The sequence below is a fragment of the Knoellia aerolata DSM 18566 genome (assembly GCF_000768695.1).
Classification (GTDB): Bacteria; Actinomycetota; Actinomycetes; order Actinomycetales; family Dermatophilaceae; genus Knoellia; species Knoellia aerolata.
In genome coordinates this window covers 56,818-114,488 of sequence record NZ_AVPL01000005.1, presented here as the reverse complement: position 1 = coordinate 114,488, position 57,671 = coordinate 56,818, and the positions used below count along the sequence as shown (strand labels likewise).

General features: G+C 71.8%; 48 protein-coding genes and 1 riboswitch (2 of these 49 only partly in view). Of the genes, 19 read left to right on the top strand and 29 right to left on the bottom strand.

The features are described from left to right. The 3 genes in view from N801_RS04005 to N801_RS19545 are tightly spaced (at most 53 nt apart) and all read right to left on the bottom strand, a layout consistent with a single transcriptional unit that may run on beyond the window. Positions 1–547, bottom strand: the 5' portion of a protein-coding gene (locus N801_RS04005) for a uracil-DNA glycosylase (RefSeq protein ID WP_084108145.1). Its footprint begins 311 nt before the window's first position; the window shows 547 of its 858 coding nt (coding positions 1–547); its start codon is at positions 545–547; the stop codon falls past the left edge of the window. Then, positions 544–1,542, bottom strand: a complete 999-nt coding sequence (ligD, locus tag N801_RS04000; RefSeq protein ID WP_035933110.1) for a non-homologous end-joining DNA ligase — start codon at positions 1,540–1,542, stop codon at positions 544–546. The genes N801_RS04005 and ligD overlap by 4 nt, the downstream gene beginning before the upstream one ends. Before the next feature lie 53 nt (positions 1,543–1,595). Next, entirely contained in the window at positions 1,596–3,128 is a 1,533-nt protein-coding gene (locus tag N801_RS19545; protein WP_052112571.1) for an HNH endonuclease signature motif containing protein, read from the bottom strand. 177 nt (positions 3,129–3,305) lie between these two features. Between N801_RS19545 and N801_RS03990 the strand changes: the two genes are divergently transcribed. From N801_RS03990 to N801_RS03975, 4 genes are all read left to right on the top strand, one after another. Next, entirely contained in the window at positions 3,306–3,650 is a 345-nt protein-coding gene (locus N801_RS03990; RefSeq protein WP_035933108.1) for a PadR family transcriptional regulator, read from the top strand. Between the two features lies 1 nt (position 3,651). Beyond that, positions 3,652–4,329, top strand: coding sequence for a hypothetical protein (locus tag N801_RS03985; protein ID WP_035933106.1), 678 nt, complete (start codon positions 3,652–3,654; stop codon positions 4,327–4,329). 80 nt (positions 4,330–4,409) lie between these two features. Next, positions 4,410–6,890: a DNA helicase PcrA gene (gene pcrA, locus N801_RS03980; RefSeq protein ID WP_035933104.1), complete on the top strand. Its 2,481-nt coding sequence runs from the start codon at positions 4,410–4,412 to the stop codon at positions 6,888–6,890. Between the two features lie 232 nt (positions 6,891–7,122). After that, positions 7,123–7,980: an IS5 family transposase gene (locus N801_RS03975; RefSeq protein ID WP_035933102.1), complete on the top strand. Its 858-nt coding sequence runs from the start codon at positions 7,123–7,125 to the stop codon at positions 7,978–7,980. Between the two features lie 131 nt (positions 7,981–8,111). On the opposite strand, the gene N801_RS03970 is transcribed toward N801_RS03975, so the two are convergent. Both N801_RS03970 and N801_RS03965 read right to left on the bottom strand, forming a co-directional pair. Continuing rightward, entirely contained in the window at positions 8,112–8,843 is a 732-nt protein-coding gene (locus N801_RS03970; protein ID WP_156996452.1) for a M23 family metallopeptidase, read from the bottom strand. A 246-nt stretch (positions 8,844–9,089) separates the two neighbouring features. Continuing rightward, positions 9,090–10,043 carry an esterase/lipase family protein gene (locus N801_RS03965; protein ID WP_084108140.1) on the bottom strand — a complete coding sequence of 318 codons (954 nt, stop codon included), beginning with the start codon at positions 10,041–10,043 and terminating at the stop codon, positions 9,090–9,092. Positions 10,044–10,260: 217 nt separating this feature from the next. Between N801_RS03965 and sucC the strand changes: the two genes are divergently transcribed. The 6 genes from sucC to purH all read left to right on the top strand — a co-directional run bounded on the left by sucC (position 10,261) and on the right by purH (position 16,605). Beyond that, complete coding sequence (gene sucC / locus N801_RS03960) at positions 10,261–11,439, top strand: ADP-forming succinate--CoA ligase subunit beta (RefSeq protein ID WP_035933099.1); 1,179 nt, start codon at positions 10,261–10,263, stop codon at positions 11,437–11,439. 42 nt (positions 11,440–11,481) lie between these two features. Beyond that, positions 11,482–12,372, top strand: a complete 891-nt coding sequence (gene sucD / locus N801_RS03955) for a succinate--CoA ligase subunit alpha (RefSeq protein ID WP_035933097.1) — start codon at positions 11,482–11,484, stop codon at positions 12,370–12,372. Positions 12,373–12,518: 146 nt separating this feature from the next. Then, entirely contained in the window at positions 12,519–13,763 is a 1,245-nt protein-coding gene (locus tag N801_RS19540; RefSeq protein ID WP_052112569.1) for a cell division protein PerM, read from the top strand. A gap of 24 nt (positions 13,764–13,787) precedes the next feature. Beyond that, a complete protein-coding gene (gene purN, locus N801_RS03945; RefSeq protein WP_035933094.1) occupies positions 13,788–14,378 on the top strand; it encodes a phosphoribosylglycinamide formyltransferase in 591 nt (196 codons plus the stop codon). A gap of 3 nt (positions 14,379–14,381) precedes the next feature. After that, the gene (locus N801_RS03940) at positions 14,382–14,807 is read left to right on the top strand and encodes a TIGR03618 family F420-dependent PPOX class oxidoreductase (RefSeq protein ID WP_084108125.1); all 426 of its coding nucleotides are present in this window, start codon (positions 14,382–14,384) and stop codon (positions 14,805–14,807) included. 30 nt (positions 14,808–14,837) lie between these two features. After that, positions 14,838–14,915: riboswitch (ZMP/ZTP riboswitch) on the top strand. Positions 14,916–14,967: 52 nt separating this feature from the next. Further along, on the top strand, positions 14,968–16,605 hold the full coding sequence (purH, locus tag N801_RS03935; protein ID WP_035933090.1) for a bifunctional phosphoribosylaminoimidazolecarboxamide formyltransferase/IMP cyclohydrolase: 1,638 nt from the start codon (positions 14,968–14,970) through the stop codon (positions 16,603–16,605). Positions 16,606–16,694: 89 nt separating this feature from the next. On the opposite strand, the gene bar is transcribed toward purH, so the two are convergent. The 4 genes from bar to N801_RS03915 all read right to left on the bottom strand — a co-directional run bounded on the left by bar (position 16,695) and on the right by N801_RS03915 (position 21,085). Next, positions 16,695–17,843 (bottom strand): barbiturase, encoded by a 1,149-nt coding sequence (bar, locus tag N801_RS03930; protein ID WP_035933087.1) that lies wholly within the window; start codon positions 17,841–17,843, stop codon positions 16,695–16,697. Positions 17,844–17,895: 52 nt separating this feature from the next. Beyond that, positions 17,896–18,837: a carbamate kinase gene (locus N801_RS03925; protein ID WP_035933085.1), complete on the bottom strand. Its 942-nt coding sequence runs from the start codon at positions 18,835–18,837 to the stop codon at positions 17,896–17,898. Positions 18,838–18,979: 142 nt separating this feature from the next. Further along, positions 18,980–19,843 (bottom strand): class I SAM-dependent methyltransferase, encoded by an 864-nt coding sequence (locus N801_RS03920; RefSeq protein WP_052112568.1) that lies wholly within the window; start codon positions 19,841–19,843, stop codon positions 18,980–18,982. A 141-nt stretch (positions 19,844–19,984) separates the two neighbouring features. Next, a complete protein-coding gene (locus N801_RS03915; RefSeq protein WP_245618196.1) occupies positions 19,985–21,085 on the bottom strand; it encodes an alpha/beta fold hydrolase in 1,101 nt (366 codons plus the stop codon). Positions 21,086–21,395: 310 nt separating this feature from the next. Here N801_RS03915 and N801_RS03910 point away from each other — a divergent pair, with 310 nt between their 5' ends. Then, positions 21,396–26,105, top strand: coding sequence for a multicopper oxidase domain-containing protein (locus tag N801_RS03910; RefSeq protein ID WP_245618195.1), 4,710 nt, complete (start codon positions 21,396–21,398; stop codon positions 26,103–26,105). Between the two features lie 131 nt (positions 26,106–26,236). Then, a complete protein-coding gene (locus N801_RS03905) occupies positions 26,237–26,593 on the top strand; it encodes a helix-turn-helix transcriptional regulator (protein ID WP_211254664.1) in 357 nt (118 codons plus the stop codon). On the opposite strand, the gene N801_RS03900 is transcribed toward N801_RS03905, so the two are convergent. The 17 genes from N801_RS03900 to N801_RS03820 form a co-directional block, all read right to left on the bottom strand. Then, positions 26,571–28,100, bottom strand: a complete 1,530-nt coding sequence (locus N801_RS03900) for an acetyl-coenzyme A carboxylase carboxyl transferase subunits beta/alpha (protein ID WP_035933082.1) — start codon at positions 28,098–28,100, stop codon at positions 26,571–26,573. The genes N801_RS03905 and N801_RS03900 overlap by 23 nt on opposite strands. Next, positions 28,097–29,272 (bottom strand): CaiB/BaiF CoA transferase family protein, encoded by a 1,176-nt coding sequence (locus N801_RS03895; protein WP_035933078.1) that lies wholly within the window; start codon positions 29,270–29,272, stop codon positions 28,097–28,099. The genes N801_RS03900 and N801_RS03895 overlap by 4 nt, the downstream gene beginning before the upstream one ends. Before the next feature lie 200 nt (positions 29,273–29,472). Continuing rightward, entirely contained in the window at positions 29,473–30,108 is a 636-nt protein-coding gene (locus tag N801_RS03890; protein WP_035933076.1) for an HAAS signaling domain-containing protein, read from the bottom strand. Next, complete coding sequence (locus N801_RS03885; RefSeq protein WP_035933072.1) at positions 30,105–30,449, bottom strand: PadR family transcriptional regulator; 345 nt, start codon at positions 30,447–30,449, stop codon at positions 30,105–30,107. Before N801_RS03885 ends, N801_RS03890 begins: the two co-directional genes overlap by 4 nt. Positions 30,450–30,528: 79 nt before the next feature. Beyond that, positions 30,529–31,020: a hypothetical protein gene (locus N801_RS03880; RefSeq protein WP_035933070.1), complete on the bottom strand. Its 492-nt coding sequence runs from the start codon at positions 31,018–31,020 to the stop codon at positions 30,529–30,531. 2 nt (positions 31,021–31,022) lie between these two features. Beyond that, on the bottom strand, positions 31,023–31,499 hold the full coding sequence (locus tag N801_RS03875; protein WP_035933068.1) for a nucleoside deaminase: 477 nt from the start codon (positions 31,497–31,499) through the stop codon (positions 31,023–31,025). A 58-nt stretch (positions 31,500–31,557) separates the two neighbouring features. Further along, positions 31,558–32,412: an NmrA family NAD(P)-binding protein gene (locus N801_RS03870; protein WP_035933064.1), complete on the bottom strand. Its 855-nt coding sequence runs from the start codon at positions 32,410–32,412 to the stop codon at positions 31,558–31,560. Next, positions 32,393–34,327 (bottom strand): hydantoinase B/oxoprolinase family protein, encoded by a 1,935-nt coding sequence (locus N801_RS03865; RefSeq protein ID WP_035933063.1) that lies wholly within the window; start codon positions 34,325–34,327, stop codon positions 32,393–32,395. The genes N801_RS03870 and N801_RS03865 overlap by 20 nt, the downstream gene beginning before the upstream one ends. After that, on the bottom strand, positions 34,324–36,444 hold the full coding sequence (locus N801_RS03860) for a hydantoinase/oxoprolinase family protein (protein ID WP_035933061.1): 2,121 nt from the start codon (positions 36,442–36,444) through the stop codon (positions 34,324–34,326). The genes N801_RS03865 and N801_RS03860 overlap by 4 nt, the downstream gene beginning before the upstream one ends. A gap of 272 nt (positions 36,445–36,716) precedes the next feature. Further along, positions 36,717–37,649: a carbon-nitrogen hydrolase family protein gene (locus tag N801_RS03855; RefSeq protein ID WP_035933058.1), complete on the bottom strand. Its 933-nt coding sequence runs from the start codon at positions 37,647–37,649 to the stop codon at positions 36,717–36,719. Further along, positions 37,649–38,323 (bottom strand): SRPBCC family protein, encoded by a 675-nt coding sequence (locus N801_RS03850; RefSeq protein ID WP_035933055.1) that lies wholly within the window; start codon positions 38,321–38,323, stop codon positions 37,649–37,651. Before N801_RS03850 ends, N801_RS03855 begins: the two co-directional genes overlap by 1 nt. Then, complete coding sequence (cutA, locus tag N801_RS03845; RefSeq protein ID WP_052112567.1) at positions 38,320–40,737, bottom strand: aerobic carbon-monoxide dehydrogenase large subunit; 2,418 nt, start codon at positions 40,735–40,737, stop codon at positions 38,320–38,322. The genes N801_RS03850 and cutA overlap by 4 nt, the downstream gene beginning before the upstream one ends. Next, positions 40,734–41,258 (bottom strand): (2Fe-2S)-binding protein, encoded by a 525-nt coding sequence (locus tag N801_RS03840; protein ID WP_035933052.1) that lies wholly within the window; start codon positions 41,256–41,258, stop codon positions 40,734–40,736. Before N801_RS03840 ends, cutA begins: the two co-directional genes overlap by 4 nt. After that, complete coding sequence (locus N801_RS03835; RefSeq protein WP_035933049.1) at positions 41,255–42,127, bottom strand: FAD binding domain-containing protein; 873 nt, start codon at positions 42,125–42,127, stop codon at positions 41,255–41,257. Before N801_RS03835 ends, N801_RS03840 begins: the two co-directional genes overlap by 4 nt. Before the next feature lie 96 nt (positions 42,128–42,223). After that, a complete protein-coding gene (locus N801_RS03830) occupies positions 42,224–43,735 on the bottom strand; it encodes a uracil-xanthine permease family protein (RefSeq protein ID WP_035933045.1) in 1,512 nt (503 codons plus the stop codon). Between the two features lie 13 nt (positions 43,736–43,748). Further along, positions 43,749–45,464, bottom strand: coding sequence for a potassium/proton antiporter (locus N801_RS03825; protein ID WP_084108116.1), 1,716 nt, complete (start codon positions 45,462–45,464; stop codon positions 43,749–43,751). Next, positions 45,461–46,015, bottom strand: coding sequence for an SPFH domain-containing protein (locus N801_RS03820; protein ID WP_035933043.1), 555 nt, complete (start codon positions 46,013–46,015; stop codon positions 45,461–45,463). The genes N801_RS03825 and N801_RS03820 overlap by 4 nt, the downstream gene beginning before the upstream one ends. A gap of 160 nt (positions 46,016–46,175) precedes the next feature. On the opposite strand from N801_RS03820, the gene N801_RS03815 reads away from it, so the two are divergent. Further along, positions 46,176–47,156, top strand: a complete 981-nt coding sequence (locus N801_RS03815) for a sensor histidine kinase (protein ID WP_211254663.1) — start codon at positions 46,176–46,178, stop codon at positions 47,154–47,156. Further along, a complete protein-coding gene (locus tag N801_RS03810; protein ID WP_035933041.1) occupies positions 47,153–47,812 on the top strand; it encodes a response regulator in 660 nt (219 codons plus the stop codon). The genes N801_RS03815 and N801_RS03810 overlap by 4 nt, the downstream gene beginning before the upstream one ends. Before the next feature lie 8 nt (positions 47,813–47,820). Here N801_RS03810 and N801_RS03805 read toward each other — a convergent pair whose 3' ends face one another. Both N801_RS03805 and N801_RS03800 read right to left on the bottom strand, forming a co-directional pair. Further along, entirely contained in the window at positions 47,821–49,110 is a 1,290-nt protein-coding gene (locus N801_RS03805) for an ArsB/NhaD family transporter (RefSeq protein ID WP_035933038.1), read from the bottom strand. 112 nt (positions 49,111–49,222) lie between these two features. After that, complete coding sequence (locus N801_RS03800; protein ID WP_035933037.1) at positions 49,223–50,380, bottom strand: ROK family transcriptional regulator; 1,158 nt, start codon at positions 50,378–50,380, stop codon at positions 49,223–49,225. Positions 50,381–50,486: 106 nt separating this feature from the next. On the opposite strand from N801_RS03800, the gene N801_RS03795 reads away from it, so the two are divergent. Then, entirely contained in the window at positions 50,487–51,779 is a 1,293-nt protein-coding gene (locus tag N801_RS03795; RefSeq protein ID WP_035933175.1) for a DUF1479 domain-containing protein, read from the top strand. A 166-nt stretch (positions 51,780–51,945) separates the two neighbouring features. On the opposite strand, the gene N801_RS03790 is transcribed toward N801_RS03795, so the two are convergent. Next, positions 51,946–53,274, bottom strand: a complete 1,329-nt coding sequence (locus N801_RS03790; RefSeq protein WP_052112566.1) for a PucR family transcriptional regulator — start codon at positions 53,272–53,274, stop codon at positions 51,946–51,948. Positions 53,275–53,352: 78 nt separating this feature from the next. Between N801_RS03790 and N801_RS03785 the strand changes: the two genes are divergently transcribed. From N801_RS03785 to N801_RS03770, 4 genes are all read left to right on the top strand, one after another. Continuing rightward, complete coding sequence (locus N801_RS03785; protein ID WP_169744203.1) at positions 53,353–54,060, top strand: oxamate carbamoyltransferase subunit AllH family protein; 708 nt, start codon at positions 53,353–53,355, stop codon at positions 54,058–54,060. Continuing rightward, the gene (locus N801_RS03780; protein ID WP_035933026.1) at positions 54,057–55,553 is read left to right on the top strand and encodes an AllF/FdrA family protein; all 1,497 of its coding nucleotides are present in this window, start codon (positions 54,057–54,059) and stop codon (positions 55,551–55,553) included. The genes N801_RS03785 and N801_RS03780 overlap by 4 nt, the downstream gene beginning before the upstream one ends. Then, complete coding sequence (locus N801_RS03775) at positions 55,550–56,977, top strand: YlbE family protein (protein ID WP_052112565.1); 1,428 nt, start codon at positions 55,550–55,552, stop codon at positions 56,975–56,977. The genes N801_RS03780 and N801_RS03775 overlap by 4 nt, the downstream gene beginning before the upstream one ends. A gap of 218 nt (positions 56,978–57,195) precedes the next feature. Beyond that, positions 57,196–57,671 carry the 5' portion of a bifunctional methylenetetrahydrofolate dehydrogenase/methenyltetrahydrofolate cyclohydrolase gene (locus N801_RS03770; RefSeq protein WP_035933170.1) on the top strand. The gene runs 394 nt beyond the window's last position, so 476 of the gene's 870 nt are visible here — the first part of the coding sequence; the start codon lies at positions 57,196–57,198; its stop codon lies off the right edge, out of view.

The following is a 57,671-nucleotide window of genomic DNA, read 5'->3' as shown; positions in this document are numbered from 1 at the left end:
TGGGGGCGTTGGCGGGCGGGGCGCACCGCACCGCTGCCACGATGCGTATGCCGCGCAGCTCCAGGCCGTCGCCCGCACCCACCGAGGTCGGCTGGGTCGCGTAGCCGGTGCGGTGCAGGGCGGCGTAGAGGAAGTCGCCCGACGCGTCGCCGGTGAACATCCGGCCGGTGCGGTTGGTGCCGTTGGCGGCCGGGGCGAGCCCGACGATGAGGGCGTCGGCGTCCGGGTCGCCGAACGAGGGGCCGGGGCGCCCCCAGTAGGGCTGACCCGCGAACGAGGCCCGGCGGCCCTCTCTCGCAACGGTCTCGCGCCACTCGACCAGTCGGGTGCACGCCCGGCAGACGCTCACGCGGGCGTCGAGGTCTTCGAGGGTGGTGGCGCTCGCGGCGAGGGCGCGGACCTCGTCGGCGTCGTGGGCGACGGGAGTCGTCGGCTGCGCCGGGTCGCCGGGCCAGCCGGTCCCTGGTGGGACGGGGGAGAGGAACGGCTCGCCGGTGAGGGGGTGCGGGTCGGGTCCGGCCCGCACGACCCCGTCGTCGGGACTCACGGCGTGGCGTCGTCCTCGTCGCTCTCGTCGGGCTCGGGGGGCGTGTCCTGGCCGTCCCGCTCGTCGCGGTCGGCCCACTCGAGGAGCGGGGCGATGTCGAAGACGGCGTCGTCGATGCCGGCGTGGAGGTCGCCGAGCTCGGCGAAGCGCTGGGGGACGGTCGCGATGGTGAAGTCCTGCGGCTCGACGGCGTCGACCTCGTCCCACGCGATCGGCGTGGACACGGTGCCGATCGTGTTGCCGCGCACCGAGTACGCGCAGGCGATGGTGTGGTCGCGGGCGTTCTGGTTGTAGTCGACGAAGACCGCCTCGGGGTCGCGGTCCTTGCGCCACCACGTCGTCGTGACGTCCTCGGGTGCCCGGCGCTCGACCTCTCGGGCGAAGGCCAGCGCCGCGCGCCGCACGTCCTGGAACCCGTGGTCGGGCCGGATGCGGACGTAGACGTGGAGGCCGTGGCCGCCACTCGTCTTGGGGAAGCCGGTGGCACCGAGCTCGTCGAGCACCTCGTGGGCGACGTGGGCGACCCGACGGACCCGGTCGAACGGGGCGTCGGGCATGGGGTCGAGGTCGATGCGCCACTCGTCCGGCTTCTCGGTGTCGGCCCGGCGGCTGTTCCACGGGTGGAACTCGACGGTGCTCATCTGGACGGCCCAGACGATGTGCGCGAGGTCGGTGGGGCACAGCTCGTCGGCGTGCAGCCCGTAGCGGGGGAAGTGCAGCCGCACCGTCTCCAGCCACGGCGGCGCGCCTCGGGGGACGCGCTTCTGGTGGACCTTGTTCCCGTCGACGCCGTCGGGGAAGCGGTGGAGCATCGTCGGACGCTCGCGCAGGGCGTTGAGGATCCCGTCGCCCACGGAGATGTAGTAGTTCGCGAGGTCGAGCTTGGTCTCGCCGCGCGCGGAGAAGTACACGCGCTCGGGACTCGACAGCCTCACCTCGTGGCCGGCCACGTCGAGGTGGACCGGTTCCCCGAACTCACCCTTGCGAGAAGCCATGCACCACACCGTATGCCGTCGGCCCACCGTCGCGGGGCGCGATGGGTGGCGGCTCAGGCCGTGAGGTCCCAGGCGTCGGCGTCGTGGTCGGCGAGGAACTCCTCGGCGATCTGCAGCATGACGTGCTCGGGTGGTTGGCCGGCCCAGGGGTCGGGTGGGCCGGTGTCGAGGCGATCGACGCTCCGTCGCCGGCGTCTCATCTGCTCGAGGCGGCTCGACAGGACGCGGTCATAGGAGCCCCGGGTGAGGTCCCAGGTGACGGATCGACCGTGCTCGTCGGGCGGATGCACGGTGGCGACGAGCCGTCGGTCGTGGACGAGGGTGTGGTGTCGCTGGCAGAGCAGGGCGGCGTTGTCGAGATCGGACGTGCCGCCGTCCGCCCAGTGCACGAGGTGGTGCGCCTCGGCCCAGCCGGGCGGCATGTCGCAGCCGGGGAAGGAGCAGCCCCGGTCGCGGTGCCACAGGGCCCGGCGCTGGGGGCGGGTGAAGAGGCGGACCGCCCGACCGAGGTCGAGGACCTCTCCCGCGGAGCCGAGCACGACGGGGATGACGTCGGCGTCGCACGCGAGCCGGCGCATCGTGGCCGGCGCGAGGATCGTCTGCTGGGCCCGCGACACCATGACCTGGCCGGATCCGGTCGGCGCCTCGCTGCCGGCGGCGCGCAGGTCGTCCAGACCCATGGCGACGTGAACGGTCGTGGCCGCCCCGCCGGGTGTGCCGTCGGCGGCGTCCGCGCGAACGGCACGGGCGCAGACGGCGGCGAGGGCCTCGACTCGGCGCTGTCCCGCCGGGCGCAGGTCTCGCTCACCGGTCGCGTCGTTCGGAGCGGGCCGGGACAGTGGGCCGATCGCCGCCTCGAGGGTGGCGGCCTGCTCCGGTGTCATCGCCATCCGGTACTCGGTGACGTCCCCGTCGGCGACCTGCGGGCTCGACAGGTAGGCGCCACTGCGGAGACGCCGGTCCTGGTCGTCGAGCTCGCCGGCCAGGCCGTGGGCGGCGAGAAGGCTCGTCCGGATCTTCTTCGCCTCGGCGGCTCCCCACTGCACCCCGTGGTCGAGGATCGCCGTGGCCACGGTGGGCACCGCCTCCGGAACGAGCAGCTCCTTCATGCGCGCGACCTCGCGCAGTGCCGTCAGCGCCAGCGCCGGGCCGACCTCACCGGTGACGACCCGGGCCCAGACGACGCCCTCGGCCCGGGTCGGGTCGGCATACGCCCCGGCATCCGGCCCGTGCGTGCTCCAGAGGCCCCCGGGCACCGAGCAGGCGACGTCCTGCGCCAGCGCAGCGACCTGTCCGGCGCCGCTCTGGCGCAGCGACGGTGCGTGCTCGCGCACCCAGGCGTGGAGCGACCCGACGCCACGCCGGGCGGCACTGAACTCGCCGCGGTGGGCTGCCTCGGCGGCGACACGCACCTGGGACGCCCCGGCCCGCGACCTCACCTCGTCGGTCAACGCCATGACCTCGGCGAGCTCCGGTCCGCTCATCCGGGCCAGCGCCTCCCCGAGCCCCTCGGTCCCCAGCGCCTCTCGCGCACCCTCGAGCGCCGCGCGAAGCGTGGCGACGGGGGAGGTGGACGGCTGATGCATACCTCCATTCTCCTAGAACGCATGTTCGATGTCAACGGATCAGCACGGGAAAGTTCAGGTGGATGTCGCACTGCCACAACGTAATCGGCGCCGTCGTGACCTCGCAGGGCACGCCCTGCGGCCGCACGGCATACGAGGTAGTTGACATCACTACCTAGGTCGGACCACCATCTAGCCATGGCACGACCCGTGGTGCGTGAGGACAGGCAGAGCCAGTGGCTCAAGGGCGTCCTCGACCTCGCGGTGCTCGCCGCGTTGGCCCGGGAGACGTCGGCGTACGGCTACACGCTCATGGCCTCGCTCGCCGAGCTCGGTTTCGAGGGCATCAAGGGCGGCACGATCTACCCGCTGCTCGGTCGACTCGAGGACGAGGGGCTGGTGCGCAGCAAGTGGGTGACCGGCTCGTCGGGGCCGCCGCGGAAGTACTTCTGGCTCACGGCCGCGGGCCGGGCGGAGCTCGACGCGGGGCGCGCGGGGTGGTGCGCGTTCTCCGCCACGATGACCACGGCTCTGGAGGGCTGACATGACGACGTCGAGGTGGCACTACGCCAAGGAGCTCGCCGAGCAGCTCCGGATCAACGGGGTTCCGGAGCCCCAGGTCCGGGACATCGTCGCCCAGGTCGAAGGCCACGCGGCGGCCACCGGCGAGGACCTCGTCGACGCGTTCGGCCAACCGGTCGACTACGCGGCGCAGTGGCGGTCGCTCTCGCCGAGACGGTGGATCGGGCAGGTCCTGCTGGGCGGGGTACCCGCCCTGGGCGTCGCCTCGGGAGTGAAGGCGATGTTCGCAGGGGGTGAGTGGTCGAGCGCCGTTGCGCTCGACCGGTCGGACCTCACCGGCTTCCTCGTGATGTTCGCGGTCGTCGGTCTCGTGCCATGGACGGTGGGCCTCACTGAGAGTCGGCGCCGAGCAGCGGCGCTCGGCAGCACCGCCGTGCCGTCGGTCTGGCCGTACCGGGTCGCGGTCCCCGTCGTGTTCGGAATCGTCGTGGCTCTGGTCACCTGGGCCCTCGGCGGTTCGGCGTCGACCCTGCTCGTGGAGGTCCCCCGGTGGGTGCTCGCGGTGGTCGGCGTCGTGGGGATCTCCAGCGTGGTGTTCCTGGGTCCGGCCCCCAACAGCGCCGGCCAGCTCCCGGATCGGCCGTGGGCGCCACCCCACTCGTGGAGGACGAGGGTGCGCCGGGCGTTCATCAACCGGTAGCCACGGGCGGCTGCGCCCCGCTGGGCAGACCGAGGACGAGGCGGGTCCTGTGAGTGCCACGACGTAGGGTTGTCGGTGAGATGAGCACCCTTTTCGACGGTCTGGACTTCGGCGACGCCGGCGCCCCGAGTGACCCCGCTGCTGCCCCCACGACCGATGCCGGCGCACACGAGAGCGCCCACGCGGCCCTCGTCAACGCCGCCGGGGTCCCCTCGTGGGCGACCTCCGACGACCAGGCCCCGCCGGAGCCCGCCTGGGGCGCCCGCCCGCAGGACGCCGACGCCCTCCTCGAGGGTCTCAACCAGGAGCAGCGCGAGGCCGTGCTCCACGCGGGCGGCCCGCTGCTCATCATCGCCGGGGCCGGCTCGGGCAAGACTCGCGTCCTCACCCACCGCGTCGCCCACCTCCTGGCGGCCCGCGGGGTCCAGCCCGGCCAGGTCCTCGCCATCACCTTCACCAACAAGGCCGCCGCCGAGATGCGCGAGCGCGTCCAAGAGCTCGTCGGGCCGCGCGCCAGGGCGATGTGGGTCATGACGTTCCACAGCGCGTGCGTGCGCATCCTGCGCCGCGAGGCCGGCAAGGTCGGCATGAAGTCGACCTTCTCCATCTACGACGCCGCCGACAGCCAGCGGCTCATGGCGATGGTCATCCGCGACATGGACCTCGACCCCAAGCGCTACAACCCGCGCACGTTCACCCACCAGGTGAGCAACCTCAAGAACGAGCTCATCGACGAGGAGACGTATGCCGCCCGCGTGGGTTCGGAGCCCAGCGCTGAGAACCCCGGTGGCACCCATACGGAACGACTCCTCGCGGAGGCGTACACGGCATACCAACGTCGTCTGCGGCAGGCGAACGCCCTCGACTTCGACGACATCATCATGCTCACGGTCAACATGTTCCAGGCGTTCCCCGACGTCGCCGAGCACTACCGGCGGCGCTTCCGCCACGTCATGGTCGACGAGTACCAGGACACCAACCACGCGCAGTACCAGCTCATCCGCGAGCTCGTGGGGCACGAGAGCAAGCGTGGTGAGCACGCCGTCGAGCCGAGCGAGCTCGTCGTCGTCGGTGACGCGGACCAGTCGATCTACGCCTTCCGCGGCGCGACGATCCGCAACATCGTCGAGTTCGAGGAGGACTACCCGGACGCCCGGACCATCCTGCTCGAGCGCAACTACCGCTCGACCCAGACGATCCTCACGGCCGCCAACGCGGTCATCTCGCGCAACGAGTCACGCCGCAAGAAGAACCTGTGGACCGACTCCGGCTCGGGCGCGCCGATCGTCGGCTACGTCGGCGACAACGAGCACGACGAGGCGTCGTTCGTCGCCCGCACCATCGACAAGCTCGGCGACGAGCACGGCGTCAAGCCCGGCGACGTGGCCGTGTTCTACCGGACCAACGCCCAGTCCCGCGCCCTCGAGGAGGTCTTCGTCCGCGTCGGCCTGCCCTACAAGGTCGTCGGCGGCACCCGGTTCTACGAGCGCCGCGAGGTCAAGGACGCGCTGGCCTACCTGCGCGTCCTGTCCAACCCGGCCGACACGGTCAACCTCCGTCGTATCCTCAACGTGCCCAAGCGTGGCATCGGCGACCGGGCCGAGGCCGTCGTCGCCGCCCTGGCCGAGCGCGAGCGCATCACCTTCGTCGAGGCGCTGGGCCGCCCCGAGGACGCCCCCGGGATCGCCACCCGCTCGGTCACGTGCATCAAGGGCTTCACGGCGCTGCTCGAGGACCTCGGCAGGGTGCGCGACGACGACGAGGCCGGGGTCGCCGACCTGCTCGAGGCCATCGTCGAGAAGTCCGGCTACCTCGCCGAGCTGCGCGCCAGCCACGACCCGCAGGACGAGACCCGGATCGAGAACCTCGCCGAGCTCGTCGCCGTGGCGCAGGAGTTCGACGAGGCCCGCGCCGAGACCGGTGAGGTCAACTCGCTGGAGGACTTCCTCGAGCAGGTCTCCCTCGTCGCCGACGCCGACGAGATCCCCGACTCGGCCGAGGCGGAGGAGCAGGGCGTCGTCACCCTCATGACGCTGCACACCGCCAAGGGCCTGGAGTTCCCCGTCGTCTTCCTCACCGGGATGGAGGACGGCACCTTCCCGCACCTGCGCTCCCTCGGCGACCCCAAGGAGCTCGAGGAGGAGCGACGCCTCGCCTACGTCGGCATCACCCGCGCCCGCGAGCGGCTCCACCTGTCCCGGGCGGCGGTGCGCTCCGCGTGGGGTGCACCCCAGTACAACCCGCCGAGCCGGTTCCTCGACGAGATCCCCGTCGACCTGCTGACGTGGGAGCGCGAGCTCAGCGGCGCCGCGGCGATCGGCCACCGGGGCCAGCGCCCCGCCGTGGCCTCGCTCGCGGCCCGGCCCGGCGTCCGGTCGCCCGGCAACCGACCCGTCATCCCGCTCTCGGACGGCGACAAGGTCACCCACGACACGTTCGGCATGGGCACCGTGCTCCGCACGATGGGCGAGGGCGACAAGACCCAGGCCGAGGTCGACTTCGGGGGGGAGACCGGCGTCAAGCGCTTCCTGCTCCGCTTCGCCCCCCTCGAGAAGCTCTGACCGGCACCACCCCCGACTTATTGCGCATTCCGGCCCCGCGACCACGACTTATTGCGCATTCCGTACAACGGAATGCGCAATAAGTCGGTCGCGTACGGCCGGAATGCGCAATAAGAGCGACCGGCAATTGGGGTCGATGAGGTTGATGTGACTGGTGTGTCGATGAGGGAGGGCACGGACCCGCGAGCACACGATGGGAGTGTCTACGTCCTGTCGCGCATCGGGAGGGTCCGTGCCCCTGGTTCCAGCATCCCTGATCGAGCCGTTGTGGGTCGAGTTCGCAGCGTTGATCGGCGCGGCGGATCGTCCCGAGTACAGCCCGGGTCATCCGTTGGGTTGCCACCGTCATCGCGTCGATGACCGGACCGTGTTCGACTGCGTCATCGCTGCGTTGGTCCATGGCAGCGGCTACGAGCGGGTCGCGGTCCCGGGCTGCTCGGACCGCACCATCCGCCGTCGCCTGCAGGAGTGGGCCCAGGCTGGCGTGAGCAAAGCCCTGCTCCGCACGGCGCTGGCCGGGTACGACCGGATGCTCGGGCTCGAGCTGGACGACCTGTGCGTGGACGGGTCGATCACCAAGTCCCCCTGTGGCGGTGAGGTATCCGGCCGCTCACCGGTGGATCGTGGCAAACAAGGCACGAAACGCTCGGTGGTCACCGACGCAGGCGGACTGCCGCTGCACCTGGTCGCCGCAGCCGCCGGCGCCCATGACTCACCCCTGCTCGAACCCACCCTCGCCGGTGTTCCCGACGCGGTCGGGCCGTTGCCCGCCACGGCCTGCGTGCACCTGGACGCCGGGTACGACTCGGGCAAGACCCGAGACCTGCTGCACCTCCTGGGCTATGAGCACCGGATCGCGACCAAGGGCAAACCCTCACCGATCCAGGTCGGCAAACGCTGGGTCGTCGAGCGCACCCACTCCTGGATGAACGGCTTCGGCAAACTCCGTCGCAGCACCGACAAACAACGCGTCACCGTGGAGTTCTTCCTCTTCCTCGCCGCAGCAATCACCGTCGCGCGCAGACTCATCAACACCGCCCGCACCCACTACCGATGGGACACCCGTCCCACGACCCGACGACTCCGATGAACCCAATTGCCGGTCGGTCTAAGTCGGCCGGGGCGTCGGCCCGGCACGCGACGGGCACGGGCGGCGGACGACGAAGGGCGGCACCCGGGAACGGGTGCCGCCCTTGCGACGTGGTGGTGCGGACCCTCAGGTCACTGCAGGCCCTTCGCGGCCAGCCACGGTGCCGGGTTGACGGCGCCGCCACCCTTGGGGTGGATCTCGAGGTGCAGGTGCGGGCCGGTCGAGCGGCCGGTGTTGCCGGTGCGACCGACGACGTCGCCGGCCAGGACCGTGTCGCCGACGCTCACGGCGTAGCTGTCCATGTGCGCGTAGAAGGACTCGGTGCCCTCCCAGTACCTGATCTTCACGAGCCGGCCCATGTTGCCGTTGGTGCCGACGAAGGTCACGGTGCCTCGCGACATGGCGCGCAGCGGCGTGCCGACCGGGCAGCCGAAGTCGTTGCCCCAGTGCATGCGTCCCCAGCGCATGCCGTAGCCGGACGTGAACGACGCACCGGCGATGGGCGAGACCCAGCGCTTGCCCTCACGGGCGTCCTTGGCCTTGGCGGCGGCGACGGCGGCAGCCTTGGCCTTGGCCGCCGCGGCGACGGCCGCGGCCTTGGCCTTGGCGGCTGCGGCGACGCGTGCCTGGTAGCGGGAGACGCGCTCCTGCTCCGTCGCGCGGCCCTGGAGGGCTGCGGTCTGGATCGCGACCTGCTGGCGGCGCGTCGAGACGTCGGCCTGCTGGGCGACGTCGGTGGCGGCCTGCTCGCGAGCGACCTGGGTCTGTGCGGCGGTGAGCTCGAGCGTCAGGGGAGACGACTCGGCCACGGACGCACCGGTGGCGGTGATGACCAGGGCCACGGCAGCGGCACTGGGCAACACGAAGCCCGGATGGAGGGCGCGCGGGACCCGACTAGTCGCAGCTTTGCGATGCCGGCCTCGGTGACGCCCCTCGTAAGAGGAGATCAAGACAGGGGTACCTCACGTGCAGGGGACACGGAAGCGTCTACCGTAGCGTGACCTGACCGTTATACAAATTCGGGATTGATTCGGCTGTGGATCGGTTAGGGGCGGCACCCCGGTGACCTGCGGCGTCACGCTGCGAAAGCGCTCTCGCGGTGAGGTGGATCACTGGCCGGAGCGTGCGGTTCGCCCCCCGGCCCGGTCGGCAGGCGGGCGCCGCCGGGTCGTCGTCCCGGTGCGGGTGCGTGGCGCGATGGGCGTCACCCCGGACGTGACCGTGCCGCCGTGCTGGTCCAGCTCGGCCAGCGCCGTGCAGATGCCGTGGGCGACGTCGCCGACGATCGGGAGCGACATGTGGCCGACCCCGTGCAGCCGGATGTTGCGCACGGAGAGGTCGGGGTGGCGCAGCGCGCCGTTGGCCTGCGGCACGATGACGAGGTCGGTGTCGGACCAGTAGCTGATGAAACGGGTCGTGCACCCCGGGGCGGGCTCGTCCAGCTCGCGGATGAGCCCGCTGTCCGGCCGCATCTGGCTGAGGATCCGCATGGGGAGGGCGTACGCGCCCCACGTGCCCTGGTGGGGGGTGCCCAGCGTGACGAGCGTGTGCACGCGGGCGTCGCCGCCCAGGCGGGTGACGTAGTAGCGCGCGATGAGGCCTCCGAGGCTGTGGCCGACGATGTGGATCTTCTCGTAGCCCGTCTCCGCGACGATCGCCTCGATCTCCTCGCCGAGCTGGGCCGCGGCGGTGCGCACGTCGGCGGTGAACGGCGAGTAGTTCATCGAGTAGACCGAGTTGAACCCGCGTCGCGTGAGCCCCCGCCGGAGCATCGCGAAGATCGAACGGTTGTCGATGAGCCCGTGCACGAGCAGGATCGGGGTTCCGGCCGCCTCGACGTTGGCGATGTGCAGCCCGCGCTGCACCGGGGCCAGGTGCTCGATCCGGTAACCCCGCCGGCTCTCGGCCCGGTCCTGGAAGATCCCGAGCGGGTAGGTCACGAGGTGGGTCGAGACCCACGCCCCCTCGATGGCCATGCCGATGACGGAGCGCGGGGTGAGCAGGGTGCCGAGGTCGCGGGCCGCGGAGCAGGTCGCGCCGACCGCGTGGTGGGCACGGCCCATCAGCGATCGCCGGGGGCCGGCCGGGTGCGTCCGCGTCGAGGCATCCATGGTGCGCTCACGGTATATCCCCGCACGGCCGCGGGCGGATGTCGTGAGGATCACCATCGGGGACGTCACCGGATCGAGACCCACGGGGCGCCGGGGCTTCGTGGCGACGCTAGGCTCGGCGCGAACGGCCCAGGCCATCAGACGACGACGTGAGGACGGGAACGAATCCGTGGATCTCTACGAGTACCAGGCACGCGATGTGTTCGAGAAGCACGGGGTTCCCGTGCTCGCAGGTGCGGTGGCGACCACCGCAGCCGAGGCCCGCGCGGCCGCCGAGACCATCGGGGCCAGGAGCGGCGGCGTGACCGTCGTCAAGGCCCAGGTCAAGACCGGGGGCCGTGGCAAGGCCGGTGGCGTCAAGGTGGCCAAGTCGGCCGATGAGGCCGAGCAGCTCGCCGGCGAGATCCTCGGCATGGACATCAAGGGCCACACGGTCCACCGGGTGATGATCGCCCAGGGCGCGCAGATCGCCGAGGAGTACTACTTCTCCGTCCTGCTCGACCGGGCCAACCGCACCTACCTCGCCATGTGCTCCAAGGAGGGCGGCATGGACATCGAGCAGCTCGCCGTCGAGCGCCCCGAGGCCCTGGCCAAGGTCGAGGTCGACCCCAACGTCGGGATCGACACCGCCAAGGCACAGGAGATCGTCGACGCGGCCGGCTTCGACGCCGAGACCGGCGCCAGGATCGTCCCCGTGCTCGAGCGCCTCTGGGTCGTCTACCGCGACGAGGACGCCACGCTCGTGGAGGTCAACCCCCTCGTCAAGACCACGGACGGCGACATCGTCGCCCTCGACGGCAAGGTCACCCTCGACGCCAACGCCGACTTCCGCCACCCGGACCACGCCGCGCTCGAGGACGCCGAGGCCGCCGACCCGCTCGAGGCCGCCGCCAAGGAGAAGAACCTCAACTACGTCAAGCTCGACGGCGACGTCGGCATCATCGGCAACGGGGCCGGGCTCGTCATGAGCACCCTCGACGTCGTCGCCTACGCCGGTGAGGCGCTCGGCTCCAAGCCGGCCAACTTCCTCGACATCGGTGGCGGTGCGAGCGCCGAGGTCATGACCGACGGGCTGCACATCATCCTCGGCGACGAGCAGGTCAAGTCGGTCTTCGTCAACGTCTTCGGCGGCATCACCTCGTGCGACGCGGTCGCCAACGGCATCGTCGGCGCCCTCAAGGCGCTCGGCGACGAGGCCACCAAGCCGCTCGTCGTGCGCCTCGACGGCAACAACGTCGAGGAGGGCCGCCAGATCCTCGCCGACTTCAACCACCCCCTGGTCTCCATCGAGGCCACCATGGACGGCGCCGCCCAGAAGGCCGCCGAGCTCGCGGCCGCCGCCAAGTGACCCTCGACTCGTCGAGCGAACAGACAAGGACACGTTTCTGACATGGCAATCTTCCTCACCGAGAGCTCCAAGGTCATCGTCCAGGGCATGACCGGCTCCGAGGGCATGAAGCACACGACCCGGATGCTCGCGTCCGGCACCACCATCGTGGGCGGCGTCAACCCCAAGAAGGCCGGCACGACCGTCGAGTTCGAGGGCGGCATCTCCGTGCCCGTCTTCGGCTCCGTCGCCGACGCGATGAAGGAGACCGGCGCCGACGTGTCCGTCGTCTTCGTCCCGCCGGCGTTCGCGAAGTCCGCCGTCATCGAGGCGATCGACGCGGGCATCGGCCTGTGCGTCGTCATCACCGAGGGCATCGCGGTCAAGGACTCCGCGGAGTTCTTCAACTACTCCAAGGACAAGGGCACCCGGATCATCGGCCCGAACTGTCCCGGCCTCATCAGCCCCGGCAAGTCCAACGCCGGGATCATCCCGGCCAACATCGCCGGCCCCGGCCGCATCGGCCTGGTCTCGAAGTCCGGAACGCTGACCTACCAGATGATGTACGAGCTGCGGGACATCGGCTTCAGCTCGGGCGTCGGCATCGGCGGTGACCCGATCATCGGCACCACGCACATCGACTGCCTCGAGGCGTTCGAGGCCGACCCCGACACCGACGCGATCGTCATGATCGGCGAGATCGGCGGCGACGCCGAGGAGCGGGCCGCGGCCTACATCAAGGACCACGTGACCAAGCCGGTCGTCGGCTACGTCGCCGGCTTCACCGCTCCCGAGGGCAAGACGATGGGCCACGCCGGCGCCATCGTCTCCGGCTCCTCGGGCACGGCGCAGGCCAAGAAGGAGGCCCTCGAGGCCGCCGGCGTCAGGGTCGGCAAGACGCCGTCCGAGACGGCCGACCTCATGCGCGAGATCATGCAGGGCCTGCAGAAGTAGCGCCTCTCCACGCGACGCGAGCGGGCGGCATACCGGATTCCCTCGGTATGCCGCCCGCTCGCGTCGCGCGGCCCCGTCCGCCTTCGTCGTGGCTCGTCGGCGTGTGCGCCACGGCCTCGTGGGCGGGTCGGGGGAGACTGGGCGCGATGACGGTCCTGGAGCTGCTGCGGGGTGTGCGCCCCTCCGACGACGAGGACGGCGAAGGGTCGCCGGCCACGTCGTGGCTGCCCGACTCCGCGCGCGACGTCCTCGTCGGTCTCGCGACCGGCCTCCTGTCGCTCCTCGTCGTCGCCGTGCCGACCGTGCTCGGGTGGCTGCTCGACCCTCGTCCGAAGGCCTCGTTGGGCGAGCCGCTCGGCGCCGCGGCGTCGTTGTGGCTGCTCGTCCAGGGCGCCCACCTCGGGGACGGTGCGACCAACGTCGCCTTCGTCCCCCTGGTGCTCGGTGCCCTCGTCGTCTGGGGCGCCTCACGTGGGGCGGGCCGGGCGCTCGCGACCGCCGACGTCGAGGACGCCTGGCTCGCCGACCTCCTGCCCCGCTCCGTCGCGTCGGTGGCCGGTCGGTGGTGGGGCGGGTACGCCGTCGCCGTCGGTGGCGCCGCCGCCCTCTCGCTCGCCGGGTCGCTGCCCCTGCGGTGGCCGAGCCTGGTCGTGCCCGTGGTCGTCGTGCCGGGCCTCGCGCTCGTCGTGGCCCTGCGCCGGCTGGCTCGCGAGGAGGACGTCCTCGGCCCCCGGCTGCAGGGCGTGCCGACTCCCGACGTCGCCCGACGGGCGTGGGGTCCCGCCGTGCGCGGCCTCTCCGTCCTGCTGGGCCTCGCCGCCCTGACGGTCGCCGCCGCGGTCGTGCTGCGCTGGGGGTCGGTGAGCGACCTCCAGTCCGAGGTCGGTGCCGGCTTCCTCGGCGGGCTGCTCCTCACGGGAGTCCAGCTCGCGTCGCTGCCCAACCTCGCCCTGTGGGTCGTGGCGTTCGTCGCCGGCCCGGGCTTCTCCGTCGTCGAGGGTGCCCACACCGGGCTCGCCGGCTCGACGAGCGGCCTCCTCCCGCTCGTGCCGGTCCTCGGCGCCCTCCCGAGCCCGGGGGACCACCCGTGGGCCCTGCGGCTCCTCGTGCTCCTGCCCGTGCTCCTCGGCGGCTACATCGGCCGTCGCTCGCTCCGCTCGGTGGCCCGGCTCTCGTCGCTGCGCACGAAGGCCTCGGTCGCGGTCGTGGCCTGCCTCATGGTCGCGGTCGCCGTCGGCGCCCTCGACGTGCTCGGAGGCGGGTCGCTCGGCGCCTACCGGCTCTCGGACATCGGCGTCCCCGCCCTCTGGCTGGCCGTCACCCTCGGTGCCGAGCTCGCCGTCGGTGCGGTGGCCGTCGTCGCCTGGGACGTCTGGCGCCTGCGCCGCTGAGCGGCACGCGGCACGCTCGGTAGGGTGCTCGACGTGAACCCACCCGCCGGCATCGTCGTCCTCGTGTCCGGCTCCGGCACCCTGCTGCAGGCGCTGGTCGACGCGAGTCTCGACCCGGCGTACGGCGTGCGGATCCTCGCCGTCGGCGCCGACCGGGACGGCATCGAGGGGCTGCGGCGCGCGGAGCGAGCCGGCATCGAGACCTTCGTGTGCCGGGTGGCCGACTTCCCGGACCGGGCCGCGTGGGACGTCGCGCTGGCCGCCGAGATCGCCGCGCGCGCGCCGGACCTCGTCGTCACGGCGGGCTTCATGAAGCTCCTCGGGCCGGCGACGCTCGCCGGGTGGACCATCCTCAACACGCACCCGGCGCTCTTGCCGAGCTTCCCGGGAGCCCATGCGGTGCGGGACGCGCTCGCGCACGGGGTCAAGGTGACCGGCACGACCGCGCACCTCGTCGACGCCGGGATCGACACCGGGCCGATCCTCGCGCAGCGCGCCGTCGAGGTCCTCGACGACGACACCGAGGACAGCCTGCACGAGCGGATCAAGGTGGTGGAGCGCGAGCTCCTCGTCGACCTCGTCGGCCGCCTCGCCCACGACCTCCGGACGGCCTGACCCGTGGCCCTCGACCCGGCAGGCCTGCCCGAGGCGGCGGTCGTGTTCATGACCGAGCGGCACCTCGCGACCCTGACGACGCTGCGCCGTGACGGCTCGCCGCACGTGGTGCCGGTGGGCTTCACCTGGGACCGCGAGGAGCGGGTCGCCCGCGTCATCGCGAGCCGGGGGAGCGCCAAGGTGGTGCAGGCCCGCGCCGGCCGGCGCGCCGCCCTGGCCCAGGTCGAGGGGCGCCGGTGGGTCACCCTCGAGGGCACGACCCGCGTGCTCGAGGACGAGGTCTCCGTGCGGGACGCCGAGGAGCGGTATGCCGTCCGCTACCGTCGGCCGCGCCCGAACCCCGAGCGGGTGGTCATCGTCCTCGACGTCGACCGGGTCCTCGGCGGCTCGTGGCCCGACCCGCTGCCGCCCTCGCCCTACGCCACGTGAGGTTGGGGCCGGCCCGCCCTCGTCGGTAGACTCGGCGGCGACGACTGGCGCGGGTGGACCACCACCGGGAAGTCACAGGGGTTCGCATCGCCCGCCTGGGTGCACCCGGCCTCGACCAGCATGCCCCCACCCACGTCGTCCCGCGATTGGAGCCATCACCATGGCCGTCACCGTCACCCCTCCCGGCCCCACCCAGGACCGACGACCCGTCCGCCGGGCGCTCGTCTCGGTCTACGACAAGACCGGGCTCGAGGACCTCGCTCGCGGCCTCCACGAGGCCGGGGTCGCCATCGTGTCCACGGGTGGCTCCGCCGCCCTCATCGAGGGGCTCGGCATCCCGGTGACCGAGGTCGCCGAGCTCACCGGCTTCCCGGAGTGCCTCGAGGGGCGGGTCAAGACCCTCCACCCGCGCGTCCACGCGGGCATCCTCGCCGACACCCGCAAGCCCGACCACGTCGAGCAGCTGGCCGAGCTCGGGGTCGAGCCGTTCGACCTCGTCGTCGTCAACCTCTACCCGTTCGCCGCCACCGTTGCGTCGGGTGCAGCACCCGACGAGGTCGTCGAGCAGATCGACATCGGCGGCCCGTCGATGGTCCGCGCCGCGGCCAAGAACCACCCGAGCGTCGCCGTGGTCGTCGACCCGACGGCATACGCCTCCGTCCTCGACGCGGTGCGCGAGGGCGGGTTCACGTTCGAGCAGCGCAAGGCGCTCGCGGCCAAGGCCTTCGTCCACACGGCCACCTACGACGTGCACGTCGCGTCCTGGATGGGCAACGCCTACACCGACAGCAGCGAGGGTTCCGGCTTCCCCGCCTGGGCGGGCGCGACGTGGGACAAGGCCACGGTGCTGCGCTACGGCGAGAACCCGCACCAGCGAGCGGCGCTCTACACCAACGGTTTCCAGCCGGAGCCCGGGCTGGCCCAGGCGCGCCAGCTGCACGGCAAGGAGATGTCGTACAACAACTTCGTCGACGCCGACGCGGCGGTGCGCGCCGCCCACGACCACGGTGACCAGCCGACCGTCGCCGTCGTCAAGCACGCGAACCCGTGCGGCATCGCCGTCGGCGCGGACATCGCCGAGGCCCACCGCAAGGCCCACGAGTGCGACCCGGTCTCCGCCTTCGGCGGGATCATCGCGACGAACCGGACCGTCACCGTCGAGATGGCCCGCACCGTCGCCGACATCTTCACCGAGGTCGTCGTCGCGCCCGGCTTCGACGCCGACGCCCTCGAGGTCCTCACCGCGAAGAAGAACATCCGCCTGCTCGAGTGCGCCCCGCCCCGGCAGGGTGGCGCGGAGATCCGTCCGATCAGCGGCGGCCTGCTCATGCAGCACCGCGACGCCGTCGACGCGGTCGTGACCGGTGAGGACGGCACGGTCACCGGTGGTGACGACGCCGCGGCCTGGCGGCTCGTCTCGGGCGACGCGGCCGACGAGGCCCTGCTGTCCGACCTCCAGTTCGCCTGGCGCTCGGTGCGTGCGGTGAAGTCCAACGCCATCCTGCTCGCCCGAGGCGGCGCCTCCGTCGGCATAGGCATGGGACAGGTCAACCGGGTCGACTCCTGCCACCTCGCGGTGGCACGCGCGAACTCGGGCGAGGCCGAGCGGGCCCGGGGTGCGGTGGCGGCCTCGGACGCGTTCTTCCCGTTCGCGGACGGGCTGCAGGTGCTGCTCGACGCAGGCGTGCGGGCCGTCGTGGCCCCCGGTGGGTCGATGCGCGACGGCGAGGTCATCGAGGCCGCCCGGGCGGCCGGCGTCACGATGTACTTCACCGGGACCCGCCACTTCGCCCACTGACCCGACTGCACCTTCGACTCATTGCCCGTTCCGGTCACTCTCGCTGGCGCTCGCGTGACCGGAACGGGCAATAAATCGAGGGGTGGGACTCAGGTGGTGGGTGCTCCCGGCGCGGCGTAGCCGGTCGGCTCACCCTCACCGAGGTCGACGATCGCGGCCACGGGGCCACCGCCGTCGGGACCCTGGTGCGCGGCGGAGACCGACACGAACACCGCGGGGTCACCGGTGACGGAGGCGGTGACGCCACCGACGGCCGACTTGATCTGGCGGTGCCAGTGCACGTCGGAGTCGTCGAGCATGGCGTTGCGGCGCCCGCGGACCTGACCGTCCTGGCTCACCTCGCACTTGAGGAAGACGTTGACGAGGCGGCCCTTGATGTCGCTCGTGTGCGGGCGCTCGGGCAGGTCGAGGCCGGCGTCCTTGATCGCGGACCAGATGCCGTCGGCGTCGAGGGCGTCGCGCATGACCGAGTGGCCGATGCGGTAGCGACCGCCGATGCCGCGGGTGTTGCCGACGACGACGACCTGGGCCTGGTCGAGCTCGACACCGGAGGAGCAGGACGCGACCGCCGAGAAGAGCGAGCGGTTGTGCATGACGTCCTCGTCGGTGGGCATCTCGATCTCGCCGAGGGCGACGGCGATGCCGAGCCCGGTCGTGCCGTTCGAGAGGTCCATCGACTCGTGGGTGTGCTCGGTCCAGACCTTCTGGCCGCGCGACTTCGCGTCGCGGATGGTGTGGATCGTCAGCAGCGGCGTCTTGGTCTGGACGTAGTGGACGTCCGCGGGGTCGGTGATGCCGGCGCGCTCCATGGCGACCTTCACGGCGTCGGCGACCTTGGAGACCATGCCGACGTAGCCGATCTCCTCGGGCTTGATGGCCTCGCTCATCGCGAACCCGACGGTGAGCCGGAGCTCGTCCGACTGCTCGGCCTTGTCTGCCGGGACGGTGGCGAAGATCGTCGCGTGGGGGCTGATGATGCCGTCGGTGCCACCGGACCACACGATCGGGACCTGCTTGACCTGGTCGGCCGGGGCGCCCTTCTCGACGAGCACCTCACGGAACGCCCGGTCGGCGATGATGCGCGTGTAGTCGTTGACGCCACCGTTGCCCTCGGTCTTGCCGATGATGGCGATGACGCGGCTCGCCTCCATGACACCGTCGTCGATGAGCTTCGCGAGCTCGGAGGCGTCGGAGACGCTGTGGATCGGAACCTTGCGGACCTCAATGGCTTCTGGCACGGCTGGACCTTTCTCTGGTGTGGATGAGTCGGTGGGACGACGACCGGTGAGGTCAGTCCTCGGGGCTGGTGTCGATGACGGTGCCGAACTCGCGCTCGACGGCGTCGGTGATGTGCTCGAGGGAGGTGATGATGCTGCGACCGCCGCTCGCGGCGAAGCGCATCGCGGCGTCGACCTTGGGCCCCATCGACCCGGAGGCGAACTGCCCGGCCGCGGCGAACTCCTCCATCTGGGCGAGCGAGGTGAAGCCGAGCGGCCGCTCGTCGGGCGTGCCGTAGTCGACCATCGCGTGGTCGACGTCGGTGGCGATGATGAGGATGTCGCACTCCAGCGCCCGGGCGAGCAGCGCCGCCGTGAGGTCCTTGTCGATGACGGCCTCGACGCCGCGCAGGCTGCCGTCGGGATCGCGCACCACGGGGATCCCGCCACCGCCGGCGGCGACGACGACGTGACCGGACCCGACGAGGGAGCGGATGGCTCCCAGGTCGAGGATCTCGACCGGCGTCGGGGACGCGACGACGCGGCGCCAGCCCTTGTCGCCGCGGTCCTCCCAGTGCTGCCCGTGCTCGATCATCTGCTGCGCCTGGTCGGCCGGCAGGTAGCGCCCGACCGGCTTGGTCGGCTCGCGGAAGTGGGGGTCGTCGGCGTCGACGAGGGTGCGCGTGACGAGGGCCGCGACCGGGCGGGCGACGTCGCGTCGCGCCAGGGCGGGCTCGAGGGCGTCGAGGATCGTGAAGCCGATCGTCCCCTGCGTCTGCGCGCCGCACCAGTCGAGCGGCACGGGCGGGACGACGTGGGCGGCGATCTCGTTCTTGACGAGCAGGTTGCCCACCTGGGGGCCGTTGCCGTGGGTGAGCACGACCTCGTGCCCCGCGGCGACGAGCTCGGCGACGTGCTCCATCGCCCCGCTGATGGCGCGCACCTGGGCGGCCGGGTGGGCCGAGCCGTCGGGAGCGGTCATGGCGTTGCCGCCGAGTGCCACGAGAACCCGCACGTGTCCACCTTCCGGGCCTGACGCACACCCGAGTGGTATGCCGTTGCGGCGAGCCTAGGAGGGGGGGTCCGCGTGGGCGTTGGCAGCACCTGACAGGCGGGCGCCTCGCCTTTGTCAGGTGTCGCACCTGCCGCGCCGCGGGTCAGGTGCGGGTCGCCGTGACGAGGAGGTACTCCCAGTCCAGAACGACTCCGTCGGTGCCATCGGTCGCGGCAGCGCCGCGGTCGAAGCGCTCGACCAGGGCGACGAGGTCGCGGTCGAGCGCGGCGACCCTGTCAGGGTCGTCGGCGATCCCTCGGTAGACGGCGATGGTCGGGCCGTAGTGGGTCTTGAAGAAGTCGACGAAGTCCTGCGGTGTCGCGAACTCGTCGATGACGACGTCCTGCTGGACGAGCGAGCCGAAGCTGACCCGGTCGCCGAAGAGCTCGCGGACGTGGTCGACGCGACCCCACAGCGGGGGCGGCTGGGCTCCGGGGGGCGGCGGCGGGGCGTACGGCTTCATCGTCGCGAACATCTGCCCGATGAAGCCGCCGGGCGTCCAGCTGATGAGGCCAATCGTGCCGCCCGGGCGGCACACGCGGACGAGCTCGTCGGCGACGGCCTGGTGGTGCGGGGCGAACATCACCCCGACGCAGGACAGCACCGCGTCGAACTCCTCGTCCGCGAAGGGCAGGGCCTCGGCGTCTGCGGCCTGCCACGTGATCGACACACCCTCCTCGCCGGCCAGCTGCTTCCCGCGGGCGAGGAGCTCGGGCGTGAGGTCGGTGGCGACGACGTCGGCACCCGTGCGGGCGGCGGGGATGGCCACGTTCCCGGAGCCGGCCGCGACGTCGTGGACGCGCTGGGCCGACGTGACCCCGGCCGCCTCGACGAGGATCGGTCCGAGGCTGGGGATGAGCTCGGTGGCCACGCGGGGGTAGTCCCCGAGCGCCCACATGGCGCGGTGCCTGGCCTTGAGAGCCCCGTCGTCGGCGGTGGTGGTGATAGGTGGTGTCGTCGTGCTCATCGGGTCGTCCTCCGTGTGGTGTGGGATGCCGTGGATCTGCGGCTGAAACCACCGTAGGAACGCGCGGGTGACTGGCACATCGGCGTGTGCACGCAACGGGCGCGCGGCACCGTGCCGCGCGTGGCGGCATACGCGTAGGGGTCAGCCGGACGTGAGCAGGCGGGCGACGGCGGCGGTGCGGGCGGACTTCCCGTGGAGGTCGAGCTTGGCGTAGACGTTGCTGAGGTGTCGCTCGACCGTGCGGGCGCTGAGGACGAGGTCGTCGGCGATCTCGTGGTTGTCCAGCCCCCTGGCGGCGAGCTCGAGGATCTCGCGCTCCCGCGCGGAGAGCGCCGCGAGGTCGGCGACCGGGCGCGACCCGTTCCCCGCGTCGGCGTCGAGGAAGGCGCGAAGCTCGTCGCGCAGCACCGGCCACGCCTCTTCGTGCTCGAGGACGATGTGGTTGTCGCTCTCGAGGGCGACCAGGCGGGCGTCGGCGATGTGGGCGGCGAGGTAGCGGGCCTCGGAGAAGTCGTTCATCCGGTCGCCGAGCGAGTGCAGGACGAGGGTCGGCACCTCGATGCGGTCGAGGAGGTGCGATGCGTCGGCGGCGAGCCGCTGGCGGCGCGAGCTCCGTGCGGTCTCGGCCGACGTCGCGACCCGTTGCAGCTCGTCGAGCCACTCGCGCTGCTCCTGGGTGGCGTTCGGGATCATCAACGAGGTGAACACCCGCCGGAACGCCGAGTCGGGGCGGGCCCACCCCACCTTGATGAGCGCGTCCAGGGTGTCGTTCATCTCCGCCTCGGCGGGGTCCTTGGCCTGCTGGCCGGAGTAGCTGCCGTAGAAGACGAGACGCGACACCCGCTCGGGGTGGCGAGCGGCGTAGGCGATCGCGACTGGCCCGCCCTGCGCCATCGCCATGAGGGTGAAGCGGTCGAGGCGGGCATCGTCGACCACCGCCTCGAGGTCGGCCAGCCGCAGCTCCAGGCCGTGGTCGGCGACGTCGCGGTCCGAGAGGCCGTGCCCGCGCTCGTCGAACCGGATGACCGTGTGCGAGCGGCCCCACTCGACGAGGTGGTGGCGCCACACCGGCGACTGCCAGTCGTACTGGAGGTGGCTCAGCCAGCAGGAGTCGACCACGAGCGGCGGACCGGATCCGTGGACGGCATACGCGATCTGCACACCGTCGCTGGAACGGCAGAAGCGGATCTCTTGCCGTGGGATCGGCGGGTCGGCCACCACCGTCCCATCGTAGGACGGCACGGGGGAGATCGGCAGTGGTTCCCGACGTCACGTCGGATGCGGTGCTTTTCCCACGATTTCGGGCCCTGACGTGGAACTCGCGAACTCCGTGTCGTGTGTCGCGATGTCGATGACGGTGGTCCGGGCCGTGCTCCCTGCTCGGCGGCTGGGGGCGTGGCGCGTACGCACCTGACGCAATGGTTCCGGAAACCGTTGTCACGCAACACTTTTCGCATGTCGAGTTGACGCGAATCCCTGTCTCTGCCTGTTTTTTCGCCCCTAGCATCGCCCTGATGACCAATGGGCCGGGGCCCGGGAAGCAGGGGAAGCGATGTCGCGCTCAGCCACCACCAGGAAGTACTTCTCCGTCGCGATGGTGGCCAGCGCCGCCATGGTCGCCTCTGTCGCCGTGCAGGCGGTGGTGGTGCGGCCCACGGTGGCGGCAGCGGCGATGCCCAGCGGACCGACGGACGAGACAGCGGTCCCGCACTACTTCGGACCCTGGCCCAACTGGGCGAACAGCCCGCTCACGCTCTCCACGGCGGCCGTGGCGATCGAGGGCGCTGGTACCGGCGCCGCGGGCGTCGCCCAGGTGGACCCGGTCACGGGCGGGATCAAGAGCATCGACGTCAGCTCACCGGGCCACGACTACGTCGCCGGAACCACGACGGTGACCGTCAGCGGGAGCTCCGGCACTGCCGCCACGGCCAGCGCCACCGTGAGCACGAGCGGTGTCGTCATCGGCTTCACCGGGATCGTCCCCGGCTCGGGCTACACGTCCTTCGGGGTGGCCCTGTCTGGTGGTGGTGGCACTGGTGCCACCGCCATCGGGTCCGGCGGCGTCGACAGCATCGCCATCACCGACGGTGGCCAGGGCTACACGATGCCGACCGTGGACTTCGACATGCCCGAGAGCTCCGAAGGCGTGGCGCCCAAGGCCCACGCCACGATCGACGCCAACGGCACGGTCACCAGCGTGGTGGTCGATGAACCCGGGTCCGGCTACACCTCGGCGCCGGCGGTCACGATCCGCAACGGCACCCAGTTCGACCCGCTCAACTTCCCTGAGGGCGGCGGGCCCGCCGCGGTCAAGGCCACCCTGGCACTCTCCGCCGTCAACGTGGTCGACTTCGGCAGCGGCTACACGTCCGCGCCGACCGTCGCGGTGACCGACCCGTCGGGTACCGGCACCGGAGCGGCGGCGACCGCACTGAGCGACGTGGGCGCCATCACCGCCATCACCGTCGACAGCCAGGGTGACGGCTATCTCGACAAGGGCATGCGCAAGTTCGTCGACGACCTGCCCGGCACCTGCCTTCCGCCGGCCTGCAGTGCCGACCCCGCAGCCAAGTACATCCCGACCGGCGTTCCTGCGCCGAAGAAGTACAACGGCGTGGAGGCCGACGAGTACGTCATCGGCCTGGTCCAGTACCGCACCAAGTTCTCGGCCGACCTCCCGACCGGGACCCTCGTGCGCGGGTACGTCCAGCTCGAGACGCCGGACAACGCCGCGGTCAGCCAGGGCGTGCCGCTCACCAACGAGCTCCTCGACGGCACGAAGGTGCCCGTCGACGGCGGCTACAAGGGCGTCACCGCGCCGCAGTACCTGGGCCCGTTCATCGGCGCCACCAAGGACAAGCCGGTGCGGATCACCTTCCGCAACCTACTGCCCAAGGGGGTCGACGGTGACCTCTTCCTCCCCACCGACAGCAGCATGATGGGGTCCGGCATGGGTCCGATGGGCCCGATGGAGCCCGACAACGCCTCGACCGTGATGGACGAGGTGCGCAACCCGGCGTGCACGCAGTCGCCCAAGCCGCTGGGCGGGACCTGCTTCGCCGACAACCGCGCCACGCTGCACCTCCACGGCGGTGTCACCCCGTGGATCAGTGACGGCACGCCGCACCAGTGGATCACCCCCGCCGGGGAGAACACCACCTGGCCGGAGGGTGTCAGCGTGCAGAACGTCCCCGACATGACGACCGCCGGTGCGGTCACCTGCGCCGCCAAGGACGACGGATGCTCGACGTTCTTCTACACCAACCAGCAGAGCGCGCGGTTGATGTTCTACCACGACCACTCGTGGGGCATCACCCGGCTCAACGTGTATGCCGGTGAGGCCGGCGGGTACACCATCGCGGACGACACCGAGAAGAAGCTCATCGCCGACGGCGTCATCCCCGGCGCTGCGGACACCATCCCCCTGGTCGTCCAGGACCGCACGTTCGTGCCCGGCGACAAGCAGCTCTACGACACCAAGGACGCCTCCGGTGCGGTCACGCGCTACGGCCAGGACCCCACGTGGGACAAGGCCCGCTGGGGACGTGAGGGCGACCTCTGGTACCACCACGTCTACATGCCGGCCCAGAACCCCGGCGACACGTCCGGCATGAGCGCCTACGGTCGGTGGATGTACGGCCCCTGGTTCTGGCCGCCGGCCACGGGGACCAAGTACGGGACGATCAAGAACCCCTACTACGACCCGGCCTGCAAGCTCGACGTGCCCACCACGTGGAAGTACCAGACCGACCCGTTCTGTGAGCCCGAGCTCATCCCGGGGACGCCGAACATCTCGGCCGGGATGGAGCAGTTCAACGACACCCCGGTCGTCAACGGTGTCGCCTATCCCAAGGTGACCCTCGAGCCCAAGCCGTACCGGCTGCGGATGCTCAACGCCGCCAACGACCGCTTCTTCAACTTCCAGTGGTACGTCGCCGACGCCACCCAGGGTGACGGGACGACCGAGGTCGCCCTCAAGCCCAACGAGCTTGCCGCCGCGCAGACCGACCCGACGGTGTCACCGACGCCCGTCGACTCGAACAACAACGCGGCCGGGCCCGACTGGGTGCAGATCGGCACGGAAGGCGGCTTCCTGCCCAAGCCGGCCGTCGTCGACGGCCAGCAGCCGACGACCTGGATCACCGACCCGACCCGCTTCGACGTCGGCAACGTCGACAAGCACTCGCTGCTCCTGGCGCCGGCGGAGCGGGCCGACACCGTCGTGGACTTCTCGAAGTTCGCGGGCAAGACGCTCATCCTCTACAACGACGCCCCCGCCGCCTTCCCGGCTCGGGTGCCCCAGTACGACTACTACACGGGGGCGCCCGACCTCAGCCCGACCGGCGCCCCGTCGATCCTGCCCGGATACGGGCCCAACACCCGCACCATCATGAAGGTGACCATCGCAGCGTCGGCGCCGGCACCGGCATACGACGTCCCGAAGCTCAACGCCGCCTTCGCCCACAAGGCTGACGGCAGCGGTGTCTTCGAGGCCAGCCAGCCCCCCACGATCGTCGGTCAGGACGCCTACGACTCTGCCTACGGGACCAACTTCCCGGCCAGCAGCGACTGCAACGTGCCGGGAAGCACGACGACGAGCTGTGACGGGATCGTCCGGATCAACAACACCGGGTCGTTCGGCTTCAACACGCTGAAGGCGCCGACGTCGAAGATGGTCATGGACATGGAGCCCAAGGCGATCCACGACGAGATGAACTCGTCGACCTTCGACGAGTTCGGACGCATGCAGGCCAACCTGGGCATCGAGGCCCAACCGCCCACGCCCGGTCAGCAGAACGTCACCCTCTACCCGTACGTCAACCCGGCGACCGAGCTCATCGACGCGACCAACCTCCCGGTGGCGGACGTCAGGCTGAATGCTGACGGCCTGCCCGACGGCGACGTCAAGGTCACCCCCATCAGCAGCGCCCGGGATGGGACACAGATCTGGCGGTTCACCCACAACGGGGTCGACAGTCACCCGATCCACTTCCACCTCTACGACGTGCAGGTGCTCAACAGGGTGGCCTGGGACAACAACGTGACCCTCACGGAGCCCAATGAGCTGGGCTGGAAGGACACCGTGCGGATGAACCCGCTCCAGGACACCATCGTCGCCCTGCGGCCGATCATCCCGAAGGTCCCCTTCGAGGTGCCCAACGCCGTGCGGCCACTCAACCCGATGATGCCGCTGGGGTCCACGGCAGGGTTCAACAGCACGGACCCCCAGGGCGTCCCGACGATCGACCCGGTCACCAACAGGCTCGTGAACTTCGGGTGGGAGTACGTCATCCACTGCCACATCCTCAGCCACGAGGAGATGGACATGATGCGGCCCGAGTCGGTGGCGCTGCCGCCGGTCAAGCCCGAGCTGCTCACCGCCACCCTGCCCGCCACGGGCAAGAAGGTCGTGACGGTGACGTGGAACGACAACTCCATCACCGAGACGGCGTTCCTCGTCCAACGCTCCACCAACGGGAGCACATGGACGACGGTGGGCACCGTCCCGGTGCCGATCGACGGACCCAACGACCACCGGCTGCTGACGTTCACCGACGCCACGTCGAACGGCACGACGGCCTACTCGTACCGGATCGTCGCGCAGAACGCGGTGGGCTACGGCGGGGACTTCCCGAGCATGACGGTCACGTCGGTGTCGAACACGATGACGGTCAACGCTCCGGCAGCGACGCCGGCGGCACCCACCCTGCTCACCGCCACGGTGCAGCCGGGACCACAGGTGAGCCTCAGCTGGCGCGACAACGCCACGACCGAGACCGGATTCGTCATCGAGCGGGCCCCCGCCGGCACGACGACGTTCGCCACGGTGGGAGTCGCACCTGCCCGCACGAACACCGGGACGACGACGTTCACGGACACGACGGTGGCCGGGTCGACGAGCTACGACTACCGGGTGCGCGCGACGAACGTCGCCGGCACCTCCGCACCGTCCAACACCGCCACCGCGACGATCGGGGCCCTCGCTCCGGCGACGACCATCCGCTCGGCCGTGGCCACCCGGCAGGGACGGAACGAACAGGTCACGCTCGCGTGGGACAACGTCGTGGGTGAGACCGGCTACCGGGTCCAGTGGAGCGTCACGAGCGACTTCGCCACCGTGGCCGGGTCGGCCACGACGGCGGCGGACGTCCTGACCTACCAGACGGGCAACCTCGCCCGGCAGGTCTGGTACTTCCGGGTCGGCTCGGTGAACTCGGTCGGCACGGCGTGGTCACCGCCGACCCTGGTGCCCGGGGCCTGACCCGGGCGAACCGTCGGCACGGTGTGGGCCCCGGTCAGGGGTCGGGCCCCACACCGTGCCGTTCGGCGCGCCACGAGGAACCGGACCTTGGTCACATCCCGGAGGCGGGGCCCCTCGGTAACGTCGGGAACGTGAAGAGGGACGGATGGACGTTCCTGACCAACCACGGACACGTGCTCGTGTGCTTGGCCCAGGATCCGGACGTCCTGCTGCGTGACGTGGCGGTGCGCACCGGCATCACCGAGCGCTCCGTCCAGCAGATCGTCTGCGACCTCGAACGCGCCGGCATCATCATCCGGATGCGCGTGGGCCGGCGGAACCGCTACGTCGTGCGTCGTGAGGAGCCGTTCCGCCACCCACTGGAGGTCGGAGTGACGGTGGGGCAGTTCGTCGACCTCGTGGAGGACGGCAGGCAGCAGTCCCGGCGGTCGGCTCGCCACCGCACGGACTCGACGGTCGTCCCCCTCAGTCGGCGCCTGGAGTCCTAGCGTCGCTGCCCCGTCCGAGACGGCGGTAGCGCCCGTGCCTCGCCGCCAGTCGCTCCGTGGGGTCGAGCGGCCCCAGCTCGGCGAGCTCGTGCCGGATGGCCTGGGCCATGCGGGTGCAGAAGGCCTCCGGCTCGTCGGCGGCGTCGGGGTGCTCGGCGACGATCCGGTCGATGATGCCGTCCTCGAGGAGGTCGAGCGAGCGGACGCGCTGGCGCTCGGCGAGCTCGGGCGCCCGGTCGGGCGTGCGGTGCAGGATCGCCGACGCACCTTCGGGTGGCAGCGGCGAGAGCCACGAGTGCTGCGCGCTGATCACCCGGTCGGCCGGCATGAGGGCCAGGGCGCCTCCGCCGGTCCCCTGCCCGAGCAGCACGCAGACGGTCGGGACCTCGAGGACGACGAGCTCGGAGAGGCACCGGGCGATCTCGCCGGCCATGCCGCCCTCCTCGGCCTCCTTGGAGAGCGCGGCTCCCGCGGTGTCGATCACACTGACCAGCGGCAGGTTGAGCTCGGTGGCGAGCTTCATGCCGCGACGGGCGACGCGCAGGCCCGACGGGCCCAGGGGGGCCTCGGTCCGCTCGCCGCGGCGGTCCTGCCCGAGGACGACGCAGGGCGCGCCGCGGAAGCGGGCGAGCGCGAGGAAGAGGGACCGGTCCCACTCGCCGGCCCCGGTGCCGAACAGGGGCAGGACGTCCGTGGCGCCGAGCTTGAGCAGGGCGCGCACGCCCGGGCGGGCGGGGTTGCGGGAGCGGGTGATCGACTCCCAGGCCGGGACGTCGCGAAGAGGCTCCTTGGGGACGTCCGGTGCGGCCGAGTCGTCGCGCGGGGCGAGGACGAGGTCGAGGAAGCGCCCGGCCGTCTCGGTGAGCAGCTCCACCGGGAGTACCGCGTCGAGGAGCCCGTGCGCGAAGAGGTTCTCGGACGTCTGCACGTCGCGGGGGAACGGCTCGCCGTAGAGCGCCTCGAAGACCCGGGCCCCGAGGAAGCCGATCGTGGCGCCGGGCTCGCCGACCGTGACGTGGCCGAGCGAGCCCCACGACGCGAACACCCCTCCGGTTGTGGGGTGACGCAGGTAGGTGATGTAGGGCAGGTGCTCACGCTTGTAGGCCGCGACGGCTCCCGAGATCTTCACCATCGTCACGAAGGCGGGCGTGCCCTCCTGCATGCGGGTTCCGCCCGAGGCCGGGGCGGCGAAGAGCGGCAGCCGCTCCCGGGTGGCCCGCTCGAAGGCGAGGACGATCCGCTCGGCGGCGGCGACCCCGATGGAGCCGGCGAGGAAGCCGAACTCACCGGCGATGACGGCGACGCGGTGCCCGCGGATCCGTCCCTCGCCGGTGACGATGGACTCGTCGGTCCCGGCCTTCTCGGCAGCGGCAGCCAGCTCGCCGGCATACGGGCTCCCGGGCTCGGCCACGGGGAGCGGTGCCTCGTCCCAGCTCGTCCACGCGCCGTCGTCGAGGACGGCGGCGATGAGCTCGCTCGACGTCGGCCGGTGTGGCTTGACGCTCATGCCGGGTCCTCGCTGTCGAGCCAGGCGCGGATGCTCGCGTCGTGCTGCCCGAGCGTCGGGGGAGCGAGGTGGGTCTCGCGGCCGCCGGCGAAGGCGTTGTCGTCGAAGCGGATCGGCGGGCCGGGGATCTCGATCTGGCCCAGCACCGGGTGGTCGACCTCGATGACGAGCCCCTGCGAGCGGGTCTGGTCCCAGTCGTAGACGCGGTCGATGGTCCGCACCTCGCCGGAGGGGATGCCGAGCTCGGCGAGCCGGGGGAGGAGGTCGTCGAGGCGCCACGACGCGAACGCCTCGTTGAGGGTGGCGGCCACCTGGTCGCGGTGGGCGATGCGCTCGCGGTTCGTCGCCATGCCCGGCGTCGTCGGGTCGATGCCGAAGCCCTCGGCGAGCCTGACCCAGAGCGACTCGGCGCCGCAGGCGACCTGCACGTCGCCGTCGGCACAGTGGAAGAGGCCGTAGGGGGAGATGCTCGGGTGGTGGTTGCCCTGGGCGCGGGCGACGTGGCCCGCGACCGTGTAGCCGGTGCCGTGCATGGCGTGCGACCCCACCACCGCGGCCAGCAGGCTCGTGCGGACGACGCGGCCCGTGCCCGTCGTGTGCCGCTCGTGGAGGGCGGACACGACGCCGAACGCGCCGTACATCCCGGCGAGCAGGTCACCGATGGGCACGCCCACCCGCTGCGGGCTGTCGGCGTCGGGACCGGTCACCGACATGAGGCCGGCCTCGCCCTGGGCGATCTGGTCGTAGCCGGCGCGCCCGCCCTGGGGGCCGTCGTGGCCAAAGCCGCTGATGGCGAGGACGACGAGCCGAGGGTTGAGCTCGTGGAGCCGCTCCACGGGGAAGCCGAGGCGGTCGAGCACCCCCGGGCGGAAGTTCTCGATGAGCACGTCGGCGCGCTCGACCAGCCGGGTGAGGACGGCGCGGCCGTCGTCGGACTTGAGGTCGAGGGTGATCGACTCCTTGTTGCGGTTCGCCGCGAGGAAGTACGTCGAGATCGGCTCGTCCTCGGGCCCGACGAACGGCGGCCCCCAGCCGCGGGTGTCGTCACCGGTGCCGGGGGTCTCCACCTTGATGACCCGCGCCCCCATGTCCCCGAGCATCATCGCCGCGTGCGGCCCGGCGAGGGCGCGCGAGAGGTCGACGACGGTGATGTCCTGCAGTGGTCCGCTCACGGTCCGGCTCCTTCGTTGGGCGTGGAGTCGAGCCTAGGGAGCCGAGCGGCCCGGGAACCGGTCAGGTCGTGGCAAGGACGGCGTCGCGACGGTGTCACCATCTGCCAAACCGGCCCTCCACCCCCGCCTCGTGTGCCTCAGCGCGACCCCTGGCTCGCGCTGAGGCACACGAGGCGAGGGGCTGACGTGTGCCGGCCCGCTCAGCCCGGCCGCCGCTTCGCCGAGCGGATCAGGCCGACGACGACCCACGAGGCCGAGAGGACCACGGCCACGGTGGTGAGGCGCAGCGCGAGGTCGTGCCAGCCGATGAGCGCGGTGAGGACCCAGGTCAGCAGGGCGAGCCCGAGGAGCGTCGCCGGGATGAGGAGGATCGAGCGGGTCCTCTCGCCCGAGGACCACACCTCGGTCATCGACGTCAGGACGGCGACGGCGAGCCAGGGGACCGTGAAGAAGGCCGCCAGCCCGATCCACTCCATCCCGTGGGGGACCAGCCAGCCCAGCAGCAGCACGAGCGCGAGCATCACACCGTTGAGGACGCACGCGACCTGGGCCAGCCAGGGTGACGGACGCGGACGCACGGGCGCCGCGGGCGCCGCGGGCGGAGCGGGCGCCGGGCGGCCGGCATACGCCTCGTCGGCGACCGACTGCGGCGAGCCGAGCTCGGTCAGGGTGCGTCGCACGTCGTCGTCGGAGGCGCTCGGCGGGAGCGAGGCCTCGAGGTGCTCGTGCACTCCCGCGAGGACCTCGGCGCGCTCACCGGGCTCGACGCCGTGGAGCAGCATCTCGAGGTCGCGCAGGTACGCACCGACGAGCGGGTGGCTGACGGGAGTGCTCATGGGGTCCCCCTGAGGAGTGCGGAGTCGACGGCGTCGCGGAAGGGCTTCCACGTGCGGGTGAAGGCGGCGAGGGCCTCCCGACCGTCGCGGGTGAGGGCGTAGTAGCGGCGGGGCGGTCCCTCGACCGACTCCTGCCACGTCGTGTCCACGAGTCCGGCCCGCCGCAGCCGGGCGAGCAGGGGATAGAGCGTCCCCTCGCCGGACATGAGGATGCCGTCGACGGCGAGGCGCCGCGCGATGTCGAGACCGTAGAGCTGCTGGTCGCGCAGCATGGCGAGCACGCAGTACTCCAGCGCACCACGCCGGAGGTGCGTCAGGATGGCGTCGTCGCCGGGTACCATGCGACACAAGATAGCGCACGCCCGCGCCTCGTGTGCCTGAGCGCGACCCAGGGCTCGCGCTCAGGCACACGGCGCGGGGTCAGGTCGGGGTGTCGGGCTCGGTGTGGGTCATGAACTCCCACACGAGCCAGTGCGCCACGGCCACGAGGAGGATGAGCAGCGTCGCCTCCGCCTGGAGCGGCGTGACACCGAGCGGCTCGGCGATCTCGGGGGCGACGCCGAGCACCGCGACCGCGGCGTAGATGACCGCCGCGATCCACCGGTGGCGGGCGAAGGTCCCCGCGTCCCCGTCCCGCCGGGAGCGATGCAGCAGCCGCAGCGTCGACCAGCAGCCGATGGCGGCGACGGCGACGAAGCTGACCCGCCAGATGAGCGGGTTCGTCGTGCCCCCGATCTGCGCGAACAGGCCCATGAGGGCCGGCAGCAGGAACGCGAGGTAGATGCCGCCCATGTCGCGGCGTCCCTCCGCGGTCCGCAGCCAGGCCTCGTGCTTCTGGACGACCGTCCACCAGAGCCCGACGAGCGTGAAGCACGTCGCGGAGAACAGTGCGTAGAAGGTCGAGACGTCCAACGTCAGTACTCCGTGCGGTGCGGCAGGGCGCGCCACGCGTCGAACGGCTCCTCCGACCTGGCCGCGGGGACGTGAGCCCGGCGCATCGGCCAGGCCTCCGACTCCGGCGCCGGGTCCAGCAACCCGTGGAAGACCGCGTCGTCGAAGCCCGCGCCCGCGGCCGCGTGCCGGTCCGCCGCGTGGACGACCGCGTCGACGCGCGCCCAGAGCGAGGCCGAGAGGCAGAGGGGGCACGGCTCGCACGACGCGTAGACGGTCGCCCCGGTCAGGGCGAAGTCGCCCACCTCGCGGCACGCGTTGCGCAAGGCGACGACCTCCGCGTGCGCGGTCGGGTCGAGGTCGACCGTGACCCTGTTGCCGCCCTCACCGATGACGACCCCGTCACGCACGACGACCGCACCGAACGGCCCCCCGCCACTGGCCACGTTGGCGATGGCGAGGTCGATCGCGTGGTCCAGCCACTTCTGCTCGTCGGTCATGTCCTCATGCTGTCAGCACGTGGGGTCGTGTGACAGCACTTGGCGCCCGTGTCCGCAGTCAGGCCAGGACGTCCCGCCAGGAGCGCGGCTCCCGGCCCAGGAGTCGCCGGAGGCTGCTCGGGTCGCCGACGAGTCCCTGCCGGTCGTAGCTCTCGAACATCGCGACGAGGTCGTCACGGGCCTGCTCCGGAAGGGTCGCACCGGGGCCGGTGACCCACTCCTGCACCGGGATCGCGACCGCCTCGACCGGGTGTCCGAGGACCGAGGCGGCGGTCTCGGCCATCTCACGCACGGACAGCCGCTCCGGGCCGGCGAGCTCGTACGTCTCGCCCCCGTGCCCCTCCTCGGTGAGGACCATGGCCGCGACCTCCGCGACGTCGTCGAGGTCGACGTTGGTGAAGGGCGCGTCCACGGAGTGGGGGACCTCGATCAGTCCGGCCCGGGCCGCGGGAACCAGGTTCTGCGCGTATGCCGCCGGGCGCAGGACGGTGACCGAGTCGAGTCGCGCGCGGATCGCCCGCTCGGCCTCGGCCTTGCGCCGGTGGTGCGGCATCGACGCGTCGTCGGGGTGCAGCACGGAGTGGAAGACGAAACGCGAAACCCCCTGTGCCGCAGCGGAGTGCGCGACCCGACGGGCCATCGCCACCTCGTCGGGGTGGACGTTCGGGGCGAGGTGGTACACCCCGTCGACCCCGGCCATCGCCTCGGCCAGACCGTCCCCGGTCGTGAGGTCGAGCGTGACCACGCGCACCGACGGGCCGGCATCCGGGACACCACGTGACCCCGCTCGGACCGCAGCGCGCACGCGAACCCCGCGAGCCACGAGGGCGCGCGTCACGGCGCGGCCGGTCTTGCCGGCCGCGCCCATGACGAGGACCTCGCTCAGGACGGGGTCACACCCAGTCGTACTCACTCGCGGCGGCGCCGTCGGCGAGGCGGGCGTACCCCGGTCCACGGTCGAAGAACGGCTGCTCCTCGCGGTCGTCGCGCAGCTGGGCGCGCAGTGCCTCGCTCGCCTCGGCGTCGATGCTCACGTCGTCCTTGTCGCCGGTCGCCACGACGCCGTATGCCGTCCGCGCACCCTCGAAGGAGACCTTGCCCCAGCGCAGGTCGCGCTCGACCTCGTCGAGGGGCCGCTCGAGCGGGTCGCCCCAGCCGCCGCCGCCGGTGGTGCGGATGCGGATGACCTGACCGGCCTTGACGGGCTCGGCGTCGGCGAGGGCGTCGACGTCGCGCTCCTCGGGGCCGCCGACGTCCACGGTGACGCTGAACGACTGGCCGGCCTTGCCGCCCTTGACGCCCCAGCAGGCGAGGATCGAGCGGTCGGCGATGGACATGAAGTTCGCGTCGTTGAGCATCCGGATGTGCTTCTCGTAGCCGAGGCCGCCGCGGTAGCGGCCGGCGCCGCCGGAGTCGACGGCCAGGCCGAGCCGCTCGACGATGAACGGGAAGCGCGACTCGGTGAACTCGGTCGGCAGGTTGCGGGAGTCCGGCACGACGTGGATGGTGTCCTCGCCGTCGGCGTAGTAGCGCCCGCCGGAGCCGCCGCCGAGCACCTCGCGCATGAGGTAGTCGTTGCCGTCGCGGTCCTTGCCGTAGACGCCCGTGTAGCGGATCGTCTCCTGGTCGGCCGGCATCTGGCCGTCGACGGCCTTCGCCACGACGCCCGAGAGGACGCCGAGCAGGCGGAGGATGACGAAGGTGCGGGCGTTGGTCGGCGCCGGGTAGATCGGCGTGAGGAGCGTGCCCTTCTCGGGGAAGCGCATCTCGATGAGCGGCACGATGCCCTCGTTGACGTCGAGCTCGGCCATCCGCTCGGGGGTGTCGGCGAGGTTGCGCAGGATCGGCGCCAGCCACTTCTTGAGGAAGTTGCCGCCGACGTAGTCGCCGCAGTGGTTGATCGGTCCCTTCGCCTGCGGCGCGGTGCCGGTGAAGTCGACGATGAGCCGCGGCCCGCCCGGGAAGTTGGTCTCGGGGTCGGCGGGGGCGTCGTCGACCTTGGTGAGCGTGATCCGCTGGGTGTGCAGCCGGGGCTCGTCGATGCCGTCGTGCTCGGCGTAGTCCTCCCAGACGTAGCTGCCCGCGGGGATCTTGCTGAGGATCTCGCGGCGGTAGGTCTCGGTGGTCGTGTCGAGGATGGCGTCGAACGCGGTCTCGACGCTGTCGCGGCCGTAGCGGGCGAAGAGGTCCGCGAGGCGGCGGGCACCCATGAGGCAGGCCGAGCACTCGGCGTCGAGGTCGGCGGCGAGGCTGTCGGGCATGCGCGAGTTGCGGGTCATGATCCGCAGCGCGGCCTTGTTGGGCACGCCGGCGTCCCAGAGCTTGATCGGCGGGACCGACAGCCCCTCCTCGTGCACGCTCGTCGCGTTGCTCGGCATCGAGCCGGGCACGGCGCCGCCGATGTCGTCGTGGTGCCCGAAGGCCTGCACGAACGCGACGACCTCGCCCTCGTGGAAGACGGGGACGGTGACGCAGAGGTCCGGGAGGTGGCCGATGCCGCCCTCGGACTCGTAGACGTCGTTGTGGAAGAAGACGTCGCCCTCGTTCATCTCCGACAGCGGGAAGTCGCGTGCGATGGGGTGCACGAGCGCGCTGTAGGACCGGCCGGTGAGCTTGCGCAGCTGGCGGTCGTGGATCCCGGCGCGGAAGTCGTGCGCGTCGCGGATCATGGGGGAGCGGGACGTGCGCGCGATCGCGGTCTCGACCTCCATCTCGACGCTCGCCAGGGTGCCCTGGACGATCTCGACGAGGATGGGGTCGACGCTGCTGTCGGCAGCGGTGAGGCGCTTGCCGTGCTCGTATGCCGTGGGCAGGCCTGCCGTGTTCATCGCGCGTCCTTCGTCGTGGTCGTGGTCTTGGTGATGACGAGGTTGCCGTAGGCGTCGACCACCACGGTGAAGCCCGGGTGGACCGGGACCGTCGAGCCGAACTCCTCGATGATCGCCGGCCCCTCGATGGTGTCGCCGGCGGCGAGGTCGGCCCGCCACCAGACGCCGGTCTCGACGTAGCCGTCCTCGGCGTCGAAGCAGACCTCGCGGGTCGAGCGGCGGGCGCGGTCCTCGACCGAGCCACCGTCAGCGGCGGCGGCGAGCTCGCGCAGCTGGGGGCGGGTGATCGGGCCGACGCCGGTGACGCGCAGGTTGACCCACTCGACCTGCTGGCGCGGGTCGTCGCGGAAGTCGTAGCCGTAGAGCTGACGGTGCTCGTCGTGGAAGCCCGACCCGACCTGGGCCGCGTAGGCGGCGTCGACGGGTCGGTCGGTCGGCGCGGTGACCCGCACCTCGTAGGCCTGCCCGAAGTAGCGCAGGTCGACGGTGCGCGTGAACTGGTGCTCCTCCGGCGAGAAGCCCTCCTTGTCGAGGGCGGCGGCCGCCCGCGCCGTGAGGTGGCTGAACGTCTTCTCGATGGCCGCGTGGTCGAGCGCGGTCTGCTTGGCCACCTGCGTCTGGACGTAGTCGTTCTTGACGTCGACGGTGAGCAGGCCGAAGGCGCTGACGTTGCCGGGGTTCTGCGGGACGACGACGCCGGCGAGGTCGAGGATGTCGACGAGGCGGCAGGCGAGCAGCGAGCCGGAGCCGCCGAACGTCGTGAGCATGAAGTCGCGCACGTCGAGTCCCCGCTTGACGCTCACCTGGCGCAGGGCGTTGGCCTGGTTCCACGCCGAGATCTCGAGGATGCCGGTGGCGCAGCGCTCGAAGTCGAGGCCGAGCCGACCGGCGAGCTCCTCGATGCCGGTACGGGCCGCGTCGACGTCGAGCGGGATCTCGCCGCCGAGCAGGTGCGGGGGGATGCGCCCGAGGGTGACGTGGGCGTCGGTGATGGTCGGGGCGGTGCCGCCCTTGCCGTAGCAGAGCGGCCCGGGGTCGGCGCCCGCGGAGTGCGGCCCGACCTTGAGCGCGCCCTCGGGGGAGACCCAGGCGATGGAGCCGCCGCCGGCGCCGACGGTGACGACGTCGATCATCGGGATCTTGCTCGGGTAGGCGCCCACGGTGCCCTCGGTGGTGAGCGTCGGCTCACCGTCGAGGACGACGGAGACGTCGGTCGAGGTGCCGCCACCGTCGCAGGTGAGGACCTTGTCGAAGCCGGCCTTCTGCGCGATGAGGGCCGCGCCCAGCGCACCGGCGGCGGGCCCGGACAGGACGGTCGTGATGGGCTGGTGGACGACCTCGTCGGCGGAGAGGACGCCGCCGTTGGACTTCATGATGTAGAAGGGGATCTCGCGTCCGCTGCCGCCGGTGAAGCCCTCGAGGCGGCTGTGGATGTTGCTCACGTAGCGGCTGACGTTGGGCTTGACCGCGGCGTCGACGAGCGTGGTCATCGAGCGCTCGTACTCGCGGTACTCGCGCAGCACCTCGCTCGAGATCGAGACGATCGCCTCGGGGTGCTCGCGGCGCAGGATCTCGCGCATCCGCAGCTCGTGGTCGTCCGCGGCATACGAGTGCAGGAAGCAGACCCCGATCGTCGTGATGCCGTGGTCCTTGAACCAGCGTGCCGCCGCGACGGCGCTCTCCTCGTCGAACGGGCGGATCTCGTTGCCCTCGAAGTCGACGCGCCCACCGACGGTGCGCACCGCCTCCGCGGGAACGATGCGTGGCGGCTTGACCCAGAAGTAGGAGTTGCCGTAGCCGTCGGGCACGGCCTGACGGGCGATCTCGAGCATGAACTCGTAGCCCTCGGTCGTGATGAACCCGAGCCGCTCCACCTTGCCCTCGAGGAGCTTGTTCGTGGCGACGGTGGTCCCGTGGCAGACCGCGGTGATGTCCTCGCCGCTCGCCTCCATGAGACCCAGCACCTTGTCGATGCCGTTGATGAAGCCGTCCGCCGGGTTGCTGGGCGTGCTGGGGGTCTTCGTCGTGACCAGCTCACCGCTGTCCTCGTCGAAGGCCACGACGTCCGTGAACGTCCCGCCCGTGTCGATACCGATCCTGATCCGTCGCTGCGCCATGGGGGAAATTCAAGCCCGGTATGCCGTCCGGTCTCGTTGTCAATCTCTGCCAACGGATCGTCTGAACCGCCTCACAACCCGCCAATGAGCCCGGCCTCGCCCGGGAACCGTTTCCCGCCGCCCCCGGAAAAGGGGAGGCGGGTGGGGCCGGGGGGCGGTGGCCAGCACGCCAGGTCGGGTCCCTCCCGCAGCCGCACGTCGATCTCGCCCGGGCATGCCGCCACGGCGCCATGCCGCTGCGAGAACGACAGGGCACCCGGGTGACGGGAGGGTCAGTCGCCCTCGGGCACGTGGTCGGGCCGGGGGCCGCCGTGGGGGAACGACGTCTTGGCCGCCGCCTCGAGCTCCTCGCGGTGGCCCCGGATGAGGTCGAGGTTGCGGTCGCGCAGGTGGTCGAAGCCCTGCTGGATGTTGGAGCCGGGCGTGAGCGACGCGAGCGCGGTCTCGGGGTCGAGCCGCGCCGACACCCAGCCCTCGTGCGAGGCGGCCTTGGCGACGATCGTCGCGTTGGGCGTGACGATGTGGCTGTTGCCGAAGTAGATGACCCCGGCCGGGTCGATGCCGGTCGCGTTGGCGCCGATGACGAACACGTGGTTGTCGTAGGCCCGGGCGCGTGAGGTCAGCTCCCAGATGTCGGCCGAGCGGAGCAGCGCGGACGGGCGGCAGATGACCTCGGCGCCCTGCACCGCCTGGATCCGGGAGAGCTCCGGGTAGTCGCCGTCGAAGCAGATGATCATGCCGATCCGCCCGAGGGCGGTGTCGCTGACGGTGACGGTGTCGCCCGGGGTGACCCAGCCCCCGCCCGAGACGGCCTCGGTGCAGAACGGGTGCGTCTTGCGGTAGACCCCGAGCAGCGTGCCGTCGGTGTCGATGAGCACGGACGCGTTGTAGACGATCCCGCGCTGCGGGCCGCGCTCGTAGGTGCCGACGCAGAGGACGACACCCAGCTCGCGGGCCACCGCCTGGAACGGCTCGGTCATGGCGCCGGGCAGCTCGCTGACCAGGTCCCACAGCTCCTCGACGGGGCAGTCGGGCGTGAACCCCGTGGTGGCCGACTCGGGGAGCACGACGAGCTCGGCGCCGGTCTCGGCGACGCAGCGGCGCACGAAGTCGACGCAGCGCGCGATGTTGGCCTCGACCACCTGCGGGGTGAGGGGGCCCCGCACGGGAGCCACCTGGATGGCAGCTGCAGTGAATGCACGCATCAGCGTCGTCCTCCGATCGCCCAGCCCAGTACGACACCGACGAGGGTGAGCGCCCCGCCGACGAGGACCCCGAAGCCGAAGTCCTTGCTCGATCCTCCCACCAGCGAGCCCGGCAGACCCCCCGGGCCTGCCGACCCGGCATACGTCGCCTGGCCGCCACCGGCCGCCGGGACAGCACCAGCCGCGACGCCGACGCCGGCGCCCACCGCAGCGGGCAGGGCCTCGGCCGGGCGCTCGCCGGCGATGTCGCGGTCGAGCGCGGTGAACATCTGGCCGGCCATCTTGCGGGCCACCCCGGCGAGCATCCGCTGGCCGACGCCCCCGATCGCGCCCCCGACGATCGCGTCGGCCTCGTAGCTGATCGACGTGCCGCCGGACTCGCCCGGCGCCAGGGCGACCTCGACCGTCGTCGCGATCGTGCCGGGAGCACCCGCGCCCTCGGCCTTCATCGTGAACGCGGTCGGCTCGGTGACGTCGTGGATGGCGACCTCGCCGGCATACGAGCCCTTGATCGCCGCGACCCCCGCCATCACCGTCATGGCGTAGCGCCCGGTCGACAGCTCGCGCAGCGACTGGCACCCGGGGATGCAGCGGGCGAGCACGGCCGGGTCGTGGACCGCCGCCCACACCTGGTCGGGGGTGGCGGCCATCTGGGCGCTGCCGGAGATCTTCATGCGGACTCCTCGGTCGGGGTCGGGCTCACGGTCTCGAGCGCGTGGGCGTGCGCACGGCGCAGGTCCCACAGCTCGTGGGGGCTGATCGGCATCGAGCGGATCGGGAAGCCCTCGGCGTCCTCGATGGCCGACGCGATGACGGCGGTCACGGGGATGGTCCCGGCCTCGCCGGCACCCTTGATCCCCAACGGGTTCAGGGGCGAGGGCGTCTCGAGGTGGTCGGTCTCGATGTGCGGGATCTCGGACGCGTAGGGCATGAGGAAGTCCATGAACGAGGCGTTGAGCAGCTGCCCGGTCTCGTCGTAGGCCATCCGCTCGTAGAGCGCGCCACCGACGCCCTGGGCCACCCCACCGTGGACCTGGCCCTCGACGATCATCGGGTTGACGACGGTGCCGCAGTCGTGGATGACGCAGTAGCGCAGGATCTTGATCTCCGCAGTCACCGGGTCGGTCTCGACGATGGCGGCGTGCATGCCGTTGGCGAACGTCGCCTGGGTGGGGGAGTAGAAGTCCTTGCCCTCGAGCCCGGGCTCCTCGTCGTCGGCGACCGGCGGCTTGTCAGGGTCGAAGGTGCCGGCGAACTGGGTCGCGGCCTTGGCCGACTCGTCGAAGGCGTAGCGCAGCGGGTTGGACATGACGGCCACCGTCGACAGCGCGATCGAGGCGTGCGGCGCGCCCTTGACGCTGATCGTCCCGTCCTCGATCTGCAGGTCCTCCTCGGCGACCTCCAGGGCGTCGGCCGCGATCCGCAGGGCCTTGGCGCGCACGGCCCGGGCCGCGAGGGCGACGGCGTTGCCGCTCATGACGGCGCCGCGCGACGCGAACGTCCCCACGGCGTACGGCATCCGCCGCGTGTCCCCGGTGGTGACGTGGACGTCGTCGATCGAGACGCCGAGCTCGTCGGCGACGATCTGCGCGAGGATCGTCTGGTGTCCCTGGCCCTGCGTGGTCAGGCCGGTGGCGACGTTGACGCGGCCGCTCGTCTCGACGTGGACGTGGCCCCCCTCGTAGGGGCCGACGCCGGTGCCCTCGACGTAGCAGCCGATCCCGAGCCCCACCTTGCGTCCCTGCGACTCGGCTTCCTCCCGGTAGGCCGCGAAGTCGTCCCAGCCCACGAGCGCCTTGAGCTTGGCGAGCGAGGCGGGGAAGTCGCCCGAGTCGTACTTGAGCGGCCGGCCGTCCTGGAACATGAGCCCCTGGTCGAACGGCATCTCCTCGGGCTGGATGAAGTTGCGCGAGCGCACCTCGGCGCGGTCGAGCCCGAGCTCGGCGGCGATCGCGTCCATCGTCCGCTCCATCGCGAAGCAGCCCTGCGGGCGGCCGGCGCCGCGGTAGGGGGTGACGATGGCGGTGTTGGTGTAGAGCGACCAGAACTCGACGCGGTAGTTCTGCGGCTTGTAGGGCCCGAGCAGCTGGGTCGCCGTGATGATCGGGACGATGACGCCGTAGGGGAGGTAGGCGCCGTTGTCGTGCCAGAACCTCACGTCGAGGCCGAGCAGCCGCCCGTCGTCGTCGAACCCGACGGTGACCTGCTGGACCTGGCCGCGCTCGTGGGCGCTGGCGGTGAAGTGCTCGCGGCGGTCCTCGGTCCACTTGACGTCGTGGTCGAGGCGCCGGGCGGCCCACGGGACGAGGACCTCCTCGGGCCACGGGTGCATGATCTTGACGCCGAAGCCGCCACCCACGTCGGGGGCGATGCACTCGACCTGCGACAAGGGAAGCTGGAGCTTGGCCGCGACCGCGGCGCGGACGCCGGTCGAGGTCTGGGTCGAGGAGTGCAGCCGCAGCCGCTGCTCGTCCGAGTCCCATTGTGCGAGAACGCCCCTGCCCTCCATGGGCGTGCAGGCGCTGCGCTCGATGTCGAGGTCGAGGGTGAGCGTGTGGGGGGCCGCAGCCAGCGCGGACTCGACGTCGCCGACCTCCTGCAGCAGGTGGGCCGCGACGTTGCCGGGGGCGTCGTCGTGGACGAGGTTCGCGCCGTCTCGGGCGTTCTCGATGCCGACGACGGGCGGCAGGAACTCGTAGGAGACGACGATCCGCTGGGCCGCGTCCTCGGCGACGTAGCGGTTCGTCGCGACGACCATCGCGATCGCCTCACCGACGTGGTTGACGTCGTCCTTGGCGAGCGCGTGCCCGGTCCGGCCGGCCTCGATGCTCGGGTGCGGGATGAGCAGCGGCAGGCGGTCGGCGGCCGGTCCCTCGAGGTCCTCGTGGGTGAAGATCGCGACGACGCCCTCGACGTCGAGCGCGCCCTCGACGTCGATGTCGGTGATCCGCGCGTGGGCGTGCGGGCTGCGCACGAACGCCGCCTCGTATGCCGTGTGGCCCAGGTCGTCGAGGTAGCGCCCGTTGCCGGTGACGAGCCGCGGGTCCTCCCGGCGCAGGACGGGCTGGCCGAACTGCCTCGTCGTCATGCCGGGTCACCACCCTCGGTGGGGGTGGCGCGTTCACGGTTGATCTCGGCGGCGCGCAGGACGGCCTTGCAGATGTTCTGGTACCCCGTGCAGCGACAGAGGTTGCCCGAGATCGCCTCGCGCGCCTCCTCGGACGTGGGGTCGGGGTTCTCCTCGATGAAGGCGGTGATCGTCGTGACGAAGCCCGGCGTGCAGAAGCCGCACTGGAGCCCGTGGCACTCGACGAACGCCTGCTGCACCGGACCCATCGCGTCCTGCGTCCCGAGGCCCTCGACGGTCGTGATCTCCATGTCCTCCGCGGAGACGGCGAACATGAGGCAGGACCGCATCGGCTTCCCGTCGACGAGGACGGTGCACGCGCCGCAGACGCCGTGCTCGCAGCCGACGTGCGTCCCGGTGAGGCGCAGGTCGTGCCGGATGAAGTCGGACAGCAGCCGACGCGGCTCCACGGTGCGCGTGTGGGCGATGCCGTTCACGGTCACCGTCACGTCGACGGTCGTGCCCTGGTCGATGTCGGTCATGCCGTCCCTTCCGTCGTGGCCCGCGTCAGTGCGCGGCGGGTGAGCTCGGCGGCGAGCATCCGTCGGTACTCACTGCTGGCGTGGATGTCCGCCTCGGGTGCGATCCCGGCCTGCACGAGCTCGTCGACGCCGTCCCAGACCGACGAGACGGGCTGTCCCGCAACGGCGTCGGTGAGGTCGACGACCACCGGGATGTCGGTGACGGAGACGTATGCCGCCCGCGCGCCGGTCACGACCGCCTCACCGGAGTCGGTGCTCACGTCCACGGCGACGCCGACCCCGGCGACCGCGTAGTCGCCGGAGCGCCGGGCCGACTCGAGGAAGGCGGTGCGGGTGCCCGGCGCGAACCGGGCGAAGCGGACCGCCTCGACGAGCTCGTCGGCCTCGAGCACGGTCTGGAGCGGGCCCTCGAAGAACTCCAACGCGGCCACCTCGCGACGGCCGCGCGGACCGACCACCTCGATGACGCCCTGGGTGAGGACGAGCACGGACGGCATCTCGCCCGCGGCGTCGGCGTGCGCGATCGAGCCGACGGTGGTGCCGCGGTTGCGGATCGCGGGGTGCGCGACGCAGAGGAGGGCCTGCCGCAGGAGGGGGAGGACGGCATACGCCTCGTCGTGCTTCTCGAGCTCGGCGTGACGGACGGTGGCACCGACACGCACGTGGGAGTCGGTGACCGTCACGGTGTCCAACCCGGCCACCCGGTTGATGTCGACGAGGTGGGCGGGCTGCGCCAGGCGCATGTTGAGCACGGGGATGAGGCTCTGGCCACCGGCGAGCACCTTGCCGTCGTGCCCGACCTCGCCGAGGACCGCGACGGCCTCGTCGAGGGTCCGGGGGCCGTGGTGCACGAACGGTGCCGGTTTCACCTGGGAGCTCCTGCCTGCTGGTCGTTCTGCTGGTCGTTCTGGGGGAATGGCGCCGCCCCGCCCGGAGTCGTCCCCGGGCGGGGCGGCGGTGACGATTCAGACCTGGCGGTCGCGGTCCGGGTCGCGCTCGCCCGTGTCGCCGGGGTAGCCGGACTGGTAGAGGTCGTCGATGCCGTCCTCGTCACCGTAGACCCGGTCGCCGCCGGCCATGGCGGTGCCGCCGAGACCGCCCTGGCCGTCGGCGCGTTGCCGGAGGTCGGCGGGCGCGAGGGTGCGAGCCAGGTGGAAGGCGCCGATGGCGACGATGGTGCCGAGGGCGATGCCACTGAGGGTGAAGTCGTCGCTGAACTTGAGCTTGACGTCGCCGATGCCGATGACGATGCCGGCGGCCACGGGAACGAGGTTGATCGGGTTGGCGAAGTCGACCCCGTTCTCCTTCCAGATCTTGGCGCCGAGCAGGCCGATCATCCCGTAGAGGACGACCGTGATGCCGCCGAGCACCCCACCCGGGACGGAGGCGACGAGCGCACCGAACTTGGGGGAGAGACCGAAGAGGATCGCGACGATCGCTGCCACGTAGTAGGCCGCCGTGGAGTAGACCCGGGTCGCCGCCATGACGCCGATGTTCTCGGCGTAGGTCGTCGTGGGGGAGCCACCGACGGCCGAGGCGAGCATCGTGCCGACGCCGTCGGCGCCGATCGCGCGACCCATGTCCTTGTCGAGGTCCGCGCCGGTCATCTCGGCGACGGCCTTGACGTGACCGGTGTTCTCGGCGATGAGGGCGATGACGGCGGGGAGGACGAGGAGGATCGCGGCCGTGGTGAAGGTCGGGGTGTGCCAGCCGGCCACCTCGGTCCCGTCGGCGTTGAAGATGGTCTTGGCCGGGAAGCCGAGCCACGAGGCGTCGCCGATCGCGTCGGTGTTCCAGCGGAAGTGGTCGGTCGCCTCGGTGGCGCCGCCCAGGACCGAGTTGATCTGGCCGAGCGTGCGGTCGAGCACCCACGACAGGAGCGTGCCGAAGATCAGCGCGAGGAAGATCGCGATGCGGCTGATGAAGCCCTTGAACGCCACCGCGCAGACGATGGTGAAGAGCATCGTCAGCAGCGCGACCCACTGGTCCTGCGGCCAGTAGATGTTGGCCACGACCGGTGCGAGGTTGAAGCCGATGAGCATGACGACGGCGCCGGTGACGACGGGCGGCAGGACCTTGTGCAGGACCGCCGAGCCGAGGAAGTGGATCGCGAGGCCGACGAGCGCGAGCACGAGGCCGGCGACGAGGATCGCGCCGGTGACCTCGGAGGAGTCGCCGCCCTGGGAGCGGATCGCCGCGACCCCGCCGACGAACGCGGCGGAGGTGCCGAGGTAGCTCGGCACGCGGCCCTGGACGATGAGGAGGAACGCGATGGTCGCGATGCCGCTCATCATGATCGCGAGCTGCGGGTTGAGGCCCATGACGAGCGGGAAGACGAAGGTCGCGCCGAACATCGCGACGACGTGCTGCGCACCGAGGCCGACGGTGCGGCCCCAGTCGAGGCGCTCATGAGGAGCGACGACGTCGTCGGGCCCGAGCGTGCCCTCCTTCACCTGCCATCCAAGTCCAAGCGCCATTTGTCAGCCTTCCTCACACGGACGGCGTGGGAGTCGCACCGTCATCGGATACGAGGACGCTAGTTGGGGCGTCCTCGGGGTCATTCGTCAAACAGTGACAGCGGCTGGCGGGGGTCGTTGGCACGTGGGTTCGGCCGGGTCGCATCGCTGTCGCAGGCGCCATCGTGGCACGGCGTCCTTCTCCTGAGCCCTCGTCCGGCGCAACTCGCCGTGCGCGCGGTGAATTGCGCGTCACCGGGTCGCCGTGCTCGCCACGCCACTGCGCCAGTCGTCCGGCGCGGCTGACGGCGCGGAGCCGCCGCTCCGTGGTCTCTCGCGCGGGGTTCGAGGTGGCCAGCAGGAGCCGGTCGCCACTGCGGAGCACGGTGTTCTCGTCAGGGACGAACAGCCGACCGTCACGCACGATCATGCTGACCGCAGCCTCGGCCGGGAGCCGCACCTCGAACAGCGCGACCCCGGCCAGCCGGGACTGCGGGGGCAGGTCGAACTGCAGCAGGCTGGCGTCGATCTCCTCGAGCGGGGCGGCGTCGATGTGGACCTCGCGGGAGGCGTCGCTCTCGGCGAGGCCGAGTCGTCGGGCCAGAGCCGGAAGGGTCGGGCCCTGCACGAGGGTGAACCCGACGACGAGGAGGAAGACGACGTCGAAGATCCGGTCGGCCTCCGGCAAGCCTCGGGTCATCGGGATGGTGGCCAGCACGATGGGCACGGCACCGCGCAGCCCGGCCCACGACATGAAGACCTGTTCCCGCCAGGGGACGCGGAAGGGGGTGGCGCAGAGGGCCACCGAGATCGGCCGGGCGACGAGCGTGAGGGCGCACCCGACGACGGCAGCGGGGATGATCGCGTCGACGAGCCTGCTCGGGGAGGCCAGCAGGCCGAGCATGACGAACAACCCGATCTGGGCCAGCCAGGCCAGGCCCTCCGCGAAGCCCGTCGTCGCGTTGCGGTGTGGCAGTGGGGCGTTGCCCAGCCACAGCCCGGCGACGTACACCGCGAGGAAGGGGCTCCCGCCGGCGACCCCGGCCACCGCGAAGGCCAGCATCGCAAAGGCGACGGTCGCGAGCGGATAGAGCCCGGCCGAGGGGAGGGCGCTCCGGGCCAGCACCCACTGCCCCACCCGTGCCACGACGAGTCCGAGCCCTGCCCCGAGGACGAGCTGCACGAGCATCGCACCGCCGATGCTCACCGCACCCGACTCGCTCCAGGCGTCGGACGCGACGACGCTCACGAGGATGATGACCGGGGGGTCGTTGAAGCCGGACTCCGCCTCCAGTGCGGCACGCAACCGGCGCTGCAGCGGCATCGACCGCAGCACGGCGAACACCGCCGCGGCGTCCGTGGACGAGGCCACCGCCCCGAGCAGGACGGCGGTGCGCAGGTCGACGTCGAGGATGAGGTGGGCCAGGGTTCCCGTGACGGCGACACTGATGCCGACGCCCACCGTGGCGAGGACCAGCGAGAGGGGGGCCACGGGGCGCACCACGGACCATCGGGTCGTGAAGCCGCCCTCGGCGAGGATCATCGCCAGGGCCAGCGACCCGAGGATCATCGTGAGGTTGAGGTCCTCGAAGCGCAGTCCCAGTCCGGACTCCCCGAGTGCCAGGCCGATGGCCAGGTAGAGCAGGAGGCTGGGCAGCCCGACCCGGCTGGACACCCGGACCGCTGCCACCCCGACGAGCAGGACCAGCGTGACGGCGAGGACGACGACGTTGAGGTCCTCGGCGTTCATGGGCGGGACCGGCTGCCGGGGGTGCCGGCGCCGCGCAGCAGCGCCGCTGTCAGCCGGGTCTCGAAGTCGGTGAGCTCGAGCCCGACGACCTCGACGCCCCACGCCGAGGTCGTGGCATTCACCTCCTCGAGGATGGAGGTCTCCAGCCGCTCACGGGCTGTCAGCAGCCCGACGAGGTCGAGGCGGGCGATGCCGCGGGCGATCGCGACCTCGACCGTCAGCGCCGAGGCGGCGACGGGGCCCGGCTCGGGCACGGAGGCCCGCCAGGCGTCGACGACCTGGCAGGTGACGGTGCCGATGACCCGCACGTCCACCCCGTCGCGGGTCACCGTCGGGACGACGACGGTCAGCGGGGTGGGGTGCAGGGAGACGAGGCTGATGCGTTCGACGCCGGGAAGGTGGACCACGAGCCCGGGTCCTCCGACGCGGTGGGTGCGACCGAGTCGGGTCACCACGGCTCGCTGCTGCTCGGCGACGACGCGGACCGACGACACGACGGCGAGAAGGAGCACGGCGCAGGGGACGGCGAGCCACGCGACGAGGGACTCCACGACGCTCCTCTCGCCGAACGGGCTGTGGCGCGGCGGGGACGGTGTGCTCCCCGCCGCGTCACCATCCTCGGGTCCCGGTCACACACGGGCAATCGGGGCCACCACCCACATCCGTGTGGGTGGATGGACGCCCGGCAGGGCGATGCGCGAGGGTGGGGCGGTGAGCCTGCTCCGGCGGATGCCGCTCTACTGGCGGGTCTGCCTCATCAACGCGGTGGTCTTCGTGCTCGGCACGGTGGCCCTCGCGGTGGCGCCGGTCACGGTCTCGTCGCGGGTCCTCGCCTCGGAGGCGGTGGTGCTGGCGATCGGGCTCACGACGATCCTCATCCTCAACGCGCTGCTGCTGCGGTCCACGCTGGCACCGCTCGACCGGGCGGCCCGTCTCATGGAGCGGGTCGACCTCGAGAGCCCGGGGGAGCGCCTCACCGACACCGGCAACGGTGCCGTGGCGGACCTCGTCGAGTCGTTCAACGCCATGCTGGAGCGACTCGAGACCGAACGGCGCACGAGCACGGCCAGGGCCCTGGCCGCCCAGGAGGCCGAGCGCCATCGCATCGCCCGTGAGCTGCACGACGAGGTGGGCCAGGGCCTGACCGCGATGCTGCTCGGCCTCAAGCGGGCCGTCGACCGCGCCCCCGACGACATCCGGGCCGACCTCGAGCTCGTGCAGACCGCCGCACGGGGCAGCCTCGAGGAGGTGCGCGAGGTGGCCCGCCGGCTGCGCCCGGGCGTGCTGGAGGACCTCGGTCTGGTCAGCGCACTGGCGGCCCTGGCGACCGACCTCACCGCGCACACCGGGATCCACGTCCAGCGCGGACTCGCATCCGGCCTGCCCGACCTCGGCAAGGAGGCCGAGCTGGTGCTCTACCGGGTCGCGCAGGAGGCCATGACCAACGTCGCACGGCACTCGGGGGCCGACACCGTATACCTGTCCCTCACTCGGCAGGGAGCGGGCGTCGCCCTCCTCGTCGCGGACGACGGGAGGGGGCTCCGCCCCGGGTCGGAAGGGGCCGGCATACGAGGCATGCGTGAGCGGGCCCTCCTCGTCCGCGCGGAGCTGACCGTCCGGAGGCGCCCGGAGGGTGGCACCGAGGTCCGACTCGTCGTGCCGGTGCCGGTGGCGGGTCGGCCGGCCGCGTGACCGTCGAGCGGCCCATCCGCATCCTGCTCGCCGAGGACCACGCCCTCGTCCGGCAGGGCGTCCGTCTCATCCTTGACGCCGAACCCGACCTCGAGGTCGTCGCGCAGGCCTCCGACGGCGCGGAGGCGGTGGCCATCGTGCGCGACCACGAGGTCGACCTGGCGATCCTCGACGTGGCCATGCCCCGCATGACCGGTCTGCAGGCCGCGCTCGAGATCAGCCGGCGGCGCAACCCACCGAAGATCCTCATGCTGTCGATGTACGACAACGAGCAGTATTTCTTCGAGTCGCTCAAGGCCGGCGCCTCCGGCTACGTGCTCAAGTCGGTCGCCGACCAGGATTTGGTCCAGGCCTGCCGCGCCGCGATGCGGGGTGAGTCCTTCCTCTACCCGGGGGTGACGAGCACGCTCGTCCGCAACTACCTTGAGCGGGTGCGGCGGGGCGAGCGACCCCAGGCAGGAGGCCTGACGCCCCGCGAGAACGAGGTCCTCAAGCTCATCGCCGAGGGACATCTCTCTACGGAGATCGCCGAGGCGCTCGCGATCAGCATCAAAACCGTCGAGCGGCACCGGTCCAACATCCTCGCCAAGCTCGGAATGCGCGACCGGACCCAGCTGACCCGCTATGCGATTCGTGCGGGTCTGGTCGAGCCCTGAACCGGAGCTCAGGCGAGCACGAAGTAGCGCACCCAGACGTACACCCAGCCGACGACGAGGGTCGCCGCGGTGACGACGATCCCGTACCGGGTGAACTGCCAGAAGCTCACCGGCGTTCCGTTGCGCGCCGCGATCCCGATGATGACGACGTTGGCGCCGGCGGCGACCGCCGTGGTGTTCCCACCGAGGTCCGCTCCGAGCGCGAACGCCCACCAGAGCGGCTCGCCCTCGCCGGCCGGCATCGACGCCACGAGGTCCTGGACCACGGGCGACATCGCCGTCGTGTAGGGAATGTTGTCCACCAGCGCGCCGAGCACCGCCGACCCGAAGAGGAGGGCGGTGGCCGCCACGAGGGTGCGGTCGCCCGTGGCCTGGACCGCCGCCTCGCCGATGTCGCCGATGACTCCCACCTCCACGAGGGCGCCGACGAGGACGAACAGGGCCATGAAGAACGCGAGCGTGGCCCACTCCACCTCCTCGAGGAACTGTTCGGGGGAAGCGCCCGAGACGAGCACCATGACCCACGCGCCGAGCAGGGCGACGAGGGAGGGCTGCACGTGCAGCACCGAGTGCAGCGAGAAGCCCACCATCACGAGGACGAGGACCACGAGGGAGCGTCGCAGCATCGCGGGGTGCCGGATGGCGTCCCCCGGACGCAGGTCGTCCGCCGTGGTCGCGAGGTCCTCGTCGACCTCCAGCCGCGTCCTGAACAGCACCCAGGCCAGACCCAGCAGGACCCCGTGCAGCACGATGACGACCGGCGCCATGTGGACGAGGAAGTCGTTGAAGGACAGGTCGGCCCGGCTCGCGATGATGATGTTGGGTGGGTCGCCAATGAGGGTCGCCGCCCCGCCGACGTTGGAGGCGAACGCCAGGGTGATGAGGTAGGGCCCCGGGTCCAAGCCGAGCCGCCGGCACACCATGAGGGCGACCGGCGCCATGAGCAGCACGGTGGTGACGTTGTCGAGCAGCGCGGACGCGCCGGCCGTGACAGTCATGAGCAGGGCCATGAGGCGGAAGGGCCGGCCACCTGAGCCGTGCGCGGCCCACACCGCGAGGGCGTCGAAGAGCCCGGTCTGCTTGAGGACGGAGACGATGACCATCATCCCGAACAGCAGGAAGATGACGTTCCAGTCGATCCCGCTGCTCTCGGAGTAGAACGCCGTGCGGGTGCCTACCAGCCCCACCGCGGCCATCGCGGCCACCCCGCCGACCGCCGCCGCGACCCGGTGGACCCGCTCCGTCGCGATGAGGGCGTAGGTGCCGACGAAGATCACGCAGGCGAGAGTGGCGCTCACGTGCGGCCCGGCGGTGGTCCGGTCGGCATGGCGTCACTCTGGTGCGGTACCTGCGGGCGGGGACATCCGTGCCACACCCCATTTGCGCGAGGTGGTCAGGACCCGCAGTGCGTCAGGGGGAAGGGGTGCGCGCTCCACCGGGCTGGGTGGACCACGTCGCGAGCAGTGCGTCGAGGGCGCTCGTGCGGGCGCCGACCAGGGGTGCGTTCTCGATCACCTCGGCCGTGCGAACGGTGGTCTGGAGCCCGCCCGCGTCGGCGATGGCGGTGGTCACCGCCTCGACGACTTGGGTATGCCGTCCCCACCCTCCGCTGAGCACGACCAGCTCCGGGTCGAGGAGGTAGCAGTGAGCCCGCACGACCTGGGCGACGGCCCCGGCGAGGGTGCGGGCCTGGCCGACACCCCGGTCGAGGTCCTCGACGACGGCCTCGACGTCGACGGCCGTGCCACCATCGCGGAGGTAGCCGAGGGCCTCGACGCGCTCCATGAGCGTGCCGCTCCGCGTCGCCGCCGACCCTCGCCCATGGACCGCGGTGAGGGAGTAGGCGATCTCGCCGGCGAGGCCGCGGGCGCCGTGCAACGGCCGGCCACCGCTCCACATGGCCGCACCCATCCCCTCGTCGAGGTGGACGTGGAGGACGTCGTCGACTCCGGCCGCGACACCGTGCTCGCGTTCGGCGAGCAACGCCCAGCTGACGTCGTTGTCGACGACCGGGCGCACGGGGACGACGCCGTCGAGGAGGGCCACGGGGTCGAGCTCCCCGACGAGGAAGGGGCTGGCGGGCAGCTCGATGACCCGTCCGGTGCACCGGTCCACGGGGTCCGCGACGGCGAGGGTCATGGCCCGGATCGGCCCGGGGGAGTCGGATGCGAGCGAACGGCATACGCCGACGAGGGCGCGGCCGAGCGCGCCCGGGGTGACGGGCACCGGGATCGACCGCCGCCGGCTCGCGACCGTGCGACCGTCGAGGGCGACGACCTCGCCGACGATGCCGTGGGGCCCGGCCTGGACGGCGAGGGCGCAGCCGGCCGTGTCGTTGACGGTGAGGTAGGTGCCGGCGCGGCCGCGACCCCCGCTCGCGCGCTCGCCCTCGACGAGGACGCCGGAGGAGAGGAGGCGCGCGACGCTGTGCGAGACGGTGGGCTTGGAGAGCCCGGTGGCGCTGGCCGCCGCGGCACGGGTCAGCCGGCCGGCCGTGGCCACCGCGGCGAGGACGTGGCGGTCGCTCATGGAGCGCAGCAGGTCGAGCGTGGGCAGGTCGGTGGGCACGTCGAAACCTTTCGTCAGGACTCCTTGCAAAGTAGCAGAGCGCTGCGCTACCGTTGCCTTCAGTCAGGACTCCTAACGAATGATCGCCGCCGAGAGAGGGTCACCGATGACCACGCAGACCGACACGCCCCAGCTGCCGCACTGGGAGAGCAAGCCCGAGGACGTCACGGGCGCCATCGTCGAGGTGAAGCGCGCCCTGCGTGCCCGCATCGCCGCGAGCGGCCGCACCGTCGAGGAGGTCTTCGCCGAGCTCGAGGCGTCCATCGCCCTCAAGGTCGAGAAGATCAAGGCCGAGCGCGCCTCGGGGGAGAGCGTCTGGCCGGTCATCGAGTTCGCCGACATCGAGGCGGGCACCGTTCCCGCCGAGCTCGCCGCCAAGGTCAAGGAGCGGGGCTGCGCCGTGGTCCGCGGCACCTTCCCGCACGAGCAGGCCCTCCAGTGGGACCGCGACATCGTCGAGTACGTCGAGCGCAACAAGTTCTTCGAGACCTACACCGGCCCGGCCGACGACTTCTTCGCGAGCGTCGAGAGCACGCCCGAGATCTACCCGATCTACTGGTCGCAGCCGCAGATGGAGGCGCGGCAGAGCCCGCGGATGGCAGCGGTGCAGGGCTTCCTCAACAGCCGGTGGACCCACGAGTCCGAGGGCCGCCAGTGGTTCGACCCGGACCGGGACTCGCTCTACCCCGACCGCATCCGTCGCCGCCCGCCGGGCACGGACTCGGCCGGGCTCGGCACCCACGTCGACACCGGCAGCATCGACCTCTTCATGACCGAGGGCTACCAGCAGGTCTTCCGTCACCTCTTCTCCGGGGACGTCGAGAGCTACGACCCGTGGAACGCGGCGCACCGGACCGAGGCGGTCAACTACCCCGCGTCGACGATGTGCTCGGCGTTCCGCACCTTCCAGGGCTGGACGGCGCTGTCCGACATGGGCCACGACCAGGGCGTCCTCCACACGGTGCCGATCCCGGAGGCGATGGCCTACCTCATGCTGCGTCCGTTGCTCGACGACGTCCCCGACGACGAGCTCTGCGGCGTCGCCCACAACCAGACCTTCCCCATCACGTGGAAGTGGCACCCGCTGCTCATGGAGGCCGTCTCCGGGATCCCCGACGTCCGGGCCGGCGACACCGTCTGGTGGCACTGCGACCTCATCCACTCCGTCGCCCAGGTCGAGGACCAGGTGGGCTGGGGCAACGTCATGTACATCCCGGCCGCGCCGTGGTGCCCCCGCAACGAGGCGTATGCCGCGAGCGTCCGGGAGGCGTTCCTCACCGGTTCAAGCCCGAGCGACTTCCCCGAGGAGCACTACGAGCGCGACTGGGAGGGCCGCTTCCAGCCCGAGCAGCTCAACGAGATCGGCCGCCGCGCCCTCGGCCTCGGCCTCACCGACTGACGTCCCCCGCTTGCGTCCGCAACCCTGGTCGAGAAACCGACCACAGGTGCGGACGCAACGCTGGCGCCGCCGCTTGCGTCCGCAACTCTGGTCGAGAAACCGACCAAGGTTGCGGACGCAGCGGAAGCGCGTGCCGAACGGGGGAATTGGCGAGTTGGGGACGAGGTCAGACGCCGCGCATCTGGCGGATCCGCAGGGCCAGCGCCAGCGTCAGCCGCAGCTGCGGGTCGGTCGTGAACGGCCCGAGCATCTGCTCGAGCTTGGCGATCCGGTAGCGCAGCGTGTTGTAGTGGAAGAAGAGCAGGCGCGCCGTCTCGGCGACGTTGAGGTTGGTGTCGAGCAGCACCTGCAGGGTCTGGCGCAGGTCGGCGTACGAGGCCTGGTCGTCGGTGGCCAGTGCGCCGAGCGCCTCGTCGACGAACGCGCGCAGGTCCGCGGTGTCGGGGATGAGCGACAGCAGCCGGTAGATCCCCAGCCCGTCGAAGTGCATGACCGCGGACTCGCCCTGCATCTGCCGGCCGACCGCCACAGCGCGCAGCGCCTCGGAGTAGGCCCGCGGGATGTCGGCCACCGAGTCCACGGGCCGTGACACGCCGGTCGAGAACGAGCGCCGGCCTCCGCCACCGTCGCCGCGCACGATCTTGACCATCTCGCCGACCGACCGCATGACGGCGTCGTGCTCACCGTCGCCGCCGCACGGCGCGGGCATGAGGGCGACGACCTCCTGGCTGAAGCCCGCCACGGGTGCCTTCGGCTCGCGGGTGCGCACCGCCTGCACCCACGCGCGCACGAACCGGTCCTGCAGGGAGCGCACCTCGTCGCTGGTGCGCGCCGTGTGCGCGTCGTCCTCGTCGGTCTCGGCGACGACGACGACCATGCGGCGGTCGAGGTCCCAGCCGAGCGACGCGGCGTGCGCGACCGCCTCGGTCGGCGAACCCACCCGGCCGACGAGCGTGTCGCGGAGGAACTCGGCGCGGTACTTGCCCTCGACCGCCGACACGGCCTGGTCCTTGGTGATCGCGAGGGCCGCCACCGCGGCCGCGCGCTCGAGCCCGTGCACGTCGGTCGTCGTGAGGGCCCGGCCCGGGGTGAAGATCGCGAGCAGCCCGTGGTCCGAGGTGCCGGCGACGATCCGCACCATCGCCCGCTCGGACTTCGTCACGCCGGCGGCCCGCACCCCCACGGGCTCGTCCTCGACGATGAGCCGCCCGGTCCGGTCGAAGCACTCGAGCCCCATGACGTGGGCGAGCGACTCCTCCGAGCCCGCCTTCGCGACGGTCCGGCCGTCGGTGGTCGTCACGAGGGCCACCCCGGGGAAGAGCGTGACGAGGGCCTCGCAGAGGTCGTCGAGCGAGCCACCCGCGAGCACGGTCTGGACGAGGATGCGGTTGACCTCGTCCTCGCGCCGGAGCAGCTCGGCCTGGTGCTCCACGACCCGCCGGAGCGACGCGACCGTCGCCGCGCTGTCGTCACCGCCCGACCCCGGGGATGGCAAGTGCTGGCCCTCAGCAGGCAGATCGTTGGCAACATTTACCATCCGGCCACTGTAGTCATGCTGACTACCGTTTCAGGGGTGCTTCCCACAATCCCCGGCGCGGTGTCGCCGCTCGTCCGGGGTCTCGTCGCGGGCCGGCTGAGGCCCGCCGTGGTGCTCGCGGCGTTCCCCTCGGCGCTCTACCTCGCGCTCGCCGACGGGGATGCCGGGCACGCCGACGTCGTCGCCGTCGTCACCAGTGACGCGCTCGTCCTTCCGACCTCGATCCTCCTCGCCACGCCTTCGCCGCACCCGTGGGGGGTCGTGGCGGGCGACGTCGTCATGCTCGGAGGTGACGTGGTCGCGCTGCGCGGACACGGCATACGCGTCGTTCGCTCGTGGCGGCCACGGCGGGTCGGGACGGCGGCACCCAGCGCAGCGACCGTCGACTGGCGAGGTCTCCTCGCGGACGTCGGGCGCGGAGAGGGACTCACCCCGCGCGCCGACGACGTCCTCTGCGGCGCGCTCCTCGCGGCGCGCGCGGTCGGCATCGCCGGTCCGGAGACCCTCCCGCTCGAGCGCACGACGAGCCTGTCCGCGTCCCTGCTCGTCGCTGCCAGCGAGGGGTATGCCGTGTCCTGCGTCGTCGACCACGTCGCCGCCGCGGTGGCCGGGTCCCCGGACGTCGAACGCACCCGCGAGCAGGTCCTCGCCATCGGTCACACCTCCGGCGCCGGACTGGTCGAGGGAATCGACCTCGTCCTCCACGCCGCCACCAGCCCCCAGCCGGAAGGAATCCTGTCGTGAGCATCACCCACGTCGACGTGCGCCGAGGCGCGTACCACGACTCCGTCACCCTGCTCCAGGTCTCACGCACCGTCGCCGACGCGGAGGGGGTGGAGGCCGCCCAGGTGGCCATGGCGACCGAGCTCAACGTCGAGGTGCTCACCGGGATGGGGTTCGACATCCCCGACGGTGCGGGCCCCAACGACCTCGTCCTCGCGGTCCGCGGCGCCGACGACGCGGGGGTCGCGGCCGGGATGGCCGTCGCCGAGGCCGCCCTCGCCGCGAAGTCCGTGCCCTCCAGCGGCGGGTTCGGTGACCCGCCCACGCCGCGCACCGTCGGTGGCGCCCTGCGCGCCGGGGGTGCCGACCTCGCCCTCATCTCCGTTCCCGGGCGGTTCGCCACGGCCGAGGCGCTCGACGCCATCGCGGCCGGCGCCTCGGTGATGCTCTTCTCGGACAACGTCTCCGTCGAGGACGAGATCCTCCTCAAGGACGCCGCCGCGGACGCCGACGTGCTCGTCATGGGCCCGGACTGCGGCACCGCCGTCATCGGGGGAGTCGCGCTCGGCTTCGCCAACGTCGTCGAGGCCGGCCCGATCGGGATGGTCGCCGCGTCCGGCACCGGGGCCCAGCAGCTCATGTGCCTGCTCGACGCCGCCGGGGTCGGGATCTCCCACTGCCTGGGCGTCGGCGGCCGCGACCTCAAGACCGCCGTCGGTGGGCGCTCGACCCGGCAGGCGCTCGCCGCCCTGGCCGCGGACCCCGCGACGACGTCGATCGTCGTCGTGTCGAAGCCGCCGGACGAGGCGGTCCTCGCCGACCTCGAGGAGTATGCCGGTGGGCTGGGTGTGCCCGTCCGCTGGGCCACGCTCGGTGCCGGCCGGCCCGACCTCACCTCCGCGCTCGAGGCCGTGCTGCGGGCCGAGGGCCGCGACGTGCCGCAGTGGCCCGCGTGGGTGGCGAGCGAGGACCCGGAGCCCGGCTCCGTGGCCGGTGCGCTGCGCGGTCTCTTCTGCGGCGGGACGCTCGCCGACGACGCGATGCTCATCGCCGCCGAGAGCCTGGGCGACATCCGCTCCAACATCCCGCTGCGCGACGACCTCGCGCTCGGGTCGGACCTGCGCGACGACGGGCACCTCGTCATCGACTTCGGCGACGACGGCCTCACCCAGGGCCGCGCGCACCCGATGATCGACCCCAGCCTGCGGATGGAGCGGATCGCCGCCGAGGCGGCCGACCCGACGTGCGGGGTCCTGCTCCTCGACCTCGTCCTGGGGTACGGCGCGCACGCCGACCCCGCCGGCGAGCTCGCCGACGCCATCACCGCGGCCCGGACCGCCGCGCGTGACGGTGGCCGGGTCCTGCCCGTCGTCGTCTCGGTCACCGGCACCGAGGGCGACCCCCAGGGGCTCACCGCGACCTGCGAGGCGCTCGCCGCCGCCGGCGCCTCGGTCTTCCTTTCCAACCGTGATGCCACCCGGCACGCCCTCACCTTCCTCGGAGGCACGCGATGACCCAGCCCACCGCACCGACCACGGGCGGGCCCCTGCGCGGGCTCCTCGCCGTCGAGTCCCCCGCCGTGGCCACCGCCGGGGTGCCCCTCTTCGCGGAGGCACTGCGCGGTCAGGCCGTCGCGGTCACCGAGGCCGACTGGCAGCCGCCCATGGAGGGCACCGAGGCGAACCTCGGCACGGTCATGGCCGACACGCGGCGCGCGGAGGCGAACGCGACGGCATACGCCCGCCTGACGGCCTCGACCGCCGAGCTGTGCGACGTCAAGCAGGCCAAGGACGCGCTCGGCCTCGAGCGGGGGACGTTCCTGCACGCGGGGCCGCCCATCGACTGGGAGCGCGCCTCCGGGCCGCTGCGCGGGGCGTTCATCGGAGCGGTGCTCTTCGAGGGTCTCGCCGACACCGCGGAGGAGGCCGAGAAGGCCCTCGCCGCAGGGAAGTTCACGTTCGAGCCGTGCCACCACCGCAACGCGGTGGGCCCGATGGCGGGCGTCGTCTCGCCGTCGATGTGGATGTACGGGCTGCGCGACGAGGTCCACGACGCGTGGTCGTGGTGCTCGCTCAACGAGGGGCTCGGCAAGGTGCTGCGCTACGGCGCGTACGGTCCCGAGGTCGTCGACCGGCTGCACTGGATGACCGACGTCCTCGGCCCGATCCTGCAGCAGTCGGTGCGGGCCACCGGACCGTTCGACATCAAGTCGATCCTCGCGCAGATGCTCCAGATGGGAGACGAGGGGCACAACCGCAACCGTGCCGGCTCGCTCATGCTGCTGCGCGAGCTCCTCCCGGGGATGATCACCGCCGACGCCAGCTCGACCGACATCGCCGAGGCGGTGCGCTTCTCGGGCGCCAACGAGCACTTCTTCCTCAACCTCGGTATGCCGGCCTGCAAGCTCGCGACGATGGCGGCGCACGGCATCCCGGGGTCGTCGCTCGTGACGACCCTGGCGCGCAACGGCACCGACTTCGGCATCCGGGTCTCGGGGACCGGCGACGAGTGGTTCACCGGTCCGGCGAACACCCCGGAGGGGCTGTTCCTCGGGGACTACGGGCCCGAGGACGCGAACCCCGACATCGGCGACTCGGCCATCACCGAGACCGCCGGCATCGGCGGGTTCGCCATGGCGGCGGCCCCGGCGATCGTCAAGTTCGTCGGCGGGGACGTGGCGTTCGCGCTGCGGGCCACGCAGACGATGTACGAGATCACGATGGGGGAGCACCCGATGTACCAGGTGCCGATCCTCGACTTCCGCGGCACGCCGACCGGCATCGACGTCGTGTCCGTCGTCCGGACCGGGATCCTGCCCCAGATCAACACCGGCATGGCCGGGCGCGTGGCGGGGACGGGTCAGGTCGGTGCCGGGCTCGTGACGCCGCCGGCGGAGTGCTTCCCGGCCGCCCTGGCGGCGCTGGCGGCGCGCGTCTGACCTGTCCCGTTCGCGCTGTGCACTGCTGCGCTCGGGCGCAGCAGTGCACAGCCACAGTGTGCGCTGCTGCGGCTGGGCGCAGCAGTGCTCCGCCAGCGCGTGGTGCTGCGCTTTGGCGCAGCAGTGCACAGGGGCGTCAGCCGAGGTGTGCGCGGTTCCAGCGGGCTGCGCTGCGGCGACCGTTCGACGAGAGCGGAGCGTCTGGGAGGATGGCGCGCGTGACCGCACAGACTCTCGACGGCAAGGCGATCCTCGCGACCATCAAGGAGGAGCTGCGCGGCCGCGTCTCGGCCCTCGCCGAGCGGGGGATCGTGCCCGGACTCGGCACCGTCCTCGTCGGCAACGACCCGGGCAGCAGCTGGTACGTCAACGCCAAGCACAAGGACTGCGCGGAGATCGGACTCTCGAGCATGCGTCACGACCTGCCCGCCGACTCGAGCCTCGACGACGTCCTTGCCGTCGTGCGCGAGCTCAACGCCGATCCGGCGTGCACCGGCTTCCTCGTGCAGCAGCCGACCGGCCTCGACGAGCACCGGATCCTCGCCGAGGTCGACCCCGAGAAGGACGTCGACGGGCTGCACCCGACCAACCTCGGCTGGCTCGTCCTCGGCCACGAGGCGCCGCTGCCGTGCACCCCGGTCGGCGTGGTCGAGCTGCTCCGCCGCTACGACGTGCCGATCGCCGGCGCCCGCGT

Excerpts from the sequence above, each read along its gene's own strand:
- ligD (WP_035933110.1), bottom strand. The coding sequence starts at position 1,542 with ATGGCTTCTCGCAAGGGTGAGTTCGGGGAACCGGTCCACCTCGACGTG.
- N801_RS19545 (WP_052112571.1), bottom strand. The coding sequence starts at position 3,128 with ATGCATCAGCCGTCCACCTCCCCCGTCGCCACGCTTCGCGCGGCGCTC.
- N801_RS03990 (WP_035933108.1), top strand. The coding sequence starts at position 3,306 with ATGGCACGACCCGTGGTGCGTGAGGACAGGCAGAGCCAGTGGCTCAAG.
- N801_RS03985 (WP_035933106.1), top strand. The coding sequence starts at position 3,652 with ATGACGACGTCGAGGTGGCACTACGCCAAGGAGCTCGCCGAGCAGCTC.
- pcrA (WP_035933104.1), top strand. The coding sequence starts at position 4,410 with ATGAGCACCCTTTTCGACGGTCTGGACTTCGGCGACGCCGGCGCCCCG.
- N801_RS03965 (WP_084108140.1), bottom strand. The coding sequence starts at position 10,043 with ATGGGCCGTGCCCACCACGCGGTCGGCGCGACCTGCTCCGCGGCCCGC.
- sucD (WP_035933097.1), top strand. The coding sequence starts at position 11,482 with ATGGCAATCTTCCTCACCGAGAGCTCCAAGGTCATCGTCCAGGGCATG.
- N801_RS19540 (WP_052112569.1), top strand. The coding sequence starts at position 12,519 with ATGACGGTCCTGGAGCTGCTGCGGGGTGTGCGCCCCTCCGACGACGAG.
- purH (WP_035933090.1), top strand. The coding sequence starts at position 14,968 with ATGGCCGTCACCGTCACCCCTCCCGGCCCCACCCAGGACCGACGACCC.
- N801_RS03920 (WP_052112568.1), bottom strand. The coding sequence starts at position 19,843 with ATGAGCACGACGACACCACCTATCACCACCACCGCCGACGACGGGGCT.
- N801_RS03910 (WP_245618195.1), top strand. The coding sequence starts at position 21,396 with ATGTCGCGCTCAGCCACCACCAGGAAGTACTTCTCCGTCGCGATGGTG.
- N801_RS03900 (WP_035933082.1), bottom strand. The coding sequence starts at position 28,100 with ATGAGCGTCAAGCCACACCGGCCGACGTCGAGCGAGCTCATCGCCGCC.
- N801_RS03890 (WP_035933076.1), bottom strand. The coding sequence starts at position 30,108 with ATGAGCACTCCCGTCAGCCACCCGCTCGTCGGTGCGTACCTGCGCGAC.
- N801_RS03885 (WP_035933072.1), bottom strand. The coding sequence starts at position 30,449 with ATGGTACCCGGCGACGACGCCATCCTGACGCACCTCCGGCGTGGTGCG.
- N801_RS03875 (WP_035933068.1), bottom strand. The coding sequence starts at position 31,499 with ATGACCGACGAGCAGAAGTGGCTGGACCACGCGATCGACCTCGCCATC.
- N801_RS03865 (WP_035933063.1), bottom strand. The coding sequence starts at position 34,327 with ATGAACACGGCAGGCCTGCCCACGGCATACGAGCACGGCAAGCGCCTC.
- N801_RS03860 (WP_035933061.1), bottom strand. The coding sequence starts at position 36,444 with ATGGCGCAGCGACGGATCAGGATCGGTATCGACACGGGCGGGACGTTC.
- N801_RS03855 (WP_035933058.1), bottom strand. The coding sequence starts at position 37,649 with ATGCGTGCATTCACTGCAGCTGCCATCCAGGTGGCTCCCGTGCGGGGC.
- N801_RS03850 (WP_035933055.1), bottom strand. The coding sequence starts at position 38,323 with ATGAAGATCTCCGGCAGCGCCCAGATGGCCGCCACCCCCGACCAGGTG.
- cutA (WP_052112567.1), bottom strand. The coding sequence starts at position 40,737 with ATGACGACGAGGCAGTTCGGCCAGCCCGTCCTGCGCCGGGAGGACCCG.
- N801_RS03840 (WP_035933052.1), bottom strand. The coding sequence starts at position 41,258 with ATGACCGACATCGACCAGGGCACGACCGTCGACGTGACGGTGACCGTG.
- N801_RS03830 (WP_035933045.1), bottom strand. The coding sequence starts at position 43,735 with ATGGCGCTTGGACTTGGATGGCAGGTGAAGGAGGGCACGCTCGGGCCC.
- N801_RS03825 (WP_084108116.1), bottom strand. The coding sequence starts at position 45,464 with ATGAACGCCGAGGACCTCAACGTCGTCGTCCTCGCCGTCACGCTGGTC.
- N801_RS03795 (WP_035933175.1), top strand. The coding sequence starts at position 50,487 with ATGACCACGCAGACCGACACGCCCCAGCTGCCGCACTGGGAGAGCAAG.
- N801_RS03775 (WP_052112565.1), top strand. The coding sequence starts at position 55,550 with ATGACCCAGCCCACCGCACCGACCACGGGCGGGCCCCTGCGCGGGCTC.